Raw genomic sequence first — 56866 nt, 5'->3', positions numbered from 1 at the left:
ATCACAAAAGTGGAATACGCCATCATGATCGTAGCGTTTGTACTCATGGTCCTGTGCTATTTCACCTCGGTGGTGAACCGCAACTTCATCAAGGTTTCGATGCCATGGGCGGAGGAGCTGGCGCTTTACAGCATGACCTTCATGGCTCTGCTTGGCACGGAAGTTGGCCTGCGTGACGGCACGCAGGTGGCGGTGACTGCCGTAATCGAAAAGCTGCACGGAATGACCCGCAAAGTCGTGGATCTGGTCAAGCAGCTCGTTCTGGAACTGTTCTCCTTTTCCATGTTGAACGCCGGTGTTCAGCTGGTGGCAAAGCAGCTGCAGCATGGTCAGACAACGCCTGTCCTGAAGATCCCGATGTCGTTTATGTATTCGTCTCTGGTTCTGGCCTTCGGACTGATCCTGCTGGTGCAGACCGTGACCTTTGTTGAAATGATCCTGAACTTTAAGAAAAAGGAGGAAGATGTATGAATGCAGCTGTGATCCTATTCGGCGTATTCGTTGTATGCCTGATCATTGGCGTGCCGGTGTCGGTATCTCTGGGCACCGCTTCCCTGAGTGCTGTGCTGCTGGGTGATCTTGGAGCGTCTTCCACGGTCATTGCACAGCGTATCTTCGGTGGCCTGCAGTCCACCTCCATCATGGCCATTGCATTCTTCGTATTGGCCGGCAACCTGATGACGAAAGGTGGCATCTCTCGCCGCATCGTGAAATTTGCGAACTGCTTGGTGGGTAACGTCCGCGGCGGAATGGGTCTGGCACTGGTTTTGGCCTGTGCATTCTTCGCAGCTCTGTCCGGTTCTGCACCGGCAACCGTTATCGCCATCGGCACCATGCTGTACGGTGATATGGTCGATCTGGGTTACCCCGGTGACCGCACTGCAGGTCTGCTGGTGGTATCCGGCGGCCTTGGCCCCATCATCCCGCCTTCCATCATCATGGTCATCTACTGCACTCTGACGGGCGCATCGGTCAGCAATATGTTCTCGCAGGGCATGATGATCGGTGTCACCATCATGGTGGTGCTGATGGTAGAAGTCCTCTTCTTTGCCAAGAAGGAAAACTGGCCCAAGCAGAATATCCACTACACCGGCAAAGAGATCCTGAAGATCTTCCTTGATGCAGTCCCTGCGCTGATGACCCCTGTTATCATTCTGGGCGGCATCTACTCCGGTCTGCTCACCGCAACCGAGAGCGCCGCTGTGGCAGTTGTCTGGGCAACCATCGCCGGTCTGTTCATCTATAAAGAACTGACTTTCAAGGACCTGATCCCTATTCTGAAGGATTCTGCCAAGAGTGCAGCTATGATCCTGTTCATCATTGCAGCTTCTACCGCATTCTCTTGGGTGTTTACCTTCTCCGGCGCTTCGCAGGCTTTGGTGGATGCCGTGGTGGCTATGCACCTGAACAAGGCTCTGTTCTGCCTTGTCGTGGCTATCATCCTGCTGATTTTCGGTACCTTTATGGAGGGCACGGCAATCGCTGTTCTGCTGGTTCCGGTGCTGTGGCCTATCGCACAGAGCATGGGCATCGACGTCATCCACTTTGGCATGATCGTCTGTATCTCCAACGTTGTCGGCACCATGACCCCGCCGGTGGCCGTCAATATCTTCTCTGCGTCCACTGTTTCCGGCCTGAAGATGGGCGATATTGCCAAAGCCGAGATCCCGTTCTTGATTGGCTATGTGGCTGTGTTCTTCCTCTGCGTATTCTCGGAAACATTCTGCACATTCCTGATCCACTGATCGTTTGAAAACAAATCATCTTTAAAATAACAGAAAGAGGGCATTTATCATGAGTTTCAATTACATGGAAAAGTTTAGTGTTGCTGGCAAGAAGTGCATCGTTACCGGTGGCGCACAGGGTCTGTCCCGCGGCATGGCTGAGGGTCTGCTGGAAAACGGCGCTGAGGTCGTCCTGATGGACCTGCAGGCTGAGAAGCTGCAGAAGGTCGTGGACGAGTACAACGCCATGGGCTACAAGGCTTACGCCGTCTCCGGCAACCTGTCCCAGAAGAGTGAGATCGACCGGATGTTTGACGAGGCTATGCAGTATCTGGGCGGCGAGCTGGATGTTATGATCCCTGCTGCCGGCATCCAGCGCCGCTATGAGCCGTGGGAGTTCCCAGAGGAGCAGTGGCGTCTGGTCATCGATGTTGACTTGAACCATGTCTGGTTTATGTGCCAGAAGGCTATTCAGGTCATGAAGGACCGCGACACTGTGGGCAAGATCATCAATATCGCATCTATGAACTCCTACTTCGGCGGTACTACCGTGCCCGCTTACTCCGCTGCCAAGGGTGCCATCGTCTCCCTGACCCGCAGCATCGCATCCGACTGCGCCGATCACAGCATCTGCTGCAACGCCATCGCCCCGGGCTACATGGATACCGAGATGTGCGCCAACATGACGCAGGAGCGCAAGGACGAGTGCACCGCACGCATCCCCGCAGCCCGCTGGGGCACTCCTGAAGATGTAAAGGGCCCCATCCTGTTCCTCGCATCCTCTGCAAGTGATTACCTGAATGGTGCGACCATCCCTGTTGATGGCGGCTTCCTGACCAAATCTTAACGGTCTCCTGACGAGGTAAAGACAATGGAACTTCGTTCACAGAACGTCCGCACTTTAGCACCCGAGAATGACCCGCTGAAGATGGGTATGGGCTGGCAGGTCGAGGATCTTTCCAAGCCCCAGATCATGGTGGAGAGCACCTTCGGCGACAGCCATCCCGGCAGCGCCCATCTGGATCAGTTCGTCAAGGAGGCTGTGCAGGCGGTCAACGATAACGGCGGCAAGGCTGCCCGCTACTTTGCCACCGATATGTGCGACGGCATCGCACAGGGGCATGACGGCATCAACTACTCTCTGCCCCACCGTGACGCCATTGTGAATCTGGTGGAGGCACAGGCCAACGCCAGCGTCTACGATGGCGGCGTGTTCATCGCCAGCTGCGACAAGTCCGTGCCCGCCATGCTGATGAGCATCGGCCGCCTGAAGAACATGAGCGCCATCGTGGTCACCGGCGGCGTCATGGAAGCTCACACCCTGCCCAAGGAATATGTGGTCAGCGACCCTGCCTGTGCCATCAACGAGCTGCTGACGCTGGAGCAGATCGGCAAGTTTGATGCATGGGAAAAGACCGGCGTCATCCCCAACAGCCAGCTGGACTACTACAAGCACAACGCCTGTCCCAGCTGCGGTGCTTGCTCCTTCATGGGCACTGCTTCCACCATGCAGATCATGGCTGAGGCACTGGGTCTGATGCTGCCGGGCACCGCCCTGATGCCCGCCACCGCCCCGGAGCTGAAGCAGGCCGCCTACGATGCCGGCAAGCAGCTGATGGAGCTGGTCAAGAAGGGCATCACCGCCAAGGATATCGTGACAAAGAAGAGCTTTGAGAACGCCATCATGGTGCACGCCGCCATCTCCGGCTCTACCAACGCCACCATGCACCTGCCCGCCATCGCCCACGAGTTCGGCATTGAGATCGACGCCGACACCTTTGACCGGATGCACCGCGGCGCACACTACCTGCTGAACATCCGCCCCTCCGGCGATTGGCCCGCACAGTACTTCTACTACGCAGGCGGCGTGCCCCGGGTGATGGAGGAGATCAAGTCCATGCTGCATCTGGACGTGATGACCGTCACCGGCAAGACGCTGGGCGAGAATCTGGAAGAGCTGAAGAAGAACGGCTTCTACCAGCACTGCGATGCCATTCTGGCAGAAAAGACCGCCGGTTTTGCCCGTCCGGTCAGCCGCGAGGATATCATCCATAGCTTTGATCACGCCAAGGGCACCGACGGCAGCATCGCCATCCTGAAGGGCAATCTTGCCCCGGAGGGCTGCGTCATCAAGCACACCGCCTGCCCCAAGAATATGTTCGAAGCCACCCTGCGCGCCAAGCCCTACGACAGCGAGGAGGCGTGCATCGCCGCTGTGCTGCACGGCGAGGTAAAGCCCGGCGACGCCATCTTTATCCGCTACGAGGGCCCGCGCGGCAGCGGTATGCCCGAGATGTTCTACACCGGCGAGGCCATCTGCGCCGACCCGAAGCTGGCTTCCAGCGTAGCGCTGATCACCGACGGCCGCTTCTCCGGCGCAAGCCGCGGCCCGGTCATCGGCCATGTCAGCCCGGAGGCTGCGGTGGGCGGACCCATCGCACTGGTAGAGCCGGACGACCTGATCCAGATCGATGTGCATAACCGCAAGCTGGCCATCGTGGGTGTGAAGGGCGAGCCCAAGACCCCCGAGGAGATGGACGCCATCCTTGCCGAGCGCCGCGCCAACTGGAAGCCCAAGGCTCCCAAGTACACCAAGGGTCTGCTGAAGCTCTACTCTCAGCACGCCGTCAGCCCCATGAAGGGTGCATACATGGCTTTCGAGGACTAAAAAACGATATTTTCTCCATCTTCTTAATATACTGCTTTGCTGAAACAGCCCGGACAGTATTGTGACTGCCCGGGCTGTTTCTATAGCTGGGTTTCCAAAGGGGCGCGGGTCGCCAGTGGCGACCTCAAAATGCGTTGCATTTTGAAGCGCTTGACCGAGCCGACAGGCGAGAGCAGCGCCCTTTGGCACACGACTTTGCTTGCAAAGTCTAGTGTGTTACACCTTGGTTCCGGCTGATGCGGAAAAGGGGCTGCGAGAGGCTCCGGCAAGCACTTATTCTGCGGCAGAAGGATGTGCAGATGGGCGTTGCTATTGACAGTCTCCGCCCACCCAGCGCAGGCTTGCAGAGGAACCAATGGTGTACGTTCCCCCGTCCTGCCGCAGTAGCGTTTTTCCTTTCCGGGAGGAATTGTGTCAATTTGACACGATTCCACTTTGCCGTTTCCGGTGCGTTTTTTCGCGCAGTTGTTTGTCCATGCTCTTTCGCACGGCACGCCCCTGCTGTGTAGTCGTGGGGGTCAGTTCCCGCAGAATACGCATGGTAGCTGCTACGTCCGCTTTGTTCAGGGAATCGAAGTCCTTGCCGACCTGTTTGCACAGTGCCCGAAGCTGCTGTTCCTCTGCGGAACCTTCAAAAGATTTTGCGCTTTCGATGGATTGCCGTACCCGCTCGATGGCAGAACCGTCCGATGTGGTGTCGTCTGTAATATGGGCGGTGAGGATATCCTTCAGAATCGCAGACAGCTCTTCATAGATCGTACGGCCAAAGTATTCGTCCTCTACGAGCTGCCCCACCTGCAAGGTACGCATTTCCACATCGGTTTCCGCATCGTACTTCTCACAGATCAGCTGGAGGAAAGACTGACAAAGAAAGATTACGACCTGGTGGAAGAACTTCAGAATCAGGCTTCCATCGCCCAAAGCGAGGAGAACGAGTGCCACTTCAAGGTTGGCTTTTCAGCGGGGCTGCTGGTGCAGCAGGAAGCGGTGGAACAGGTCAAAAACATAAATGACAAATGAAACAGCGGCAGGGCCTCCGACTAGAGGCCCTGCCGCTGTTATTGGCCTTGATGCGTTCCCGATGAGTGCTCTGCAAGGATGAATAATCGAGTCAGTTCATCGCCGGATTCCGGCATGCCTCGTTTAATCCATTCAATCATCCAGCCATAGATTCCATATGCCCAAAAGGACTTCATGTAAGCTTCCGGATTGGACATTTCGGAAGTAATTTGCGAGGTGTTCAGGATGGTTTCCTGCAGGATTGAGGTCATTCCGGCCTGGTATAGAATGGTATAAAAATCTTTGTGTTCCCGATAGAAATCAAAGAGGGAGGGAAACAGAGTACCCGGTGAAGATGCGGGATTTTCCTCATAAAGTTTCCCCCATTCTTTGAGCAGTCGGTCGGATTCTTCTCTGAGAATATCTTCCTTGGTTTGATAGTTGCGATAAAAAGAAACGCGTCCAATCTGGGCCTTCTGTGTCAGTTCGCTGATTGAAATATCAACCAGTGGTTTTTCCTTCAAAAGCTCCAGCAGAGCAAGGGTGATCTGCTTTTTTACATAGGTGTTCTTTTGTTCGTTGTTTCGGTTCATGAGATGATACAAACCTCTTCGCTTTGTTCCATTTTTGCTGAAACACTTGTTTCAACTTGTCTTTTATGATACAGTTGTTTCACCTAATTGTCAAGAAGGAGCAGATTAAACCATGAAACTATTTGGAATTATTTCATTCGCAATCATCGCAATGCTCACAGGTCTCAGTATCAAAGGGATCGCATCAAAAAACGCTGTGCTGGCACCTGATTACTATGCATCTTTTGCTTCTGCGGCTCCGCTGGAGCAAAAGTATTCCCAGCTTGGCTCTTATGAGGTAGCCAGTGCCGACTTCCCGTTAGAGAACAAAGCGATTCAAAAGTATCGCTTTTGGTATCCTGCGGAACTTGAGAAAACGGAGAAACAATATCCCGTGATTCTTGTGGTCAATGCCAGCGGTACGCCGGCTGCTAAGTATGAGGCATGGTTTCAGCGCCTTGCCTCGTGGGGATTTGTGGTGGTAGGAAACGAAGATCCTCAAACGGGGACCGGAGAGACAACTTCTCTTACATTGGACTATCTGCTGCATCTGCCGGAGGATCACATACTCTATGGGAAACTTGACACGAACAAGATCGGTCTTGTGGGCTTCTCCCAGGGAGGCGCGGGTGCATTGGCGGCCGCAACAGAATACGAAAACGGGTCTGCCTACAAGGCAATTTTTACGGGGAGCGCCGCCTATCCCTTCCTTTCTGAAAATTTAGGATGGCACTACGATTTGACGAAAGTCAAGATTCCCTATTTTATGGTGGCGGGAACCGGAACATCCGATGATAGAGGAGTAAACGATTATGAGAAAGAATTCGGGGGAGTTTCGCCGCTGGCCGCCATGCAGGAAAGCTACCAGCTGCTTTCGGATCACTGCTTCAAAGTCCTTGCAAGGGCCGTGGGTGCAGAACACGGGGAGATCTTTGCGCGCAGCGATGGGTACATGACAGCGTGGATGCTTTACCAGCTCATGGGGGATACGGAAGCTGCAAAGGCCTTTGCAGGAGAGGATGCGGAGATCCTGCATAACATCAATTGGCAGGACGTGGAGAAAAATCAATGAGCATAATGAAACTCAGAAAAAAACACAGAGTAGTAAAAGTTATTGGGATGGCTGTTTGCGTTGTGGTGGTTTTAACGGCCGGCTTGTTCTTCCGTCTGATGACGGATACACAAATCATTGTAGGAGCAATTCAAAATCTGTCACAAGGAATTGTGAATACAAAGAACCTCTATGAGCCCCTGCGGGATCCGGTCCAGGCAACAAAAGACAACGGACAGTTTATTATTACCGAAATCCATTACGCCGAGGAGTATCCGAATAGTTTTTTGGATATTACCTACCCCGATAAAAATCTTGAGACCGATCGTCCGACCTTTATTTACTTTCACGGAGGAGGATTTTTTGGCGGCAGCAAGTGTGACGGGGACCCCCTGGCTGAGGGGGATGCCACTGCGCTGCTGGACGATATTTGCGCGGAAGGGTTTAACCTTGTAAATATCGACTACGCTCTGGTTCCAGAGTACCACTTTCCGACACCGGTTCTACAAGCAAATGAGGCCTTCCGTTTTCTAATGGATCACGCCGAAGAATACCATCTGGATATGGATCGTGTGGTGATTATGGGGTCTTCCGCAGGGGCGATTATTACAAGCCAGCTGGGGAGCGTCCTGACAAATCCGGAATATGCCGCCTTGCTTGGGATTAATCCTGCTTTGGAACCGGGACAGGTGAAGGCGCTGGTTATCGATGATGCGCCGTTGGACTACGAGCAATTCTCGCTGGGTACAAAGTTGTTGGTCGGAAACTATGTAAAGGGCTCCATCTTCCTGAGCAAAGAAGAAATCAAAAAATACAACAATATCTTGTCGGTAACAGAAGACTATATCCCCTGCGTCCTGCTCGGGGGCGAGTATTATGCCGACATGCGCAAACTCCATGATACGCTTAAAGAAGCCGGTGTAAAACATATTCTAATCGACCCGTTGGCAGAATGCAGTATACCGGTGCCGCACTGTTTTGTCTCAGGGGAAAGAACCGATGGGGTTGCAAAAGATGCATTTGACCGAATGATGACTTTCCTGAAGCAAGAAACAATTCAATCATAATCTGCCAGGCTTTCCATCATTGGGCCCAACCTTGAGCAAACTTCCAATATAAAAGCTGAAGGAGGAATGCCATTGACCCAACCGAAAATCCGACCTTGACGACCGCCTTTATAAGATGTACGATAAAATCGAAGAGGTGGAAAATGGACTGATGGATGCCCGGGCAAAGAAGCAGGCCATTGAAGCCGACAAAATCACAGGCGACAACATCTATAAGATCCTGATTTGCTTCGACAAGCTCTATGCCACCATGACCGAGGCGGAACGCCGCAGACTGGTGGAGATTTTGATCGATGAGGTGCAGATCTACCCGGAACGCCAGCCTAACGGACAGTGGCTGAAGTCCGTCCGGTTCAAGCTGCCTATCATCGACCATGACCTTGAATTGAGTTTGGACAATAAGGATCGTGTCGAGACGGTATGCGCATTGTCCAAGACAGCAGCGCACAGAGCGAGATAATTTGCAGCGGATGGTTATTTTACGACCATCGAACTTTTGATAAACGGAGGAACACCGATGAACACAGATTGGAACAGCCCGCAGGGCGATTTTGATACCGCTGAAAAGCAGGGGGAGCTGCTGATGCTGCTCAGCCGACAGCAGGTCACCGTGCACACATGGGACGACCCGGACTTTGACTACATGGAAGAGCAGGATCTGGCACTGGTGGTGCAAAGCCCCTCCGGCACAGAGGACCTGCTGATTGAGCTGTGCGGGGAGTTTTCGGTGTTTTTTGAAAAGTGGCACGGCGAGTACGCCGCCACCGCCGAGGGCTACGCGCAGCTGCAGCAGGACATCACCGCCATTCTGGACGGCAAGGCGGGCGCACTGAGCCTGTACACGGAAAACGGCTGGCAGGGCACGGTGCTGTGCACCGAGCTGCCCGGCGCAGAGGATGCCACAGCCGCTGCGGCGCTCAAGCGCTGCTGGCAGGCGGCAAAGCCGGATACCGCCCTGCCTGCGGGCAGTCGGCTGGAGCTGGTGTGCTGGGATCCGGCACAGAACCGGAAGGTACAGCTCCCGGCAGAATAATAGAGCAAAAAGGTCACTGCACAAAATGCGTGCAGCGACCTTTTCTTATACAATTTGTTGTTTCTTCTTGCGATTTGCCATATAGTTTGCAATCGCGGAGGCCGCAGTGCCCAGCACGATGCCCAGCACTGCGCCGCCGAGGACATCGGTAGGAAAGTGCACATAGAGGTACAGCCGGGTAAAGGCGATAAAGGCTGCCAGCACCAGCGCGGGCGCGCCCAGCTTCCGGTTTTGCAGCCAGAGCGCGTAGGCTGCCGCCACCCCGGAGGCAGTGTGCCCGGAGGGGAAGGAGTGCCCGTGCGGTCGCGCCACCAGCATGGTGATGGTGGTGTTCATATCGCAGGGGCGGGGGCGGGCGAACAGCGGCTTGAGGAAGAAGTGCCCTGCCGCCATGTACAGCACCAGCGCCACTGCCATGGCAAAGCCCGCTTTGCGGGTGCGCCGGAAGAGCAGAAGCAGCAGGGTGAACGCGATCCAGATCTCGCCGTGGGCTCCGGCGTAATCAAAAAAGATGGAGATCGCGTTCATTACCGGGTTGCGGAACTGGTACAGCCAGTCCAGAAAAGCAAACTCAAAGGGCATGGGTTCCTCCTTTTTGGGTGGTGAAAGAGCGGACTTTTTATACAATATAGCATATAAATGTTGAAAAATACAAAATGTGCGGTAAATTTGCCTTCAGGGCAGGGGATACTCCGCTTTCATCTGCTCCAAAGTGGGGTAGCTGTCGAGCGCACCGTGGTGCTGCACGCTGAGGGCGCAGAAGCGGTTGGAAAAGGTCAGATACTCGGTCAGGCGTTTGCGGGAAAGCTTTGGTAGCTCAGCGGCGGTCACGCCGTCCCGCTGCAGCTGCCACAGGAACGAGCCGATAAAGCCGTCCCCTGCGCCGGTGGTGTCCACCGCCGTCACCTTGGGACTGCGGGCGCGGGCACTGGCGGTGCGGGTATAGGCGCGGGCACCCTTGCCGCCGCAGGTGTACAGCACCAGCTGCACATCTCCGGTAAAAAGTGCGGGCAGCGCGGCTTCAATATCCTCGGTGCCGGTGAGGAAGGGCAGCTCCTCGTCCGAAAGCTTCAGGATATGGGTCAGGGGGAGAAACTGCCACACGGTCTGGTGCAGCTGCTCCCGGTCCGGCCAGAGGGGGAAGCGGAGATTGGGGTCGAAGCTGAGGATGGCGCCCGCCTCCCGTGCGGCAGTGATGGCAGCCAGATGGGCGTAGCGCATGGGGCTGTCCACCAGTGAGACGCTGCAAAAATGCAGGGCAAAGGCCTGCGAAAACCAGCCCGGGTCGATCTGCTCTGGGGTATACAGCAGGTCTGCGGAGGGCTTGCGGCAGAAGCTGAAGGTGCGCTGGCCGTTTTCTGCTAAGCTGACAAAGGCCAGCGCGGTGCTGGCTTTGCCGGTAAATTCCAGATGGGAGAGCTCTACGCCGCATCCGGCCAGCACCCGGGCAATTTTGTGGCCAAAGGGGTCATCGCCCAGCTGGCTCAGCAGCGCACTGCGGCCGCCCAGCCGGGCAACGGCGGCGCAGACATTGGCCGGGGCACCGCCCACCCGGGGGCTGAAGGCGGGCACTTCGTCAAAGCTGCACCCCACCCGGGAGGGGATCATATCGATTAGCGCTTCGCCGATGGAAAATAAGATCCTGTCGGACATAGGGCTTCTTCCTTTCTGCATTCAGGTGTGCTACAAGCTGCGGCAGTGTACAGTATACACCCGCAGGGCGCTGTGCGCAACTGCTTCTTTTATACGGTAATGGGCGGGTTTTGCGGTTGACTTGCGGCGGCAGATATGCTACAATTTCCAGACGTATGCAACAACAGGAAAAGGAAAAAATGTATGGATCTGACAAAACAGTTCTTTAAATATGTCTCGCAGAATATTTTTGGTCTGCTGGGCACCTCGTTCTATATTCTGGCCGATACCTATTTTATTGCGCAGGCCGCCGGTACAGACGGCATTACTCTGCTTAACCTCTGCCTGCCCATCTACAACTTTATTTTTGCCATTGGCTCCATGATCGCGCTGGGCTCGGCCACCCGCTACGCCATTGCCAAGGCGCAGAACGATGCCCGGGGACAGCGGTATTTTTCCAACGCCATCCTGTGCGCCGTGCTGGCGTCCATCCCGTGGATGCTGGCGGGTGTCTTTGCGCCCGGGACGCTGCTGCGGTTCATGGGCGGCGATGCGGGCATTGTGGCACTGGGCATCCCCTACGCCCGCATCTTTTTGCTGTTCACCCCGTTTTTTATGTGCAACTACATCGTTTCGGCCTTTATCCGCAACGACGGCGACCCCTCCCTTGCCATGGTAGCGACCCTGAGCGGCAGTCTGTTCAACGTGGTGTTCGACTATATCTTTATGTTCCCCTTGGGGCTGGGCTTGGCCGGTGCGGCGCTGGCAACGGCGGTGTCGCCCATTATCAGCATCGCCATTTGCAGCCGCCACTTCTTTAAAAAGGAGAACACCCTGCAATTCGTGCGGCAGATGCCCTCGGCACGGCTGCTGGGGCAGAGCTGTCAGCTGGGCATCTCCGGCTTTGTGGGTGAGCTTTCCTCCGGCGTGACCACCACGGTGTTCAACTTTCTGCTGCTGGGTCTGGCGGGCAACGTGGGCGTAGCAGCCTACGGCGTGGTGGCAAACTTTGCGCTGGTGGCTACCGCCATCTTCAACGGTGTGGCGCAGGGCGCACAGCCGCTGGTGAGCCGCTGCTATGGTCAAAACGACCACGCCGGAGCGCGGAAGCTGCTGCTGTTGGGCAGCGGCACCGTGCTGGTGCTGGCGGCGGTGCTGTACGCTGCGGTGTTCGGGCTGACCGATCCCCTTGTAAGCTGGTTCAACAGCGAAAACTCGGTGCAGATGACGCAGTACGCCCACACCGGGATGCGGATGTACTTTGTGGGCTACTTCTTTGCGGGCTTCAACATCATGGCGGCGGGCTATCTGAGCGCGGTGAACCGCCCGGCAGAGGCCTCCATCACCTCCATCTGCCGCGGCATGGTGGCCATTGTGGCCTGCTCGCTGGTGCTGAGCGCGGTGTTCGGGATGCCGGGCGTATGGGCGGCCTTCCCGGCTTCGGAGCTGCTCACCGCCCTGCTGACCCTGTTTCTGCTGCGCAGAAAAGAGAGCGAAAACGCTTAAATATACATCTCCTGTTCCCGCATGGTCTCCTCGGGCGTAAGCCCGGCCTGTGCGGCGCGACCGGTCAGTGCCCGCCATTGTGCAGGGGACTGGCCGGTTTCTTTTTTGAATACCCGGCACAGGTAGTTCGCCCCGGAAAAGCCGCACAGGCTGGCCACCACATCCAGTGTGTACTCCCTGTGCAGCAGCAGCCGCTGCGCGGCCTCGATGCGCACGGTGGTCAGGTACTTGCCCGGCGGCACGCCCACGGCGGCGGTAAAGGTGCGCACCAGATGGCTTTTGGAGACGCCCAGCCGCTCGCTAAGCTCCTCCACGCCGTACAGCCCGGCGTAGTTTGCGCGGATATCCTCAATAGCGGCCTGCACCAGCGGCGGCAGGGCGGGCGCGGCGCTGTCGGCATCCGCCAGCTCGCACAGCAGGGCAAAGACCAGCTGGCTGCGGGCGCGGCTGTGGGTGGGCTTTTCCTCGGCAAGCCGTCCCATCAGCTCGGCGGCGGCAGGACAGGTCTCGCCCTTGGCAAGGTAGGGCAGCTCCTGCAGGCCGTTCAAAAACTGTGCGCTGGCCTGCCCGGTCAGCTGGACGCACAACAGGTGGCAGCTGTCCTCCGGGGTCAGGGTGAGCGGGGCACGGCTTAAAATCAGGTGCCCCGCCGCAGCGGACTGCGGCGGCAGCACCAGCACAGCGCCGGCGGGCGCAGCCGATGCCCCGGGCAGGGAAGCCGTGCATCTGCCGCTGGAAACAAGGCAGACCCACAGCCCCTCGCCGCTCAGGGTGCGGGGCGCGGAAAGCTGCACGTCCAGCAGTGCAGCCGGTGCGGCGATGGTGTTCCAGTCAAACAGCAATATCTGACACCTCTAATCAATAAAATGCTATTTTATATCACAAAATTATCTGTTATTATAGTACCAACGAAACAACACGCCGTCAAGGGCGTGAAACACCAAATATTTACGGAGGATAACGATTATGGCTTCCATTAGCTGCCAGCACATCTACAAGATCTATCCGGGCGCAACTGCCCCGTCTGTTACCGACTTCAACCTGGAGATCCAGGATAAGGAGTTCATCATCTTCGTCGGCCCCTCTGGCTGCGGCAAGTCCACCACCCTGCGTATGATCGCCGGTCTGGAGGAGATCTCCAAGGGCGAGATGTACATCGGCGGCCGTCTGATCAACGACGTTCCCCCGAAGGATCGTGATATCGCCATGGTGTTCCAGAGCTACGCTCTGTACCCCCACATGACCGTTTACAAGAACATCGCTTTCGGTCTGGAGCTGCGCAAGACCCCGAAGGACGAGATCGACAAGCGCGTGCACGAGGCTGCTAAGATCCTGGAGATCGAGCACCTGCTGGACCGCAAGCCCAAGGCTCTGTCCGGTGGTCAGCGTCAGCGTGTTGCTCTGGGCCGTGCAATGGTTCGTAACCCGGCAGTCTTCCTGCTGGACGAGCCCCTGTCCAACCTGGATGCTAAGCTGCGTACCTCCATGCGCACCGAGATCATCAAGCTGCACAAGAAGCTGGCTACCACCTTCATCTACGTTACCCACGACCAGACCGAGGCTATGACCATGGGCGACCGTATCGTGGTTATGAAGGACGGCATCATCCAGCAGGTCGATACTCCGCAGAACCTGTACGATATGCCCTGCAATATGTTCGTTGCTGGCTTCATCGGCAGCCCTCAGATGAACTTCCTGGACGGCACCCTGATCAAGAAGGGCGAGTTGTACGGTGTTGACCTGGGCGGCGACGTGATCCCCCTGCCCAAGGAAAAGACCGCCGACGGCAAGCTGGATTCCTACGTTGGCAAGAAGATCAAGATGGGCATCCGTCCCGAGGATATCGATGACGAGCCCGAGTTTATGGCAAAGCACACCGACTGCCAGCTGGATGCTCAGGTTGATGTTTCCGAAATGATGGGCGCTGAGATCTACCTGTACCTGGAGTACAAGGGCAACAAGATGACCGCTCGTGTTGCTCCCACCTCCAAGGCGCGCAACGGAGACACCGTCCGCGTTGCATTCGATCCCCATAAGGTGCACCTGTTCGACATCGAGACCGAGCAGACCATCCTGAACTAAGACTTAGCAAAGATCATTTTTGATCCTCCTATCATACGAGAGACCGCCGAAGGGAAACCTTCGGCGGTTTTTCGTTTTGGAAAACCCTCCCGTGAAAATGGGGTTCAGAAACGCCCGCAGGCGTTTCTGAACCCCATCATTTTATCTGTGCGCCCTGCCGCACCAGCTCGATGAATACGTTCATCTGGGGGGTCACCCATTTATCGCGGTGGTAGAACAGCTGCCGGTGCATCATGACGGTGCAGTCCGGCACGTTCAGCCGCGCCAGACGCCCCTCGGCCAGTGCGCTGCGCACGATGTACTCCGGCAAAAAGGAAAGTCCCATGCCCTGTTCTACCATCTGGCACAGCAGCGCGGCGCTGCCCAGTTCCAGATAGGGATGGATGGCAAGGCCGTGCGCCGCCATGCACTGGTCCAGCGCGTCCCGGTAGCTCATGCCCCGCTCGGTAAGCAGAAACTCCTGCCGGGGCAGAATGTCCAGCGGGAGCGCGTTTTCCTGCGCAAGCGGATGCTGCGGCGGTGCAATGAAGCACACCGGCTCCGGCACGTCCGCAGCCAGCACCAGCGCGGGCTGCAAAAGGGGCTGGTTCAGCGTGTAGACAAGGTCTACCTGATTGGTGCTCAGCAATTGCAGCATCTCGTCCGAGCTGGCGGTGTGCAGCACCAGCTCCACCTGCGGGCAGCGGGCGTGGTAGCGCTGCAACAGCCCCGGCAAAAAGGTGCTGCACACGGAATCTGCCAGCGCGATGCGCAGGCTGCCCCGCACCTGCTGGGCGGGCTGCAAGGCGGCCTGCGCCTGCTGGGCAGTTTCCAGCAGGGTGCGGGCGTAGCCTAAAAAGGTCTGCCCGGCATCGGTCAGACGTACCGTTTTGCCCACGCGGTCAAACAGCGGGGTGCCCAGCTCGGCTTCCAGCTGTGCGATTTGGGAGGACACCGCCGACTGCGAGTAGCCCAGCTGCCGCGCGGTGCGGGAAAAGCTGTGCAGCTCGGCGATGTGCAGAAAGGTATTGACAGTCCGCAGTTCCATGAACGGCTCCTTTTATAATAGGGTGATGTCCCGCACGGTGAGCTGAGCACCGTCCACGGTAAAATGCACTTCCAGCCCGGCAAACTCCATGCCGTATACCCGCTGCGGGTCGTGCTGATAGGAGGGGCGGGGGTCACTGGCAAGCACGCCCTGCAAAGCGGCGCGGTCGGCCTCCGGTACGGTCTGCCACAGCGCTTCCGGGCAGGACACCTCCAGATGGTGGGTGCGGGTCTGCCCGGTAAAGCCCTCGGCGGCATCCGGGTGGCAGTCCGCGTAGGGGATGTAGGGCTTGATATCGTAGATGGGGGTGCCGTCCATCAGGTCGGCACCGCGCACGATGAGCACCGGCCCCACGTCCGGGCGCTGCTCAATGGCTTCCAGCTTTACGCTGGAAAGCCCCAGAGGGTTCGGCCGGAAGGGCGACCGGGTGGCGAACACACCCACACGGGTGTTGCCGCCAAGGCGCGGCGGGCGCACGGTGGGGGACCAGCTTTCCCGCACTGCACCGGAAAACTGCCACACCAGCCAGATGTGGCTGAAATCCTCCAGCCCGCGCAGGGCGTCGGGGTTGCGGTATTCCGGGGTAAAGAGGATCTCGCCCCGCAGCTCTTCTACCAGCCCGCTCTGGCGCGGGATGCCGAACTTGGTGGGAAAGGCGGTGTGGATATGGGCAATGACCTTCAGGGTCATGGCTTCGGGTGCCTGCTGCATGATGAACTCCTTGCTCAATAAATCTTTTCAATAGGGCAGTCGGCGGGGATGCCGTACCGGCTGCGAAAGGACTGCAATTCCTGCGGGCTGCGGATCAGTTGCACCTCGGTAAAATGGCCGGTGTGCAGATCCTGAAACCCGGCCACCTGCTCCCCAGTGCAGATGCTGCACCGCAGCACCGGCTTCTGGGTGGCGGAGTCGTAAGCGGGGAACGCTTTCTTTTTGCCGAACACGGGCTGCTCCTTTCTCTCCTTATCTTATAGGCCGCGGCAAAGCCCCACGGCTTTACCCTCAATGTGCAGCTCCGAAAGCTGCTCTCCGGCGTAGAACATGGGCGGGCAGACGGCGGCGTTATCCGCCAGCAGCATCACAGCATCGCCCTGCCGGTGGAAGTGCTTGAGGGTGGCTTCCTCGCCCACCCGCACGGCGGCGATCTCACCCTGCTCCACCTCGGGCTGGCAGCGGATGCAGACGATATCCCCGTTGCAGATCGTGGGAGACATACTGTCGCCGTGGCAGGTCAGGGCAAAATCTGCGTGCCACGCAGCGGGCACCCCGATATAGCACTCGATATTCTGCTCGGCGGTGATGGGGGTGCCGCAGGCGATGGAGCCGATCAGCGGTACCTGCACCATGGCGGGCAGAGGCTCAAAGCCCGGGGGGCAGGCGCAGGGCGTGTCCAGCCCCAGCAGGGCGGCGGGGGTGGTCTCCAAAGCCTGCGCCAGCTCCTCTACTTTGGACTGAGGTAGGTCGTTGATGCCTTTTTCCAGCTTGGTGATGGAGGAACGGGAGCGGTAGCCCATGCGCCGGGCAAGCTCCTGCTGCGAAAGGCCCAGCTGCTCCCGGCGCAGACGGACACGGGTAGATAGATCGGACATGGCGGTTCTCCTGAAAACTATGGGTTGTAGCGTGAAACGCGGCTTTCTGCTTTGAGTATAGCAGAAAATTTCCTGAAAATCAACAATTGACGAGCGTTTTGGAAATTATAGGTTGACAGTTAATCAACAACAAAGTATAATACAACCAATGATTGTTGCAAATGCGATGAACTACAAAAAAGGAGCAAAGCCATGGCAAACACAAACCTGATCTACACTTACATCCAAGACAGTGGCTACAAGCTGCAATATGTGGCCAGTGTGCTGCACATCAGCAGCAACACCCTGCGGCACAAGCTGCTGGGCGAGACTCAGTTCAAGCTGGACGAAGCCGAGCGGCTTTCCACCATGCTGGGCCTGACGATGGCCGAGCGGGACGCCTGCTTTTTCGATGCCGAGAACCGGTTCTCGCGCAGTGCAACGCTGGAACTGCCCAAAAGGGGGAAGCGCCAGTGACGCAGGAACAACGCGACTTGACCCGGAACGCCCTGCGCAAGTACGGCGAGCGCCACTGGGCACGCACGCCGGAAAACCGCCGCTGGCAAAGCGCCATTGATGAGGGAATCGACTACTATCAGGTGCACGACCCCATGCGGGCAGATCTGCTGCGGATGCGTTTCTTTGAGCAGCGCCCGGAGGACGAGATCTTAGAGCAGCTGCACATCGGCCGCACTACCTACCAGAAGGCGCTGCAGGATCTTTTGAGCACCATCGCCGTCTATGCCGCCCAGCGCGGTGCGTTCTGAACGGAAACAACAGTGAAAAGTGCCCAAGAAAGGTCTGCGGACGTTTCTTGGGCACAAATTATAATCATTTTTCCGCAGCAATAGCGGGATAAAACAGGGCTGTTGCACCGTATTTCGTGCAGCAGCCCTGTTTGGGTTATTTCTTCTTGGCGTTCGGGTCCTCGCAATGGCTGTGGCAGGAAGCGCAGTTGCCGTTGCAGCCCTCGCCCTTCCAGCCGCCCTGTCTGGAGATCCAGACCACGGCCAGCGCAAACAGCACAGCCAATATTACCAGCGTGATGATCCCGCGAAGTGTCAGCATATTCATCCCTCGATTTCTCTTATGCAGCTTTCTGCCCCCAAGTATACACGATTTGCAGGCAAAGAGCAACAGCCTGCCGCACATTTTTTGTGCAGGGCGCAGCCGGTGCAGCTGCCCGGCGGTAATGTTGCACGCCCGGCACCCGGCATGGCGTTTTTGCTGGGAAGGAAAGTGTTTCGAAAAAAGTAAAATAATTTCAAATTAGGGCTTGCATTTCGGCAAAGGCCGTGCTATAATAATCACGTTCCAGTTCGGAGCGCACAACACAAGCGAATATGGAGGATTAGCTCAGCTGGTTAGAGCACCTGCATCACACGCAGGGGGTCTGGGGTTCGAGTCCCTAATTCTCCACCATACAGTTCGTACTCGAACCCGATTCTTTACGAAAAAGGGTTCGGGTACGTTTTTTGTTTATCGGAGGTTCTGCGGAAGAACTAATCGGAACGGTAAACGAGCAAAGGCAGGGTATCACTATGATAGTGGTATCCTGCCTTTTTGCTTTGCAGAAGGAAGCTTGCTTTGTGCGAACTTGGCCGCCCCTACAAGACGGGCGTCTAAAAACAACCTCGTTTCAAACAAAGGTTTTCCATTGCATTTCACAGAAAAGTATGTTTCAATAAAAAGAGTGATACGGCGATCAGACGCAGAGAGAAGGTGGGTGCAGGATGTTCAGAATCGCGATCGTGGAAGATCAGGAGGAAACGCGGGAATGCCTGAATCGGTTCGTTCGGCAATATGCCGAGGAGCAGGGGTTACAGGTGGAGATCAGCCTCATTGCGGACGGCTCCGAGATTGCAGAGCACTATACGCCGGGGTTCGACATCATTTTTATGGATGTGGAGATGCCCCGGCTGGACGGTTTTGCCGCTGCCGAAGCCATCCGGGCGGTGGACGCGGAGGTGGTGCTGGTCTTTGTGACCAACATGGCGCAGTACGCCATCCGGGGGTACGAGGTGGACGCGCTGGATTATGTGCTGAAACCGGTGAATTATTATCAGTTCTGCACAAAGCTCTCCCGCGCCATCCAGCGGGTGCAGCGGCGCAGAGGCGGGCAGGTGGTGCTGCAGCTGGCGGGCGGCGGCATCCAGCTGCTGGACACTGCGGATATCTATTATCTGGAGACCCGCAGCCGGATGCTGTACTACCACACCGCCAAAGGAGAATTTGCGGTGCGCGCCAGCCTGCAAAGCGCCGAAAAGCAGCTTGCCGAGTACCACTTTGTCCGCTGCAACCAGTGCTATCTGGTCAACCTGGCCTACGTCAAGGGCGTTGAAAGTGACTTTGCCCTTGTGAAAGACGACCGACTTGAGATCAGCCGACGGCAGCGCACGGCCTTTCTTACCGCAGTGGCGTCCTATATGGGAGGTGTGCTGTGACAACATCCCTGCTGAACAGCCTGCTCCGGGCGCTGCTGCGCTGGGGCGCGGCGCTGGTCTTTTGCCTGCCTTTACGGCATCGCTCCCATTTCTGGGCGCGTGCCTGTGGGATGCTGTTCCCGCTGCTTTTACTGGCACAGCTGCTGGATCCGCTGGCACAGTCCACAACACTGTGGCAGCAGCAGCTTTTGCTGCTGGTGCTTTATATTTCCTTTTTTGTGCTGCTGGCCGGGATGATCTACCTGTGTACGGTTATCAATAAAAAAGGTGCGATGTACTGCGCGGTGTGGAGCCTGCTCATCGCGCAGTGCGCCTACGAGGGCTGGTGCTTTCTGGAACTGTATTTTTCCCGGCATGGACACCCGCTGAATATGACTTCCCCTTGGGCGGTTCTGGTACAGCTGCTGTCCGGGACGGTGTTCTTTGGGGTGGTGTATGCACTGCCTGCCCGGCAGCTTCCCTATAAGGGGGAATACCATATCGGGCCCCGGCAGTTGTTCAGTTCATTTTTTATTGGGAGCCTGTTTATGGTGCAGGCAGCGGTTTTAAGCGATACCTCTATCGATTCATGGCCGCCCAGTCTGGTGGCTACGCTGGTTACCGGACAGCTCTATTTTCTTACATTATTGTATTTCCAGACAGAGCTGTTCAAGAAATCTGCCATGGAAAAAGAGATGAATGCCCTGAACCTGTTGTACGAGCGCCAGCGTCAGCAGTATCAGGTCGCCCGGCAGAATGTGCAGATCATCAACAAGCGCTGCCATGAACTGAAGGTGCAGATCGCCGATCTCCGCAAGCTGTCGCCCGAAGCGGTGCCGCAAGAGCGCATCGAGGAGGCCGAGCGCGCAGCCCGCCTTTATGATGCGAACTGCAACACCGGCAACGAGGTGCTGGATGTGGTGCTGACCGAGAAGAGCCTGCTGTGCGAGTCCCGGGGCATCCAGCTGAATGCCGTGGCAAACGGCAGCTGTCTGGGTTTTATCGAGGCAGGGGATCTGTACGCGCTGTTTGCCAATGCACTGGATCATGCCGTGGAAAGCGCGGTGCAGACTGCCCGCCCGGAGTGCCGTGTCATTGACCTGCTGGTCTGTGTGCGGCAGGGCTTTGTGGTGGCGAATATCATCAGCCCGCTGCGCCCGCCGGAAAAGCAGGCAAACCGCTCCGCACAATACGAGCTGAAGGTGATCCGGCGTATCGTGCAGAAGTATAAAGGCACGCTGACCCTGGAAGAGCAGGGCGAATTCTTTGCGGAAAAGATCATCTTCCCGCTGCAAAAATAAGTTAAGAAACCGGCAGCCGCCGCAGAATTTCCGAAAACGGAAGTCCTGCGGCGGCTTTCTTTTTACGGCGTGTTAGATACATCTGCTTGTGAAAAATATACAAATATATTGGTTTACATTTGGAAGCAAAAAACCGAATGCGCACGCAAAACGACCGATTTTCGCGGGCATCTTGCGAAATGCGGTCGCTTTGATAAAATAACAACGAAAGAAAAATGCACGGAAAAATTACCGGAGTACAGCGAAAAACAGGAGGAATCGAATGCGCAGTATTGCAAAGCTTATGAAGGACTGGCAGTTTACCGGCCCGGACGGCGTGACCGCTGCCGTAGCACTGCCCCACACCTGGAACGCCCAAGACGGTCAGGATGGCGGTAACGATTACTGGCGGGGTACCTGCACCTACCGCACCAGCTTTGCAGCACCGGCCTTTGACCCGGCACAGCAGCAGGTCTGGCTGCAATTTGAGGGTGTCAACGCCAGCGCTGCTGTGCTGCTGAACGGTCAGCAGCTCTGCACCCATGACGGCGGCTACTCCACCTTCCGGGCAGAGGTCACGGAGCTGCTGCAGGCAGAAAACCAGCTCACGGTGCAGGTAGACAACAGCGTCAACGACCGCGTTTATCCCCAGAAAGCAGACTTTACCTTCTACGGCGGCATCTACCGGGATGTGAGCCTGCTGGTGGTGAACAAAAACCACATTGCGCTGGGACACTTTGGCGATACCGGTGTGAAGATCACCCCCGCCCTGAAAGAGGGCAGCGCCGACATTCAGGTGGAAACGCTGGTGGAAGGCGAGGGCACCGTTGCGGTGGAGCTGCTGGACGCCGAGGGTAACTTGGTTGCAAAAGGTGAGAGCGAAAATGCTTCCCTCCATCTGGATGCTCCCCACCTGTGGAATGGCGTAAAGGACCCCTACCTGTACACCTGTGTGGTTCGTCTGATGCAGGACGGCAAGCCGGTGGACGAAGTGACCACCAAGGTGGGTCTGCGCAGTTTCTCGGTGGATGCAAAGAAGGGCTTTTTCCTCAACGGCAAGCCCTACCCCCTCCACGGCGTTTCCCGCCATCAGGACCGCAAGGGTCTGGGCAATGCCATCACCCGGGAGATGCACGATGAGGACATGGCGCTGATCCGGGAGCTGGGTGCAAACACCGTCCGCTTGGCGCACTACCAGCACGACCAGTATTTCTACGACCTGTGCGACCGGTACGGCATGGTGGTCTGGGCAGAGATCCCCTATATCTCCGAGCATCTGCCCAACGGCCGGGAGAATACCATCAGCCAGATGAAAGAGCTGATCCACCAGAACTACAACCACCCCTCCATCGTCTGCTGGGGCGTGTCCAACGAGATCACCATCTCCACCAAGGACAAGGCGGATATGCTGGATAACCACCGGGTGCTCAACGAGTTGTGCCACAAGATGGACCCAACCCGTCTGACTACACTGGCCTGCTACGCCATGTGCGGCCCCTTCAACCCGGTGGCGCACATCACCGATCTGGTGAGCTGGAACCTGTATCTGGGCTGGTATGTGCCGGGGCTGTTTTTGAATGACCTGTGGATGGATTTTTTCCATCTGGTATACCCCAACCGTCCCTTGGGCTTTTCTGAGTACGGTGCCGAGGGGATGCCCAACCTCCACAGTGCCCACCCCCGCCGGGGCGACCACACCGAGGAGTATCAGGCCAAGTACCACGAGTACATGCTGAAGTGCTTCGACCGCCACCCGTGGCTGTGGGCGACCCACGTCTGGAATATGTTCGACTTTGCAGCCGACGCCCGGGATCAGGGCGGCGAGCCGGGCATGAACCACAAGGGTCTGGTCACCTTTGACCGAAAGACCAAAAAGGACAGCTTTTACCTCTATAAAGCATGGTGGAGCGAGGAGAACTTCGTCCACATCTGCTCCAAGCGGTTCACCGACCGCACTGAGAAGGAAATCGAGGTCAAGGTCTACTCCAACCAGAAATCCGTTACCCTGTATGCGGACGGTAAAAAGCTGGCAGAGCAGACCGGGGAGCATATCTTCAAGTTCCGCGTGCCGCTGCACGGAAAGGTAGAGCTGAAAGCCGTTGCAGGCGACTGCATCGACACCGCCTGTTTCCGCAGCGTGGCGGCCCCGAACCCCAGCTACAAGCTGGTAAAAACCAAGTCGAAGAGTGCGAACTGGGTCTGAGTGCCGGTCCACACCTTGGAATAAACTGCCACACTTTGGAAAATGGCTGCGCCACAGCGGCCATAAAAAAGCCTGCGGCTATTGCTGACACACACAAGAAAAGGAGAACAACATGAAGAAGGGCAAGAAGAAAGGCTCTGGCGTTGTACTGTGGAGCATCCTTACGGTGCTTTTCACGGTACTGTTCGCCGGTGCCTGCATCGGTTCCAACCTGGCATTTGCCAGTGCACAGGCCGTGAACATTGCACTGAAGACCCCCACCCACAAGACCGTGGGCAAGGACGACAGTGCCGTGTATTACGAGAGTGATTTCAGCAGTGTGGAAGAGCTGGAAGCACACGATAAGGAAATTGCAGAGCAGCTTACCGGTGAGGGTGCTGTACTGCTGAAAAACGATAACAACACGCTGCCTCTGGCTGCGGGCAGTAAGGTGTCTACGCTCAGCCATTCCAGCGTGGACGTTGTGACCTGCGGTACCGGCTCTGCCGATATTGACACCTCTAACGCGCCTACATGGAAAGAGGCTCTGGAAGCTGTTGGCTTTGAGGTGAACCCCGTGCTGTGGGACTTCTACACCAACGGTGCAGGCAAGGACTATGTCCGCTCTCCCAGCAAGGGTACCAGTCTGGGCGACCGCTCTGCATGGCATATCAATGAAGTGCCCATCTCCCTGTACACCGCGAACGCCAAGGCTACGGATGTGGCAGCCGGTGCAAACATCATCGATGTGCGCTCCAGCTTTGCCTCCTACGGCGATGCTGCGATCGTGATGCTCTCCCGTGTGGCCGGTGAGGGTGCTGATCTGGAGTACGGCGATTTTGTGGATGGCACCAATGTGCTGTCCCTGACCAACGAAGAAAAGGATATGCTGAAGATGGCCAAGGAGGAGTTTGCACGCACCATCGTGCTGATCAACTCCACCAACGCCATGGAGTGCGATTTCCTCAATGATCCCGAGTACGGCGTGGACGCCGCTCTGTGGATCGGCTACACCGGCTCTTACGGCCTGAATGCCGTGGCAGATATTCTGGCCGGCAATGTGAACCCCAGCGGCCATCTGGTGGACACCTACTGCTACGACAACACCACCGCACCCGGTCTGGTGGACTACTATGCAAACCAGTACACCAACTATGACGAGAAGGATACCAGCAAGTGGTATTCTGTTGCAAACGGCGGTCTGGACGGCAACGGTTACTACACCACCTATCAGGAAGGCATCTATGTGGGCTACCGTTACTACGAGACCCGCTACGAGGATGTGGTCATGGGCACCCAGAACGTGGGCGAGTACGACTATGCCTCCACCGTGGCCTATCCCTTTGGCTACGGCATGAGCTACACCACCTTTGACTGGTCCAACTTCCAGTCCTCCTACGATGCAGCTACCGACAGCTTCAACATCAGCGTGGATGTGAAGAACACCGGCTCTGTGGCAGGCAAGGAAGTGGTGCAGGCTTACTTCCAGTCCCCCTATACCGAGTACGATAAGGCAAACGGCATCGAGAAGGCTTCTGTGGAGCTGTGCGGTTTTGGCAAGACCCAGCTGCTGGCCCCCGGCGAAAGCGAGACTGTTACCATCAACGTGCCCCGCAGCGAGCTGGCCTGCTACGATGAGAATGTGGCACAGACCTATATTCTGGAGGCCGGTGATTACTACCTGACCGCCGCCCGCAATGCCCACGATGCTGTGAACAATGTTCTGGCTGCCAAGGGCTACACCACTGCCAACGGCATGACTGCCAACGGCGATGCCGCTTTCACCTACACCTACACCAACGGTGTGACCGATACCGAGACCTACTCCATCTCTGCCGCTACCGGCGAGAAAATTACCAACCAGCTGGATTCTGCCGACATGACCTACTACGGTTATGACGAGATGAATATGCTCACCCGTGCCAACTGGACCGGCACCTGGCCGGAGAAGATCGCCATTGAGGCCAACGATGCCTTGCTGGCGGATATCAACCCGTATCAGAGCTACAAGGGCATTGATGGCTCTACCACCGAGATGCCCACTATGGGTGCCGACAACGGCATGACGCTGGGCATGATGATCGGCAAGGATTACGACGACCCGGATTGGGACAAGCTGCTGGATCAGGTCACCTATGAGGAAATGGCCGAGCTGGTGGGCAAGGGATATCACAACACCGCTATGGTACAGAGCGTTTCCAAGCCTGCCACTACCGATGATAACGGCCCGCAGGGCTTTACCCAGACCCTGACCGGTGTGGCCACCTGTCATGCTGCTTACAGCGATGAAAACATCATGGCCGCCACCTTCAATGTGAATCTGATGAAGGAAGTGGGTATCTGCATCGGCAATGATATGCTGGACCTGGGCGCTTCCGGCCTGTACGGCCCTGCTATGAATATCCACCGCACTGCTTACTCCGGCCGCAACTTCGAGTATTACTCTGAGGATCCCTTCCTCTCCGGCAAGATCGCAGCAGCCGAGGTAGAGGGCATCCAGTCCAAGGGCGTGTATGTCTACATCAAGCACTTTGCGCTGAACGATACCGAGAGCCGCTGCCGCTGCATTGCAACTTTTGCCAGTGAGCAGGCGATCCGTGAACTGTACCTCAAGAGCTTTGAGATGGCAGTTACCGAGGGTGATGCCAAGTGTGTCATGAACTCCTTTGCCCGCATTGGTGGTATCTGGTCCGGCGCGCACAAGGGTCTGCAGACCAATATTCTGCGCGGCGAGTGGGGCATGACCGGCTTCAACCTGACCGACTTCTCCGGCAACGCCATGTTTGCCAACTACGGTATCACGATGAAGAGCTTTGACGTTGCACAGGGTCTGCTGGCCGGTACCAACAGCTGGGACTCCAGCGCTCAGCAGTGGACTGACGAGCTGCTGAAGCTGTATAAGGGCGATGCCGATATCACGCAGGCCATGCGTGAGTCCACCCATCGCATCCTGTACACGGTGGCCAACTCCAACGCCATGAACGGCGTCACCGCAGAGACCAAGATCGTATCCGTTACACCTTGGTGGAAGACCGCACTGATCTGCGCTGATGTGGTGCTGGGCGTTCTGGTGGCTGTCAGCATCTTTATGCTGATCAAGCGCATCAAGGCACGCAAGGCGGCAAAGGCTCTGACTGCCCCGGCGGAAGATCAGGAATAATCCAGCCCTCCGAAAAATCAGATTTTCGCAAGCGGCAGCCTGCCCCGAAGGCGGGGCAGGCTGCCGCTTTTTTATCAAAGACAAAAGGAGAGACCGCAATGGGCGAACAAAAAACGACGGCGTCGAGTGTGAACCGCGCCAAAACCTACCAGCTGGTGCTGTTCCCGCTGAACAATGGCGCAACGAATGTGTACTATGTGCTGGTGCTTTCCTACATCGCTACCTTCGGCAGTAAGGTGCTGGCGCTGAGCATGCTGTTTGCCTCGGTGATGGTCACCGGAATGCGTCTGTTTGACGCCATCACCGACCCCATCATCGGTGCCCTCATGGACCGCACCAACGGCAAGTTCGGCAAGTTCCGGCCTTTTATGGTCATTGGCAACCTGATCATGGCAGCCAGCATTCTGGTGCTGTACTGCCTTACCCCGCTCATCCCCGCCAGCGCCATGGGGCTGCGCTACGCCGCCTTTGTGGGGCTGTACGCCGTGTGGGTCATCGGCTATACCTTTCAGACCAGCTGCACCCGCTCCGGCCAGACCGTTTTGACCAATGATCCGAAGCAGCGTCCGCTGTTCACCATCTTCAACACCGTGGGCAGCCTGCTGGGCATGGGTGCCATGCAGTTCTTTGCCCCCATCCTTGCCAAGAATTATGAGGGCGGCTACGCTTCTGCCGGGTTCTTCCGCACGCTGGCTCCCGTGGGCATCGTCATCTCTATTCTGCTCACCCTGCTGGCCGTCATCGGCATCTGGGAGAAGGATCAGCCCAAGTACTTTGGCATCGGCGGCGAGGTCAGCGAGAAGGTCAAGCTGCGCGAGTACCTCCAGATCATCAAGAACAATAACCCCATGCAGCGGCTGATGGTGGCCGGTGCGGGCTGCAAGCTGGCACTTTCCATCGCCACCAACACCACCGTGCTGTGTATGCTGTACGGCTGCATGATGGGCAACTACGACGGCCTGTACCTGCCCATGATGGTGCTGGGCTATGTGTTTAGTGTGCCCTTCTTCCTGCTCACCGTCCGCACCAGCCAGAAAGAGGGTCAGAAGGCCAGCCTGATGAAGTACGTCACCGTGGCGCTGGTGTGCTATGTGGGCGTGCTGGTGCTGCTGCTGCTCTGGGGCCGCGGCGATGCCTTCACCCTGTCCATTCTGGGGGAGAACGGACTGTCCCTGAATCTGTACACCATCCTGTTCATCGCCTTCTTCGGCATTGGCTACGGTGCGTACTACGCCACCGCCGATATGCCCATCCCCATGGTTGCCGACTGCTCCGACTACGAGACCTACCGCAGCGGCAACTACATCCCCGGCATCATGGGCACCCTGTTCAGCCTGGTGGACAAGCTGGTGTCCAGCCTTTCCGCTACCGTTGTGGGCATTGCGGTCAGCTTTGTGGGCCTGCAGAGCCTGCCCACCCAGTATGACCCCTACACCCCGGGCATGAACTGGGTGGTCATCGTGCTGTTCTGCATCATCCCCATGGTGGCTTGGGCGGCGACCCTCATCGCTATGAAGGGCTACACCCTGACCGGTGCCAAGATGAAGGAGATCCAGGCTGTCAACGCCTGCCGCCGCGATGCAGTGGCCAAGGGCATGAAGCTGGAAGAAGCCATGGACAAGTGGCAGACCATGGAGCAGCTGCCGGAGGAATACCGGAGCTGAGGCGCTGCCTGCGATAAACAAAACAGGGGCTGCTGCACAGGGAAGAAACCTTGTGCAGCAGCCCCTTATTATTATATAAGATCAGTCTTTCTTCTCTGCGGTGCGGGCAAAGAAGTTGGCGAGGACGGCACCGGAAATGTTATGCCACACCGAGAACACGGCGCCGGGGATGGTTGCCAGCGGATACTGTGCAAAGTGGGCAGCGGCCAGAGAGGTGGCCAGACCGGAGTTCTGCATGCCGACCTCAATGGAGATCGCGCGGCACTTGGTGGAATCCAGCTTCAGCAGCTTGCCCACGCCGAAGCCGGTGAGGTAGCCCAGCAGGTTGTGCAGGATGACCACGGCAAGGATCAGCAGGCCGCTGGTCATGATCTTAGCAGAGTTTGCGGACACAACAGCGCAGATGATGAGCACGATGGCAGTGGTGGAGATCAGCGGCAGCACGCGGACGGCGTTCTGGGTGAAGGCGTGGAAGAAGTGGTTGACCACAAAGCCCAGTGCGATGGGCACCAGCACCACCTTGACGATGGACAGGAACATATTTACAGGGTTCACATCCACGCGCTGGCCGGCATACAGCAGGGTGAGCAGCGGGGTGAGGAAGGGGGCCAGCACGGTGGAAACGGCAGTCATGCCAACGGACAGCGCAACATCGCCCTTGGACAGATAGGTCATCACGTTAGAGGAGGTGCCGCCGGGGCAGGTGCCCACAAGAATGACGCCGATGGCCAGTTCGGTGGGCAGGTGGAACAGCTGCGTCAACGCCCATGCAAGGAAGGGCATCAGGGTGAACTGTGCAATGCAGCCGATGATCACGTCTTTCGGGCGGCTGAACACCACCTTGAAATCCTCCGGCTTCAGGGTAAGACCCATGCCGAACATAACGATGCCCAGCAGGGTGTTGACCCACGCGGTTTTTACCACGCTGAAGGTGCCGGGGAACAGCAGCGCCAGTGCCGCCACCACAATAACGATGGCGGCCATGTACTTGCCCACAAAGTCGCTTACTTTTTCCAATGTTTTCATGATAAACTCTCCTTTTTTTGAACACTATTTTTTGCGGATGTAAAGGCAATGAAACATCCGGGAAATGGCTTTCCCGCAAACAAAAACGCCTTTGCCCCTTACGGTTCGTAAGAGACAAAGGCGTATAAACTCCTCTGCGGTACCACTCTTATTGCCGGTGCAAAGCCCGGCCCCTCAGTGCGCATCCAACAATGCGCGGCCCGTGATAACGGGGGCCTGCCGTTCCCGCTTACTGGGGCGCATACACCGCCCATTCAGCCGGAAAGCTCGGAGAGGATCTTCCCGCGGACGCCCTGTACTGCCTTGCACCAACCGGCAGCTCTCTGTAACATTCTTTCCGGGTACTCTTTCTCGTCATAGCCGAATATTTCACTGCCCTGGAGTATACTCCCCTGGGGGACTGAAGTCAAGGGATATGACCCGTCTGTTTTTTCATCTGGCTCATATCATGAGTGAAGGCAGCTCAGGTAAGGCCTGTCCGGCTGGCTTTGCCGGGCATGACTCCTACAAAAAAGGTGAAGTGATCGCTGGTCACTTCACCTTTTTGTGTCTCGTGTATTTTTGCTGTTACAGGATGCGCACCCGGATGACGGCGGGGATGCTGCTCAGCTTCTCGCTCAGGCGGGCATCCACGGCACCGGTGGCGTCCAGCATGGTGTAGGCCATGTTCTTTTTGCTCTTGTTCACCATGTTTTCGATATTCAGACCGGCCTCGGTGGTCAGGGCGGTGATCTGGCTGATCATGCCCGGCTCGTTCTTGTGGATGATGCAGATGCGTTTGCCGCCGGCACGGGGCTGGTGCACCTCCGGCAGGTTGACCGAGTGGGTAATGTTGCCGTTGCGCAGGTAGTCGCTCAGCTCCTGCGTTGCCATGATGGCGCAGTTGTCCTCGGCTTCTGGGGTGGAAGCGCCAAGGTGCGGGGTGCACACGATGCCGGGACGGCCGAGAATGGCCTCGGAGGGGAAGTCGGTCATGTAGCCGGACACCTTGCCGCTGTCCATGGCTTCCAGCAGGGCGTCGGTGTTCACCAGCTCGCCGCGGGCGTAGTTCAAAATCTTGACCCCGTCCTTGCACAGGGCAAGGGTCTGGGCGTTGATGGTGTCCTTGGTGGTGGGCAGGTAGGGCACATGGATGGTGATGTAGTCGCACAGGGGCAGCATATCGTTCAGGTTTACGCAGTGGTGCACCTGACTGCTCAGGTTCCATGCGGCTTCAATGGAGATGTAGGGGTCGTAGCCGTAGACCTCCATGCCCAGCTCGATGGCGCAGTTTGCCACCCGGGAGCCGATGGCACCCAGACCGATGACGCCAAGGGTCTTGCCCTTGATCTCGTTGCCCACGAACTGCTTTTTGCCCTTTTCCACGCTCTTTGCCATGGCGGGGTCACCGGCCAGTTCCTGACACCACTGGGCGGCGGCAGCCACGTTGCGGCTGCCCGCAATGAGCATACCGATGACCAGCTCTGCCACGGCGTTGGCGTTGGCACCCGGGGTGTTGAACACCACGATGCCCTGCTCGCTGCAGCGCTCCAGCGGGATGTTGTTCACACCCGCACCGGCGCGGGCGATAGCCAGCAGATTGTTGTTGAAGGTGGTGTTCAAAAGGTCGGCGCTGCGCACCAGAATACCGTCCGGGGCGTCGGCATCCACCGTGACATCGAACTGGTTCTTGGGCAGCTTTGCCAGCCCCACCGGGCTGATGGCGTTGAGCGTTTTGATGGTGTACATATCTGAAACCCCTCTTTATGCATTCTCTTTGCGGAACTTCTCCATGAAGTCCACCAGCTTGTCCACACCCTCGGCAGGCATGGCGTTGTAGATGGAAGCGCGCATACCGCCTACCAGACGATGACCCTTCAGGTTCACAAAGCCCGCCTCGGCGGCCTCGGCGCAGAACTTTTTGTCCATGTCCGGGTTGGGGCTGGTGAAGGTGACGTTCATGGTGCTGCGGTAGCGGTGCTCCACAGGGTTCGTGAAGAACGCCTGCCCGTCCAGATAGTCGTACAGCACCTTGGCCTTAGCTTCGTTGATCTTTTGCATATTGGCCAAACCGCCGATGTCGTTTTCCAGATACTTGAGCACCAGACCGGTCATGTAGATGCACCAGCACGGCGGGGTGTTGTACATGCTGTCCTTGGCCAGCAGGGTGGTGTAGTTCATCATGGTGGGCACGTTGTCGGCGGCGTGGCCCAGCAGGTCGTCCCGGATGATGGCAATGGCCATACCGGCGGGGGCTACGTTCTTCTGCACGCCAAAGTAGATGCAGCCGTACTTGCTGACGTCCACCGGCTTAGAAAGGATCATGGAACTCATATCCGCCACCAGCGGCACGCCCTCCACCTGCGGCAGCTCCACATACTGGGTGCCGAAGATGGTGTTGTTCTGGCAGATGTGGATGTAGCTGGCGTCCTTGTCGTAATCGATGGCGTTTACATCCGGGATATAAGTGAAATTTTTATCCTTACTGGATGCTACGATCTTGGCCTCGCCGAACTTGGCGGCCTCCTTGGCAGCCAGACCCGAGAAGTTGCCGGACACGATGTAGTCTGCCTTGCCGGTGGTCATAAAGTTCAGCGGCACCATGGCGAACTGCTGGGTAGCACCGCCCTGAAAGAAGCCCACCTTGTAGTTATCGGGAATGTTCATCACCCGGCGCAGGGAAGCTTCGGTGTCCTTGATGATGGCGTCGAACCACTTGCTGCGGTGGCTCATCTCCATGACGCTCTGACCGCTGTCGCCGTATTCCAGCAGCTCGGCCTGTGCCTGCCGCAGCACCTTTTCGGGCAGCATGCTGGGGCCTGCGCTGAAGTTATATACTCGTGCCATAATCAACCTCTCCTTTTCCTGTGATACACCTATCACGCAGCACCGCCGTTTTTGCGGTGCGTCTGTTGCTTTCCGTAGCCGTAGTATACCGGTTTTCTCATGACGAAAACAAGAGCATCTTTGCACAAAGATATTGCCCCTGAACCCCGTCTGAGGGCACAAAGCATACAAATGTACGCCGTGCGGGGACAAAATATAAGACAATTGTAAAAGATATGCGCTATCCCTTGGTTTCATGCGGATTTCTGCCGCTTGCACCTTTGGCAGAAATGCGGTATACTGGGAATACTAAGACAAATGTAAAAGAAATAACTCCCTCAGTCAAAGCCTGACGGCTTTGCCAGCTCCCTCGGGGAGGGAGGCTCTGGCATGGCGGGAAGGTTTCTTATTGCATTTGATGCTTTAGCACTGAGGGCAACGGCGTGTGCCCTCTCCGTCACGGCTTACGCTGTGCTACCTCAAAGGGAGAGGCAAGAGCACTGCCGGAAACTTTCGCATTACACCTAACGCTTTAGCAACGGGCTTTAAACCTTGGCTCCCCCTTTGGGGGAGCTGGCAAAGCCGATAGGCTTTGACTGAGAGGGCGAACCCGCTAAACATTTACGGAGGTACAACAGATGTACGGCTTACCGGATACCCTGCGGTCGCTTTCGGCGGCGGAAGAACAGGTGATGCTTGCGCTGTGGGCGTGCCCGGGTGCGGCGGCGCGGCGGGACATCAGCCAAAAGCTCAAAGCCACCGGCTGGGCAGCAGCTACGGTGCTGAATTTTCTCTACCGGTTGGAGGAAAAAGGCTGGGTCAGGTCGGCAAAGCAGGGCAATTGCAACGTGTATGTGCCGCTGGTCACCCGGCGGGCGTACGGTGTGTACTGTATGCGCCAGCGGCTGGACACCCTGTTTGCAGGCGACCTTGCCGCCGCCGTCCATGCGCTGGTAAGCGAGAGCGGCTGCTCTCAGAGCGCCTTGGAGCAGGCCATCCGGGTGCTGGAGGAGAAGCATCAGGAAACGGAGGAGTACGATTTGTACGACCCCTACGGTTGAATTGTTTTATTTTTGTTTACAAATGGTTGGTTGACACCGAAATATCCGTTCTGTAATATAAAAGTTGTTGAAAAATAAAAAACTGATATGGACGAATAGGAAAGGAGCAGCCAGACACATGGATCATTTGCAGAATGTATTAAGCTACTTCGACCAGCAGCAGCCCCTTTGTGCAGAGCACGACCGCATCCCCAAGGACTTCTATCGGGAGTTCGGGGTCAAGGCCGGTTTGCGCGACGAGACCGGCAAGGGCGTGCTGGCAGGTCTGACCAACATCTCGGACATCCGGGCATTCCAGTATGTGGACGGGGTCAAGCACCCGGCAGACGGTCAGCTGCTGTACCGCGGCTATGACGTAAAGGACCTCATCAACGGCAGCCGCGGCAGCCGCTTTGCCTTTGAGGAGGCAGGCTATCTGCTGCTGTTTGGTCAGCTGCCCACCCCGGAGCAGCTGGAGCAGTTCTGCGCGGTGCTGGGCGAGTGCCGCACCATGCCCACCAACTTTACCCGCGATGTCATTATGAAGGCACCCAGCCATGATATCATGAACAGCATGGCGCGCAGCGTGCTGACGCTGGCGTCCTACGACCCCAAGGTGGCAGATTTAGATACCGCCAACGTGCTGCGCCAGAGCATCCAGCTGGCGGGCATTTTCCCCATGCTGGCGGTGTACAGCTACCACGCCTATAACCACTATGAAAAAGACGCCAGTATGTATATCCATCGCCCGGACCCCAGCCTTTCCACCGCAGAGAACTTTTTGCGGATGCTGCGCCCGGATATGCAGTACACCCCGCTGGAAGCCCGCGTGCTGGACGTGGCACTGCTGCTGCACGCCGAGCACGGCGGCGGCAACAACTCCACCTTTACCACCCGCGTGGTCACCTCCTCCGGCACCGACACCTACTCGGCCATAGCGGCGGCGCTGTGCTCCCTCAAGGGCCCGCGCCACGGCGGTGCGAACCTGATGGTCATGCACATGATGCAGAACATCCGGGACAACCTCCACGATATCGAGGACGACGAGGAGCTGGAAGCCTACCTGAAAAAGCTGCTCCATGGCGAGGCCTTTGACCGCAAGGGTCTGATCTACGGTATGGGTCACGCCGTCTACTCCCTCAGCGACCCGCGCGAGGTGGTGTTCAAGGGCTATGTGGAGCAGCTTGCCCACGAAAAGGGCCGGGATAAGGATCTTTCCCTCTACACCCGCATCGAGCGCATGGCACCGCAGCTGATCGCGCAGGAGCGCAAAATCTTCAAGGGCGTCAGCCCCAACGTGGACTTTTACAGCGGCTTTGTGTACGAGATGCTGGGCATCCCCATGGAACTGTACACCCCACTGTTTGCTGTGGCGCGCGTCATGGGCTGGAGCGCCCACCGCATCGAGGAGCTGCTCAGCGCCAACAAGATCATCCGCCCGGCCTACAAGAGCCTTGGCGGCACCCACGATTATATCCCGCGCAGCCAGCGGGCATAAAGGGAGGGCATCAGCATGGAAGAGTTGCAGCAGCATCAGGGGGAATGGTTCTTCCTCCACGAGTTCAACGTGGATAAGGTGTTCAGCACCATCCAGCGGGCAGATTATCTCATCCTGTATTATATCAAGGTGGCGCAGGAGGCACACCCCGGCGAAAAGCTTTATCTTGCTGACCTTGCCGCCGCCATGGGACTGCGGGTGACCGAGCTTTCCAAGGGCATTGAGAAGCTGCAGGACAGCGGCTTTGTGACGTGGAAAACCGACCGCGAGGCCGGGCGCACCTATGTGGAGCTTTCCAGCAAGGCGGTGGAGCTGATGGCAGAGGAGCAGGCGCTTTTGCAGCGCTGCTACCGCCGGATGCGCGCCGAGCTTGGGGACGAGGAGCTGCGCCGCGCCGCTGCCACCATGCAGCGCGCCACCGCCATCCTGAAGGAAGAGCGGGAGAAGGAGCTCCCCGCTGCACAGTAACCGCTTTTAGAGAACGATGGGGAATGCGCGCCGCGTTGCTCTGCGCATATTCAGAGGAAAATAGATTTTTAATTTGGGGTTCTGAAAAGCCTGCGGGCTTTTCAGAACCCCTTTTTCACGGGAGGAGTTTGGGAACGAACTCCCTCAGGCATCCCCAAGGGACTGCCCGGTGTAAAAGAAATACCGGAGCATCCGCAGACGCTCCGGTATTTTGAAAGCAAAGCTTTATTTGATACAGCTTGCGCAGGGGGTATAGCCTGCGGCAATGGCTTCGTCATAGCTGGAAAAGAGGACCTGGTTCTTTTCCGCAGGCAGGTTTGCGCAGGTGGGCAGATGGAACTTTTGGCTGTTCACGTTGCCGATGTAGACCTGCTGCGCCGTGCTGGAGGACGACGGGTCGGTGGGGTTCAGCTGGCTGTCCGGCACAAAGTGCTCGGTGCCCACGGTGAAGTTCTGGCCGTCGCTGCCAATGGTGATGGTACCCTGCAGGTCGGTGCGGTAGACGTCCACCTTTGCGTCCCGCAGGATGCTTAACGTCTCCTCGTGGGGGTGGCCGTACTTGTTGCCTGCGCCGCAGGAGATGACGCCCATTTCCGGCAGAACAGCGTTCAGAAACAGGTAGCCGGTGCTGGTGCTGGAGCCGTGGTGCCCTACCTGTAAAACATCGGCCTTCAGGTTGGCACCGCTGTTCACAAGGTCGGTCTCGGCGGTCTTTTCCATGTCGCCGGTCAGCAGAAAGCTGGTGCTGCCGTAGTCGATGCGCAGCACCAGTGAGGTGTTGTTGGTCTCGCTGTACCCGGTCACCGGGCCAAGCAGGGTAACGGTGGCGCTGCCCAGCGGCCAGACGGTGCCCACGGAGGGCACTTCCAGCTGCAAGCCCTGCTGCCGGGTGTACTTGACAAAATCGTTGAAGCATTTGGTGCTGCTTTCGGTCACAGGACTGTAAGCGTGCCCAGCCGGGAACTTTGCCATTACGGCGGCAAGACCGCCCACATGGTCCTCGTGGGCGTGGGAGCAGAACACATATTGCAGCTGCTCCACCCCCTGCTTTTGCAGGTAGGATACCACCAGACTGCCGTCGTCCACATTGCCGCCATCGTAGAGCATGAACTGCCCGTCACACTCCACCAGCACGCTCAGCGCCTGCCCTACATCAATAAAGTGCATCTCAAAGGGCTGGCTTGTCCCGGTGGAGGGCTTGACGATGTGTCCGCCATCGCCGGGCAGGCTGTCACAGGCGGTAAGTCCCAGCGCCAGCACAGCGGCCAGCGCCAGCGCAGCCAGCCGCAGGAACAGGCGGCGGGGGAACAGAGTTACTTTTTCTTCTTTCCAGTTTTCCACGTTGCGTTCTCTTTCTGTTGATTATTCTTGAGCTTATGGCCGGGCGCAGAGTTGGGCGCAAAGCGTGCGCCCGGGCTGGGCTGACGGCCTGCCGGGGCAGCAGTACGGGTGTTTTTGCCGGTGCTGCGCCCCTTCTGGTTGGAATGTACGGTATAGGTGCCATCGTTGTGGATGGTCACCTCGGCGCTTTCGGCTCGGCGGGCGGTGCGCTGCACGGCGCGGCGTCCTGCGGCGGGCACCAGCAGGGGGATGAGGCCCTCCCGGTGGGTCAGCTGCAAGGCCTTGACCACCTTTTCCGCGTTGCGGGGCTCGTAGTATTGCAGCAGCGCGCGCTGCAACGCCTTGCCCTCGGGGGTCTTTTCCACAAACACCGGCTTGAGGGTGTAGGGGTCAAGTCCGGTATAGAACATACAGGTGCTCACGGTGCCGGGGGTGGGGTAGAAGTCCTGCACCTGCTCCGGGCGCATGTGGTTCTTATAAAGGTACTCGGCCAGATAGACCGCGTCCTTCAAAGTGCTGCCCGGGTGGCTGGACATGAGGTAGGGCACCAGATACTGCTTTTTGCCCGCCTTTTTGCTCAGCTCGTAGAATTTATCCTTGAACTTGTTGAAGGTCTCGATGGGGGGCTTGCCCATGTAGGCAAGGGTATTGGGGGCGCAGTGCTCCGGGGCGACCTTCAGCTGGCCGGACACATGGTACTCCACCAGCTCCTTGAAGAAGGTATCGTCCGGGTCAGCCATCAGGTAGTCGAACCGGATGCCGCTGCGGATGAACACCTTTTTCACGCCCGGCAGCTCCCGCACCCGGCGCAGGATTTTAAGGTAGTCGCTGTGATCCACGATCATGTGGGAGCAGGTGGTGGGAGCAAGGCAGTGCTTGCCGCCGGTGCACATGCCCCGCAGCATCTGCTCCCGGCAGGAGGGAAAGCGGAAGTTTGCGGTGGGGCCGCCCACATCGTGGATGTAGCCCTTGAAATCCGGCTCGTGGGTCATGCGCTCGGCTTCTGCCACGATGCTGTCCGCGCTGCGGCTGGTGACACGCCGCCCCTGATGCAGCTGGATGGCGCAGAAGTTGCAGCCGCCGAAGCAGCCGCGGTTCTGGATGATGGAAAACTGCACCTCGCGGATGGCGGGCACGCCGCCCATGCTCTCGTAGATGGGGTGGTAGCGGCGGGTGTAGGGCAGGGCATACACCTTGTCCAGCTCTCCGCGCACCAGCGGCTTTGCGGGGATGTTCTGCACCAGATACTTTTCGCTCTGCTTCTGCACGATGATCTGGCCGCTGACCACGTCCTGATTGTCCATCTGGATGCGGCAGGCCTTGGCATAGGCGGTCTTATCGGCGGCTACCTTTTTAAAACCGGCGCACTCCACATACCGCTGGGGCAGATGGTCGAAATCGGTCAGGTAGCAGGTGCCGTTCACATCCGTGATGCTCTCCACCGGCTCTCCGGCGGCCAGACGGCGGGCGATCTCCACGGTCTGGTGCTCGCCCATGCCGAAGCTGATGAGATCCGCGCCGGAGTCCTCCGCGATGCTGGGCAGTACGGTGTCCAGCCAGTAATCGTAGTGGGCAAACCGGCGCAGGCTGGCTTCCAGACCGCCTAAGATCACCGGCAGGTCAGGGTAAGCCTGCTTGGCAAGCTTGGTGTACACGGTGGCGCTGCGGTCCGGGCGGGCACCGGCCTTGCCGCCGGGGGAGTATTCGTCCTCGGCGCGGGGGATCTTTGCCACAGAATAGTGGCTGACCATGCTGTCCACATTGCCGCCGCCGATGAAAAAGCCGTATTTGGGCTTGCCGAACCGCTTGAAGTCCTCGCAGTCGGTGTAGCGGGGCTGCGCCAGCACGCCCACCTTGTAGCCCTCGGCCTCCAGCAGGCGGCTGATGATGGCGGTGCCAAAGCTGGGATGGTCCACATAGGCGTCACCGCCCACCACCACAAAGTCCAGCTGTTCCCAGCCCCGGGCTTCCATGTCCGCCCGGCTGATGGGAAGAAATTCGGTGTAGATCTGGGGAGTAGAATGTTCCATAATGCTCCTTTATTATTCCTCCGGCTGGTTCATCTGCATTTCCAGCCACTGCTGGCGGCTGATGAGCACAGCGCGGGGCTTTGCGCCCTCGTAGGGGCCGATGATGCTCTTTTGCTCCATCTCGTCCATGATGCGGGCGGCGCGGGCGTAGCCCAGCTTGCAGCGGCGCTGCAACAGGCTGGTGGAGGCCTGACCGGCGTCGATGACCACATCCACGGCCTGCTTGAACATGGGGTCGGAGCCTGCGTCCTCTTCGGCGTCGGCACCGCCGCCGCCCTTTTTGCCGTCCTGAATGGCGTGCTTTTCCATGGCCTCGATCATGGCCTCGTCGTACTGCACGGTGGCGCTGGATTTGATGAAGTCCAGCACACGGCTGATCTCCTCATCCCGCACAAAGGTGCCCTGGATACGGGTGGGCTTGGGTGCGCCCACGGGCATAAAGAGCATATCGCCCTGACCCAGCAGCTTTTCTGCACCGGCACCGTCCAGAATGGTGCGGCTGTCTACCTGACTGGACACCGCAAAGGCGATGCGGCTGGGGATGTTGGCCTTGATCAGGCCGGTGATCACGTCCACGCTGGGGCGCTGGGTGGCAACGATCAGGTGCATACCGGCGGCACGCGCCTTCTGGGCAATGCGGCAGATGGAATCCTCCACGTCCTTGCCCACCACCATCATCAAATCGGCCAGCTCGTCGATGATAATGGCGATGTAGGGCATCTTTTCCAGCTCCGGCTGCTCGGCAGCCAGCTTGTTGAAGGACTTGATATCGCGCACGTTGTTCTCCGCAAACAGGCGGTAGCGGCGCTCCATCTCCTGCACCGCGCTGCCCAGTGCACCGGCGGCCTTGCGGGGCTCGGTGACAACGGGCATCAGCAGGTGGGGGATGCCGTTATACTCGGCCAGCTCTACCACCTTGGGGTCGATGAGCAGCAGCTTGACGTCCTCCGGGCTGGAGCGGAACAGCAGGCTCATGATGATGCTGTTCACGCACACGGATTTACCGCTGCCGGTGCTGCCCGCGATGAGCAGGTGGGGCATCTTGCACAGGTCGGTCACCTGCGCCACACCGGCAATGTCCTTGCCCAAGGCGATGCCCAGCGGCGAGGTCATGCGCAGAAAGCTCTGGCTCTCAAAGATGCTGCGGATGGAAACAGCGGTCTTTTTGTGGTTGGGCACCTCGATGCCCACGGCGGGCTTGCCGGGGATGGGCGCTTCCATACGCACGTCTGCCACCGCAAGGTTCAGGGCGATATCGTCTGCCAGCGAGGTGATGCGGCTGATCTTCACGCCTGCCATGGGCTGCAGCTCGTACCGGGTGACAGAGGGCCCGCGGGAGATATCCAGCACCCGGGTGCGCACGCCGAAGCTTTCCAGCGTATCCACCAGCTTCTGGGCGTTGGCCTTCAGCTCCTCCTGTGCGCCGGGGTCGCTCTCCTCCTGCGTTTTTCCAAACAGTTCGATGGGCGGGTACTGGTACTCGTAGCTGCCCACCGGCTCGCTCTCCTCTGCGGGGGCGGTGGCGGCTGCCTGCTCGGAAACGGCGGGCTTTTCCATGGCCGCTGCCACCAGCGAGTTGATGTCCTTTTCCTCCACCGGCTCGGCGGTGATGCTGATCCAGCCGTCCTCATCCGGCGCAGAGCGGAACGCCACGGCGTTCTCGGCGCTCACCCGGGGCACGGCGGGCTGGATGGGCGCAGCTTCCGGCTGCGGCGGCATCTGCGGCTGTACCACCGGCGCTGCCGGCTGGACGATGGGAGCATCAAAAGCGGGGGCGGGCTCTTCCGGCTGCGGGGTGTCCTTGGCAAAGAAATCTGACGCAGCGGTGACCACCGGGTCTGCCACGATGGGCGGCGGCGTGGGCTTGGGAGCGGGGCGCAGCGGGTCCTGCCCGAAGGTGCCGCCCGGCCCGACAATCAGCGGCTCAATGGGCTCGCTGCCGCCCTCGGAAAGGGCGGTGTGGTCGGGGCCGAGGTCTACGTCAAAGGCGGCGCGGGGACGCGCAACGCTGACCCGCACCGGGGTGATGGGCGGCGCGGCGGGCTCCGGCTGAGCAGGGGCGGCGGGAGCGGCTTCGGTGTCCACCGCGTCTGCTTCCATCTCCTGCGTTACCTTGTGTCCCCAGCGCAGCACGCCGGACATCCAGTCCGGTACACCCAGATGCAGCCCGGCAGGCTCGTCCTCCTCGTCCAGCGGCTCGTCCTCGGCCTCGTCGTATTCCTCATCGATCTCTCGCTCTGCCTGCCGGATGGCGGCGCGCTCGGCGCGGCGGGCGGCGCTCTGCTCTGCAAAGGCAGAGCTGCGGGCGCGGAGGCCGCCGGTGACAGCGCACAGCCAGACCCAGACCTCGGCGGGGGTGATGTCAAAAATGTACAGGCTGCCGCACAGCAAAAGCACGATCATAATGAGGTTTGCCGCCGGGCGTCCGCACAGCAAAAGCAGCACGCCGCCCAGCACAAAGCCCATTGCGCCGCCGGACAGCCATGCGCTGACACCGTTGGCATAGCAGGCGGAAAGCATTTGCAGCGCCGACAGCCCCTGCGGCTGGATATCGGAAAACACGATGACCGTGCCGCAGACAAAGATAAGCCCCAGCACCAGCTTGAGGATGCGGGACAGCAGCTCCTCGCCCCGGGTGTACAAAACGGCCAGACAACACACGGCTGCACCCAGCACAAAGCTGCCGCAGCCGAACAGCCCGAACAGCACATCATGGAGCACCCGCCATGCGGAATCGCCCTGCACAAAGGCCAGCACCATCAGCAGCAGACCGCCGAACAGGGTGCCAAGCCCTGCCGGGAGCCGCTGTTCTGCCTTTTTACGGCGGGCAGCAGTACGCCGTTTCGTTGATTTTCGTTTTTTCGTTGCCATTCTACTCTGTTCCCCAACTTCCCATAGACACAATAATTGATTCTACTATTGTACCACGCAAGGGCAAAAATGGCAAACCATAATGTTGTTTTTATTATTCCCGCTCGATCTCCCTGTACAGCCATGCCAGCGCGTCCGAAAGACCGCCCAGCTCGTCGATCAGCTTTTCCTTTACGGCGCGGCGTCCGTCCAGCACTGTGCCCATGTCCATGACCAGCTCCCCGGTATGGAGCATCAGCTGGGTGTAGCGCTTTTCCGGCATGCCGCTGTGGGCGGCTACAAAACCGGTGATGCGCTGCTGCATCTGCTCAAAGCAGTGCATGGTCTGCGGGACGCCTAAGATCAGCCCGGAGTGCCGCACCGGATGCACTGTCATGGTGGCGGTGGGGACAATAAAGCTGTGCCGCGCACTGACCGCCAGCGGGATGCCGATGGAGTGCCCGCCGCCCAGCACCAGCGTGGCGCTGGGTTTGGAGATGCTGGCGATCAGTTCTGCCAGTGCAAGGCCGGTCTCCACATCGCCGCCCACCGTGTTCAGCAGCACCAGCAGTCCCTCGATGCGGGGGTCCTCCTGCACCGCCACCAGCTGCGGGATGACGTGCTCGTACTTGGTGGTCTTTTGCCCCTGCGGCGCTTCGGTATGCCCTTCGATCTGGCCGATGACGGTCAGGCAGTGGATGACATGACCGCCACGGCTCAGGGTGACCGTGCCCAGATCTTCGATATCCTCTTTTTCCATCCGGTGCTGCTCTGCGGGGGTGTCTTTTGCCGTATCCATGCGCGTTCTCCTTCCGTAGCGGGGTCTTTGTGGGGTCAGTATCCCCCGGCAAACGGGAAAGTATACAGGAGAAAAGAAACAAGAAACTTTGTGAATTTTTTATTTTTTTATAAATGGGTATTTGACATTCGCCTTTCATGCTGTATACTTTAAATAATATTACAGGATAAAATGGAACATCTCTCTGCGCGCAAAGAAGTCCCTTGCATGGCGGCAGAAGCTGCAGCGCGTTGGGCAGAAAGGAGAATTTTCCTATGAACACCCCCCAAAAAGCATCGATCCCTGTGATCAAGCGTCTCCCCAAATATTACCGGTATCTGCGCTCCTTGCAGGACGACGGCATTACCAGCATCTCCTCCCGGGAGCTGGCTTCCCAGATGGGCACCACCGCCTCGCAGGTGCGGCAGGACTTCAACTGCATCGGCGACGTGAACGGTCGGCAGGGCATCGGCTACTCGGTGGAGAACCTGCTTTCCATTCTGGAAAGCCTGCTGTTCGGCAACGGCGACCGTCTGCCCACCATCCTGATCGGCTGCGGCCGTCTGGGCAAGGCGGTGAGCCGCTTTATCACTACCGACGCCAACGGTTACAAGCTGATCGCCGCTTTTGATGTGGCTGAAAACGAAGTGGGCAAGGAAATCAGCGGCATCCGCATCCGGCACATTGACGAGCTGGAGGCATTCTGCGAGGAAAACAAGCCCAAGGTGGCGGTGCTCTGTGTGCCCCGCGATGGTGCACAGCAGGTCAGCGGACGGCTGGTGGATCTGGGCATCGAGGGCTTCTGGAACTTCTCCCACTATGACCTGTCGGTGCCTTACCCCGATGTGGTGGTGGAAAACGTCCATCTGGGCGACAGCCTGATGAGCTTGGGCTACCGTCTGCGCAATCAGGAGTGACGGCATGGCAAAATTGTATTTCCGCTACGGTGCCATGAACAGCGGCAAGAGCACGGCGCTGATGCAGGTGGCACACAACTACGAAGAGCAGGGCATGAAGGTGCTCATTTTAAAGCCGCAGGTGGATACCAAGGGCGGCGGGGAACTGGTGAGCCGTCTGGGCGTGCGCCGCAAGGCAGACCTGCTGATCCCGCCGGAGCTGGACGTGTTTGCAGCTGTGAAGGCGGCAAACGATGCTTCTGGCCCACTGGCCTGTGTGCTGTGCGACGAGAGCCAGTTCTTCACCCCGGAGCAGGCCGAGCAGCTGTTCATGGTCACGGTAGATCTGAATATCCCGGTGATCTGCTACGGTCTGCGGGCAGATTTTTCCCTCAAGGGCTTCCCGGGCTCTACCCGTCTGCTGGAGCTGGCGCACACCATCGAGGAGATGAAAACCATCTGCACCTGCGGGCGCAAGGCCATCTGCAACTGCCGCAAGGTGAACGGGCAGTTCGTCTTTGAGGGCGAGCAGGTAGCCATCGACCTTGAAAACGATGTGCAGTACGTCAGCATGTGCCCCCAGTGCTACTTCAAAGCGCGGCGGGCGTTCTACGCTGCAAAGGAAAACTGAGATACTTTTATATTATATACAAGCCGCTGCACCGCGCCGGGTGCAGCGGCTTTTTTGCGTGGATTGCACCCTCTCAGTCACGGCTTACGCCGGTAGGTAGAGCAAAACCTCCCCCTTTCGGGGGAGGTGGCATCGCGCAGCGATGACGGAGAGGGTTGACTTCCGGGCAAGCAGCTTTCCACTTCAGTCGGAAACTGTACCGCCCCCGCTGAAGCCTTCACCCGCCGGGGGAAGGTGGCTGCGAATGCGGGGAGCAGACGGAAGGGGTACCCCCCATAGGCTGTATACAGACTGATATATCAATTTGTTGCATTTAGAGGGACTGATATATCAACCGGGCGGAATTCGCACGTTTTTTGCACTATTGATATATCAGTTCAGACTGGGCAGTTACTCGACGGAGGGGAGAGGGAATGGGAGAAGAAGAGAGTAGCGGGGGACGGCAGAGCACAAAAAATTACAGGCGGAACGGTAAATGTAACAGGAATTATTGAAATTTTTGCCGTTATGCCCCTGTTGCATCCCAGATTTTTATGCAAGTCATTGAAGTATACAAGCTGCACAGTTTTTCAGCGCAAGTTTATTCATTTCGGCAAGGACGTCGAATCTGTTCTGAAAACAAGGGCAATATTTGTATGTTTTTATCCTGTATCACTGTAAATTGCATCTTTCTTTTTCTTGTGGCTTTTGTTATCATAATTGTATACAAGGGGGCATGTGCAGACCCCCTGCATGAAGATGTTTTCTATTAGGAGGAGAACAAAAATGAGCAAGGCAATTTCTCGTCGTAACTTCCTGATGGCTACCGGCGCTGTCGGTGCTGCAGGTCTGCTGGCTGCCTGCGGCAGCAAGCCCGCTGCTTCTTCCACCGCTTCTTCCGCTGCTTCTCAGGCTCCCGCTGCTTCCGCAGACGAGAGCTTGGCTCTGTCTGACGGCCCCGTCAACCTGAGCATCAGCTGGTGGGGCGGCGACAGCCGTCACGCTGCTTACCAGAGCGCTCTGGAGGCTTTCCAGGCTGAGCACTCCAACATCACCGTGGAGCCCACCTTTGCCGCATGGTCCGGCTGGGAAGAGAAGATGGCTGCTGCCTTCATCGCAGGCAACGCTCAGGATGTCTGCCAGGTGAACTGGAACTGGCTGTACAACTACTCTGCTGACGGCAGCAAGTTCGTGGACCTGAACACCACCTCCAAGTTCATCGACCTGACCCAGTGGGATGCCGCTGCTATGGACGCCTGCTATGTGGCCAACAGCCAGCAGTGCGTGCCCGTTTCCATGACCGGCCGTATCTTCTACTGGAACATGACCACCTTTAATAAGGCTGGCATCACCGAAGTTCCCAAGTCTCTGGACGATCTGATGGCTGCCGGTAAGGCCTTCCAGGAGAAGCTGGGCAACGATTACTACCCCATGCACCTGGGCGCATACGACCGTATGATCCTGATGGTGTTCTACCTCGAGTCCAAGTACGGCAAGGACTGGGCAGATCCCGTCACCTCCACCCTGAACTACACCGAGGAGGAGATCGCTGAGGGTCTGGCCTTCATCAAGAGCCTGGTGGACAACCACGTCATGATGAACCTCAAGACCTACTACTCTGCAAACTCCGATACCGCTACCCACCAGTCCAACGAGTGGATCACCGGTAAGATCGCAGGCATCTTCGAGTGGGATTCCGCTGCAAGCAAGTACTCCTCCGCTCTGGACGACAGCAACAAGGACGGCTTCACCGTCGGCGAGGAGATCAAGTTCGGCGACAACAACGGCGGCTTCTCCAAGGTGTCCATGGGTCTGGCTATCACCAAGACCTGCAAGAACGTTGCCGAGGCTGCTACCCTGATCAACTTCCTGCTGAACGAGGAGAAGGGCGCTTCCATCATGGGCTCCGAGTGCGGCATCCCCGCCTCCAAGGCTGGCCTGAAGTTCGCGCAGGACGCCGGCGCTGTCAAGAGCCTGGTTGCTGAGGCTAACGCCAAGGTCATGGCCTTCACCACCAACAAGCTGGATCCTCTGTTCGAGCACAACGACCTGAAGGCTTCCGGCACCGGCATCTATCAGGAAGTGTTCGATAACATCGACTACGGCGATCAGACCCCCGAAGAGGCTGTTGAGATCCTGCTGGACGGCATGGAGTCTGTCGGCTACACCATCGGCTAAGCTTACCCCTCTCTGACAGCGGTCAGAACCGGATATTCCGCATCTGAAACACAATAAGGGTATCTGCCGCCCGTACGACAGATGCCCTTGTTTTATCGGAGAAAGATTATCAAACCTTGAATGAATTGTTGCCGGTCTGTGACCTGCTGCACTGTCTGCTTCAAATCCTGTAAAAGGAGGACTTCGGATGAAAAAAAGTAATGCGCCCGCAGGCGCACGAACTCCGTTCCAGAAATGGGTCGATAAGTATCAGGGTCTGTTTTATCTGATCCCCTGGATCATCGGCTTTCTCGTCTTTAAGGCGTTCCCCTTCGGTCAGTCGCTGTATTACAGCTTCACCGATATGAACTTCTTCAAGGACGGCACCAGCTTTGTTGGTCTGGCCAACTACATTACCGCATTCCATACCAGAAAGATCACCAAGGCGCTGATCATCACCTTCAAGTACGCCTTTATCACCGTGCCCCTGAAGCTGATCTTCGCACTGTTCATCGCCTACATCCTGAACTTCAAGATCGCCTGCGTCAACCTGTTCCGCACCGTGTACTACATTCCCTCCATTCTGGGCGGCTCTGTGGCGATCGCCGTGCTGTGGAAGGCTGTGTTCAGCGTGGACGGTCTGCTGAACACCGTGGTGCGCGCTGTCACCTTTGGTGCGGTGCAGGGCCCCGAGTGGCTGAGTGACCCCAACTACGCACTGTGGATCATCTGCTTTTTGCGTATATGGCAGTTCGGTTCCGCCATGGTGCTGTTCCTTGCTGCACTGAAGGGCGTGCCCGCAGACCTGTACGAGGCGGCTACCATCGACGGTGCCGGTAAGTGGCGTCAGTTCTTCTCCATCACCGTTCCGATGATCACCCCCATCATCTTCTACAACCTGGTCACTCAGATCTGCCAGGCTTTCCAGGAGTTCAACGGCCCCTACATCATCACCAACGGTGGTCCCCGTGGTTCCACTACCCTGATCTCCCTGCTGGTTTACAACTACGCATTCAAGTCCTACGACATGGGCATGGCTTCTGCTCTGGCATGGATCATGTTCATCATCGTCTGCATCCTGACGATCATTGCGTTCACCAGCCAGAAGAAGTGGGTCTACTACTCGGATGAAAGGTAAGGTGACCAATATGGGAATGAAAGCATCGAATAAGATCGCAACCTTCTTTAAGTACTTCGTGCTGATCCTGGTTGGTGTCATCATGATCTATCCTCTGCTGTGGATGATCAGCGCTACCTTCAAGGATAACAGCGAGATCTTTGCAGGCATCAGCCTGTGGATCAAAAAGCCTACGCTGGATGGCTACCGCAACGCCCTGAACAACTTCGGCGGCTCCATCAACATCCTGCAGGCTATGCTCAACACTTACAGCTACGTCATCCCCAAGGTGATCTGCACTGTGGTGTCTGCCTGTATTGCCGCTTACGGCTTTGGCCGTTTCGACTTCCCCGGCCGCAAGCTGCTGTTCAACATCATGCTGGCCACCCTGTTCCTGCCGCAGGTCGTGCTGAACGTGCCGCAGTACCTGCTGTACAACAAGTTCGGCTGGGTGGACAGCCCCTTCTATCTGGCCATCTGGGTACACTGCGCATTTGCTACCGAGACCTACTTCGTGTATCAGCTGGTGCAGTTCATGCGCAACGTCCCGCGTGATCTGGACGAGGCTGCCGCCATTGACGGCTGTTCCTCCTTCCAGACCCTGTACAAGGTCATCGTGCCCATGCTGGGACCCGCTCTGGTATCCTGCGCACTGTTCCAGTTCATGTGGAGCTGCAACGACTTTATGGGCCCGCTGCTTTACGTCAGCACCCCCGGCAAGTACCCCATGTCCCTGTTCGTCAAGCTGTCCATGGATGGTGATACCGGCTTTGCATGGAACAAGATCCTTGCTCTGTCCCTCATCTCCATCCTGCCGCAGCTGATCGTATTCTTCTGTGCACAGGATCAGTTCGTTGAAGGTATCTCCGCAGGTGCCGTCAAGGGCTAATGCGCCATAAGAACATCTGACCAAGACCAACACCCCCTGTGCTGCTCCCAACGGATGGCACAGGGGGTGTTTTGGTAGATACATCATTTTCTCTGCTTTTTGCGGTACTGCAGGGGGCTGATGTCCATTACCTCGCGGAACACGCGGCGGAAGTGGGCGGCGCTGGCGAAGCCGGTCTGCTCGGCAATCGCGCTGATGGAAAGCTCGGTGGTCTCCAGCAGCTTCTGCGCGGCCTCGATGCGGCGGTTGTTCAGGTAATCCACGATGGACTGCCCGGTCACCCGCCGGAACAGGCGGCTGAGATAGTAGGGGGAGAGGTAGAACTTTGCCGCCACCTCGGTAAGAGAAAACTTTTGCCGGTAGTTGGCGGCAAGGTAGGCACACACCTGCTCAATGGTCTCGTTGCGGGGGCGCGCTGCGGCGCTGCTCTCGGCAAGGCATTCCTGCTCAACATAGTGCAGGATGAGCAGCAGGTACAGCCAGCCGGGGTAATCCTGCTCCGGCATGGCAGAGCACATCATCTCCAGCAGGGTACGCAGGCGGCGGGTCCATAGCACCGGGCCGTACAGCACCGTTACCTCCCCGGGCAAAAACAGCCGGACAAAATCCCGCTGGGCGGCGCTGCGCAGCTCGTGCAGGGCGCTGAGCGGAAAGCGGCAGCCCACCAGCTCCGGTACGGCTGCCCCGGCGGCGGAGAGCACGGCATCCCCCGCACCCAGCAGCAGCGCGCTGCCGGGGTTCACCAGCAGGCTGGTTTCCCCCATTTGCAGGGTGCAGCTGCCCTCGCTTACCAGCAGAAAGGTGCACGTCTCCTCGTCTGCCGTCAGCTCCAGCTTGCTGCCGGTCAGCCGCACGGTGTCTGCCTTTACCTTTGCATGGATCTTTTCCCGTTCCGCTTTCATTTTGCGCATCCTTTCCGAAAACGACCCTCCCGGTCACCGGGAGAGCGCTTTTCCTCATGATACCACGTCTGCCCCGTGGGGGCAAGACAAACTCACAGGAGGTTATTTCGCATGAATCTGACCCTGATCCGTTCCATGACCCGCAGCGCCGTTTTCGAGCTGGAAAACGAGCTATGCTACCGTCCGGCACACCCCTTTACGGTTGCCTTGAATGGCAAAACGGTATACGAGGCCTGCAACACTAACGTGTTCTCCCTGTTCTCCCTTCTGCCCGGCACCACCTATACGGTGGAGGTGCAGGCCGAGGGCGAGACCCTGAAGCTGGAGTTCACCACCGAGGCCGAGACCTTCTTTGTGGATGCTTCTCGCTACGGTCTGGTGGCTGACGGCGAGACCGACAACACCGTGCGGCTGCAGGCGGCACTGTCCACCTGCCCCAAGGGCGGCACGGTGTATGTGCCCGCTGGCCGTTACCGCACCGCCAGCCTGTTCATGAAGAGCAACACCACCCTGTATCTGGAAAAGGGCGCTGTGCTGCTGGGCGACAACGACCGCACCCATTACCCCATCCTGCCCGGCGTGCTGCCCAGCGAGAACGAGGTGGACGAGTACTACCTGACCGGCTGGGAGGGCAACCCGCTGGACAGCTTTGCAGGGCTTTTGAACATCACGCAGGTGCATGACGTGGTGGTGACCGGTGAGGGCACGCTGGACTGCGACGCCGAAAACGGCGACTGGTGGGTGAACCCCAAGGTCAAGCGCATCGCATGGCGTCCCCGCGCCGTGGCTGCGGTGGACAGCGAGAACGTCTGTCTGCACGGCATCACGGTGCAGAACAGCTATTCGTGGACCATCCACCCCATCTTCGTCAAGCACCTCGACCTGCTCAACTTCAACATCAACAACCCCTACAACGCCCCCAACACGGACGGCATCGACCCCGAGAGCTGCGAGCATATCCGCATCATCGGCATGAACATCCATGTGGGCGACGATTGCATCGCCATGAAGGCCAGCAAGGTCTTTCTGGGCATGAAGCTGAAGCGCAGCTGCGAGCACACTGTTATCCGCAACTGCCTGCTGGACAAGGGCCACGGCGGTATCGTCATCGGCAGCGAGATGAGCGGCGGCGTCAAGGACATGGTAGTGACCCAGTGCCTGATGGACCACACTGACCGCGGTCTGCGCGTCAAGACCCGCCGCGGCCGCGGCAACACCGCCGTTATTGACGGGCTGGTGTTCCGCAACGTGGAGATGCGGGGCGTCAAAGCGCCCTTCGTCATCAATATGTTCTACTTCTGCGACCCGGACGGCCACGGCCCCTATGTGCAGTGCCGCGAGCCGCTGCCGGTGGACGAGTACACCCCCAAGCTGGGCAGCCTGACCATGGAGAACATCGTGGCTACCGATGCCCAGTTCGCGGGCTGCTACTTCGACGGCCTGCCGGAGCAGCCCATCGAGCGGGTGACCATGCGGGATGTAAGCATCACCTTCGACCCCAACGCCAAGGAGGGACAGGCTGCCATGGCCGACAACCGTCCCCTGGTGAAAAAGCTGGCCATCTATGCCGAGAACGTCAAGGAGATCGACCTGCACAACGTGAAGATCGAGGGCTACGAGGGCGAGCGCCTGCATTTTGCCAACGTAGGACATTTTGAGGAGGACTGACCCATGACCCATGAAGAGATCCTGTCCATGCTGGGCGACTATGTGGACTACCTGATCGCCAATTCCAGCGCCGAGGCACCGATGTGGAACATCGAGAAGGTGCGCAGCGGCAAGCCCAATAAGTGGAACTACATCGACGGCTGCATGATCACCGCCTGCCTGAGCCTGTACAAGACTACCGGCGACGAGAAGTATCTGGAGTTCTCCAAGGAGTTTATCGACTACTTTGTGCAGCCGGACGGCTCCATCAAGACCTACGACCCCAAGGAGTATAATCTGGACAACGTGAATCAGGGCAAGAACCTGTTCATCCTGTACGACATCTACGGGGACGAGAAGTACCGCAAGGCCATTGATACCATCCGCAGCCAGCTGCTTACCCAGCCCCGCACCAAGGAGGGCAACTTCTGGCACAAGGACATCTATCCGTGGCAGGTATGGCTGGACGGCACCTATATGGCACAGCCCTTCTACATGGAGTACGAGACCCGCTTCAACAAGATGCAGGGCTGCATCGACAGCTACAAGCAGTTCATGAACATCAAAAAGCACATGCGGGACGAAAAGACCGGCCTGTACTACCACGGCTACGATGAGAGCCGCCAGATGTACTGGGCAGACCCCGAGACCGGGTGCAGCCCCAACTTCTGGCTACGCGCCATGGGCTGGTTCCTTGTGGCAATGGTGGACGTGCTGGAGCGCATGGACGAGCAGCTGTACAACGAGTACCGCGGCATCATGGCCATGCTCAAGCAGACTGTGGAGGATATGCACAAGTTCCAGGACGAGCAGACCGGGATGTTCTGGCAGGTCATCGACCACCCGGAGGCCGAGGGCAACTATCTGGAGACCAGCGGCACTGCCCTGTTTGCCTATGCCGTGCTCAAGGGCGTGCGTCTGGGCTATCTGCCCAAACGCATGGCTGCATGGGCGGAGAAGGCTTTCTACGGCACCTGCGACCGGTACCTGTCCAAGAACCCGGACGGCAGCTTGCAGCTGGACGGCATCTGCCTTGTGGCAGGTCTGGGCGGCAAGGATCACCGTGACGGCTCTCTGGCCTACTACTTCAGCGAGCCGGTGGTCTGCAATGACGCCAAGGGCGTAGGCCCGCTGGTGCTGGCCTATACCGAAATGATCGCACGGAAGTAACCCAAAACGGGACACAGCAGGGCTGAGCAGCTGCAAAAAAGAGGCTGCTCAGCCTTTTTGCGTGTCTTTTTTGTCCCCTTGCATAAACTGCCCGCCGCTGTCCCACACTAAGCCCAGAAAAAGACCCCGTACACAAAACGGACAGATGGGAGTAACAAGCATGGAGCAGATCAAAAAATTTCTGCACGGCAAGGGCTTTGCCCTGCTGCTGACCGCAAGCCTGCTGGCTGCGGCTGCGGCGGGGGTGTGGGCGGTGCGCGCCCTGCGGGCAGAACTGCAAAAAAGTCTGGATGGACTAAACGCCCCCGGCACCACCCAACAGACCACTCCGGAAACAGAACCGGACTGGGACGCACAGGAGGATACCACATGGCAGCAGCCCGTGACCGACGTTGCAAACAGCAAGGCAGATGTGCCGCAGCAGACGCCCTCTGGGGCGTCCTCTGGTGCGCAGTCTGGCTCTGGTTCGCTGCGCGAACCCTCGGCACTGCAAGGCGCATCCTCGCCTGCCAGCAGTTCGGCGCAGCCTGCCGCCGCGCCCTCTATGCCGGGGCGCGTGCTCAACGCCTTCAGCGGCGATGAGCTGGTGTATAACAAAACGCTGGGCGACTGGCGCACCCACAACGGCGTGGACTATGCCTGCACGCAGGGCGCTGCGGTAGCAGCACCCGTGGCGGGCAAGGTGGTCTCTGCCGGGGCAGAGGGCAACTGGGGCACCGTGGTGGTGCTGGAAGATGCCGCTGGCCGCAGTTGGCGGCTGTGCGGTGTGGCGAACCCTGCCGTAAAGGCCGGGGACACCGTAGCCGCCGGGCAGAAGCTGGGCACGGTGGGCACTGTCGGCTGCGAGTGCGCCGAGGAGAGCCACATCCATGTGGAGGTAAAGCAGGGCGAAAGCTATCTCGACCCGGCAAAGCTGCCGGAGTAAGCAAACCATAAAAGGGGCTGCAATAGCGGCTCCTTTTTTGCTGTGTACGCAAAATCCATTCATTTCCTGCGGCGCTGCATTGCTTTTGCGCGGGGTTTCTGGTATGATACAATAGAATCAACAGGCGATTTTGGGAGGATGACAGATGGCAAGGGTTTTGATCGTCGGAGCCGGGGCGGCCGGACTGATGGCGGCGGGTGCCGCCGTGCGGCAGGGACATCAGGTGACGGTGCTGGAGCATACCGAGAAGCCCGGGCAGAAGATCCTTGTCACCGGCAAGGGACGCTGCAACGTGACCAACGACTGCCCGGCAGAGGAGTTTTTGCGCCATGTGCGCACGAACCCGCGCTTTTTGTACTCCTCGCTGGGGGCGTTTCCCCCGGCAAAGACCATGGAGCTGTTCGAAGCTTTGGGTGTGGAGCTGAAGGTGGAGCGCGGCCGCCGGGTGTTCCCGGTATCGGATAAGGCCGAGGAGATCCGGCAGGCATTGCTGCGCTATGCGCAGGATGCCGACATCGTCTATGATGGCGCAAAGAAGCTGCTGCTGGAGGACATCGTGCCCGAGGCAGAGCCCGCTCCGGCAGCACCGGAAAACCCGCGTCACCCCAAAAAGAAAAAGGCTGGCCCGGCGCTGCGCTGCGTGGGCGTGCGGGGCACCTCTGGCCGGGAATACCGGGCAGATGCGGTGCTGGTGGCTACCGGCGGCGTGAGCTACCCCACCACCGGCTCTACCGGCGACGGCTACCGGCTGGCGCAGCAGGCGGGGCACACCCTTGTGGAGCCGGTGCCCAGTCTGGTCAGCCTTGTCAGCCGGGACCCGGACTGCAAAAAGATGATGGGTCTGGCGCTGAAAAACGTCACCCTGACCCTGCTGGAGGATGGCAAGGCCATCTTTGACGAGCAGGGCGAGATGCTGTTCACCCACTTTGGCATCAGCGTGCCGCTGACCCTGAGCGCGTCCAGCCATCTGGGGGACATGAAAAAGCACAGGTACATCGCGGAGATCGACCTGAAGCCCGCCCTGAGCGAGGAGCAGCTGTACGACCGCATCACCCGGGACTTTGCCCTGCTGGCAAACCACGCGGCGCAGGGGGCGCTGGTCAAGCTGCTGCCCTCCAGTATGCAGCCGGTCATGGTGGCGCGCTGGGGCATTGACCCCGCCACCAAGGCAAACCAGATCACCCGGGAGCAGAAGCGGGAGCTGGTGCAGCTGGTCAAGCACTGGCAGGTGTCCATTGACGCCCGGGGCGACCTTGCCCACGCAGTGATCACCAGCGGCGGCGTATCAGTGCGGGAGGTGGACCCCAAGACCATGCAGAGCAAAAAGGCGTTGGGGCTGTACTTTGCGGGCGAGGTGCTGGACGTGGACGCCTACACCGGCGGCTACAATCTGCAGATCGCTTTCTGCACCGCACAGAGCTTTGCGAATAACCTGTAAAAAACAGTGCAGTCAATTTCCTGTGTACTATATATAAATAAGGAGAACATATCATGGTATCTGTTGCAATTGATGGGCCTGCAGGTGCAGGCAAATCCACTTTGGCACGCCGTCTGGCGGCAGAGCTGGGCTATATCTATGTGGACACCGGTGCAATGTACCGCGCCATCGGCCTGTACGCCCTGCGCGCGGGCAAGGACCCCAAGGACAACGCGGCGGTGGACGCCCTGCTGCCGGAGATCGAGCTGCGGCTGGCCTCCATTGCGGGCGAGCAGCACATCTACTTAAAGGACGAGGATGTGAGCACCGCCATCCGCACCGAACAGGCGGGTATGGCAGCCTCTGCCGTGGGTGCAAACCCTGCCGTGCGGGCATTTCTGCTGGACTTGCAGCGCAGCATGGCCAAAAAGCAGGATGTGCTGATGGACGGCCGGGATATCGGCACGGTGGTGCTGCCGGACGCTACGGTAAAAATTTTCCTGACCGCCAGCCCGGAGGCACGCGCCACCCGCCGCTGGAAGGAGTATCAGGCCAAGGGCATCGACACCCCCTACGAGGAGGTGCTGGCAGATGTGAAGCAGCGGGACTATCAGGACACCCACCGCGCCGCCGCTCCGCTGAAGCAGGCAGAGGACGCCGTGCTGCTGGATACCTCGGAACTGGATTTTGAGCAGAGCCTTGACGCCATGAAGCAGATCATTGCCAAAAAGATCGGCGGATAAAACAAACAGGACAGGAATAGAAAAATGGTACTATATTATATTCTGATGCCCCTTGCGTGGCTTGTGTGGCACATCGGTTTCCGCATCCGGGTGGAGGGGCGTGAAAACCTGAAAAAGGTGCAGACGAAGGGTTATATCCTTGCGCCCACCCATGTGTCGGCCATCGACCCGGTGTTCATCGTTGTCACCCGGTGGGGCAGGCGGATGGTGGTGTTTGCCAAAAAGGAGCTGTTCGAGATCAACGCCTTTCTGACATGGTTCTTCCGCTGCTGCGGCGGCGTGTGCGTCCGCGGCACCAAGGACGAAATGGCGGTCATCTCCCAGACGGTGGAGGCCTGTAAGCAGGGCAAGACCCTGCTCATCTTCCCGGAGGGCACCCGCGAAAAGGAGGGCAAGCTTCTGCCCCCCAAGAGCGGCCTGTTCGTCATTGCCGCCGAGGCGGGGGTGGACGTTGTGCCCTGCCGCATCCTGTACGACACCCCGGACGGAAGAATGCACCTGTTCTGCAAGGTGCGGGTGCTCTACGGCGAGCCGATGCCCGCAGCACAGTTTGCCATGGAGGGCCGCCGGGACACCAAAAAGCTCCGCGCCAACAAGCAGGCGCTGCTGGAAGCATGGGAAAAGATGGGGGCGTAAGAGATGGAGATCCGTTTGGCAAAAACGGCAGGGTTCTGCTTTGGCGTGAACCGCGCCGTGGAACTGACCTACGGCCTGCTGGCCGAGGGGTATAAAGTGGCAACGCTGGGCCCGCTGATCCACAACCCGCAGGCGGTGGAGGATATGCGGCGCAAGGGTGCACAGGTGGTAGACACCGTGCAGGATGTGCCTGCCGGGTGTGAGGTAGTCATCCGCAGCCACGGGGTGCCCCGCAGCGTTTACGATGAGCTGGCCACGCGCGGCATCCCGTACCATGACGCTACCTGCCCCTTTGTGCAGAAGATCCAGCGCATTGCCGCGCAGGCTGAAAAAGAGGGCGCGGTGCTGCTGGTGGCGGGGGATAAGACCCACCCGGAGGTGCAGGGTATCGTAGGACACACCCGGGGCGAGGTGTTCGTTTTTGCCGATTTAGCCGAGTTAAAGGCGTGGAAAGGCCCTTCTGACCCCCAAAAACCCCTTTTTGCAGTTGCACAGACCACATTTCAGGTGACAAAATGGAAAGAAAGTTCGGAGTTTCTCAAAAAAGCCTATACAAACGCCCGAATTTTTGATACAATATGTAATGCGACGTGGGCGAGGCAACAGGAAGCGGAAGACCTCAGCCAAAAATGCGACATTGTTGTTGTCATTGGCGGTCATCATTCTTCCAATACCCAAAAGCTGGTACAGGTCGCCGCAAAACACACGCGTGCCGTAACGGTCGAAACAGCGAGCGAACTTCGGCCGGAATGGTTTGCAGATGTTAAAGTGGCGGGCGTGACAGCCGGGGCTTCAACGCCATCGTCTATTATTGAGGAGGTACTTAACAGTATGAGCGCAGAAATCAATGACAACATGAGCTTTGAGGAGATGCTGAACGCATCCGAAGAAAAGCGAGTTCATGCAGGCAGTATTGTGAAAGGAATCGTGACCAGCATCTCTGCCAACGAGATCCAGGTGGATATCGGTGCGAAGCAGACCGGCTTTGTCAAGCTGAGCGAGCTGACCGATGATTCCTCCGCCAAGGTCGAAGACCTGGTGAAGGTTGGCGATGAGCTGGACCTCATCGTCGAGAAGGTTATGGACCAGGATGGCGTCATCCAGCTCTCCCGCAAGAAGCTCGCATCTCGCAAGGGCATGGAAGAGATCGCCAAGGCAGCAGAATCCGGTGAAGTCGTCGAGGGCGATGTTACCGAGTTCAATAAGGGCGGCGTTGTTGTTAACGTCAAGGGCGTCAAGGTGTTCGTTCCCCGTTCTCAGGCCACTATGCGCCGCGACGAGGACTACACTGCTCTGGTCGGTCAGCATGTTCAGCTGGTCGTCACCGAGTGCTCTGGCCGCAAGATCGTGGGCAGCATCAACAAGGTGACCGCTGAGCAGAACAAGGCAAAGCGCGAGGAGTTCTGGGCAAACGTTGAGGTGGGCAAGAGCTACACCGGCGTTGTCAAGAGCCTGACCTCTTACGGTGCATTCGTTGACATCGGTGGTGTTGACGGCCTGTGCCACATCAGCGAGCTGAGCTGGAACCGCATCAAGCACCCCTCCGAGGTCGTCTCCGTTGGTGACACCATCGAAGTGTATGTCAAGGACATCGACACCGAGAACCACAAGGTCTCTCTGGGCTACAAGAAGTCCGAGGACAACCCCTGGGAGCAGCTGAAGAACAACTACCCCATCGGCAGCACCTTCCATGCTCCGGTCGTTTCTCTGACCAAGTTTGGTGCATTCGTCCGCATCCTGCCGGGTGTTGACGGTCTGGTCCACATCAGCGAGATCAGCAATGACCGCGTTGAGAAGGTCTCCGACGCACTGAAGGTCGGCGATATGGTCGATGTGAAGCTGCTGGATGTTGACTTCGACAAGAAGCGCATCAGCCTGTCTATGAAGGCTCTGCTGAACGACGACGCTGAGTAATCAGCCCTTCGTGCAAAAGCATAGCTTCTGACGCAATGCGATCTGCAGCCCCGTTGCCGGGAAAACGGCGGCGGGGCTGTTTTTGTTAACAAAGCCATGATGAAATTCTTCAAAAAGCACTGGGAAGTGCTCAGTTACCTGATCTTTGGCGTGCTGACCACCCTGCTGAATATTGTGCTGTACGCGCTGTTCAGCCGGCTGTTCGGCTATACCGCCGCCAACAGCTGGGGCAATGTGCTGGATAATGCCTTGTGCATCCTGTTTGCCTACTGCACCAACCGCGCGTTCGTGTTCCGCAGCAAGACCACCGGCAAAGCGATGGCCAAAGAGTTCGGCACCTTTGTCACCTGCCGTCTGGGCACCATGGTG

The 56866-nt window shown here is 58.2% G+C and carries 52 protein-coding genes, 1 tRNA gene and 1 other annotated feature (2 of these 54 running past the window's edge); of the genes, 35 read left to right on the top strand and 18 right to left on the bottom strand.

The features are described 5' to 3' along the window. The 4 genes in view from ACXPUX_RS00805 to ilvD are tightly spaced (at most 49 nt apart) and all read left to right on the top strand, a layout consistent with a single transcriptional unit that may run on beyond the window. Positions 1–471 carry the 3' portion of a TRAP transporter small permease gene (locus ACXPUX_RS00805; RefSeq protein WP_458829299.1) on the top strand. The gene continues 30 nt to the left of window position 1, outside the view, so only the last 471 of its 501 coding nucleotides appear in the window; its start codon lies beyond the left edge, outside the window; its stop codon occupies positions 469–471. Then, a complete protein-coding gene (locus ACXPUX_RS00800) occupies positions 468–1745 on the top strand; it encodes a TRAP transporter large permease (protein WP_458829297.1) in 1278 nt (425 codons plus the stop codon). Before ACXPUX_RS00805 ends, ACXPUX_RS00800 begins: the two co-directional genes overlap by 4 nt. A gap of 49 nt (positions 1746–1794) precedes the next feature. After that, complete coding sequence (locus tag ACXPUX_RS00795) at positions 1795–2571, top strand: SDR family NAD(P)-dependent oxidoreductase (protein WP_055186249.1); 777 nt, start codon at positions 1795–1797, stop codon at positions 2569–2571. Positions 2572–2595: 24 nt separating this feature from the next. Further along, positions 2596–4392 (top strand): dihydroxy-acid dehydratase, encoded by a 1797-nt coding sequence (ilvD, locus tag ACXPUX_RS00790; protein ID WP_458829295.1) that lies wholly within the window; start codon positions 2596–2598, stop codon positions 4390–4392. Between the two features lie 414 nt (positions 4393–4806). Here the strand turns inward: ilvD and ACXPUX_RS00785 are convergent, their stop codons facing one another. Further along, positions 4807–5208: a hypothetical protein gene (locus tag ACXPUX_RS00785; protein ID WP_458829293.1), complete on the bottom strand. Its 402-nt coding sequence runs from the start codon at positions 5206–5208 to the stop codon at positions 4807–4809. 69 nt (positions 5209–5277) lie between these two features. Here ACXPUX_RS00785 and ACXPUX_RS00780 point away from each other — a divergent pair, with 69 nt between their 5' ends. Beyond that, complete coding sequence (locus ACXPUX_RS00780) at positions 5278–5412, top strand: hypothetical protein (RefSeq protein WP_458829291.1); 135 nt, start codon at positions 5278–5280, stop codon at positions 5410–5412. Positions 5413–5450: 38 nt separating this feature from the next. Here ACXPUX_RS00780 and ACXPUX_RS00775 read toward each other — a convergent pair whose 3' ends face one another. Further along, positions 5451–5984, bottom strand: coding sequence for a TetR/AcrR family transcriptional regulator (locus ACXPUX_RS00775; protein WP_458829289.1), 534 nt, complete (start codon positions 5982–5984; stop codon positions 5451–5453). Between the two features lie 112 nt (positions 5985–6096). On the opposite strand from ACXPUX_RS00775, the gene ACXPUX_RS00770 reads away from it, so the two are divergent. The 4 genes from ACXPUX_RS00770 (at position 6097) to ACXPUX_RS00755 (ending at position 9114) form a co-directional block, all read left to right on the top strand. Beyond that, positions 6097–7035, top strand: coding sequence for a poly(ethylene terephthalate) hydrolase family protein (locus ACXPUX_RS00770; protein WP_458829287.1), 939 nt, complete (start codon positions 6097–6099; stop codon positions 7033–7035). Continuing rightward, a complete protein-coding gene (locus tag ACXPUX_RS00765; RefSeq protein WP_458829285.1) occupies positions 7032–8081 on the top strand; it encodes an alpha/beta hydrolase in 1050 nt (349 codons plus the stop codon). The genes ACXPUX_RS00770 and ACXPUX_RS00765 overlap by 4 nt, the downstream gene beginning before the upstream one ends. Before the next feature lie 115 nt (positions 8082–8196). Then, positions 8197–8541, top strand: a complete 345-nt coding sequence (locus ACXPUX_RS00760; RefSeq protein WP_458829283.1) for a hypothetical protein — start codon at positions 8197–8199, stop codon at positions 8539–8541. Positions 8542–8598: 57 nt separating this feature from the next. Continuing rightward, positions 8599–9114 (top strand): hypothetical protein, encoded by a 516-nt coding sequence (locus ACXPUX_RS00755; protein WP_458829281.1) that lies wholly within the window; start codon positions 8599–8601, stop codon positions 9112–9114. Between the two features lie 45 nt (positions 9115–9159). Here the strand turns inward: ACXPUX_RS00755 and ACXPUX_RS00750 are convergent, their stop codons facing one another. Beyond that, a complete protein-coding gene (locus ACXPUX_RS00750; protein WP_458829279.1) occupies positions 9160–9696 on the bottom strand; it encodes a phosphatase PAP2 family protein in 537 nt (178 codons plus the stop codon). A 93-nt stretch (positions 9697–9789) separates the two neighbouring features. Next, on the bottom strand, positions 9790–10767 hold the full coding sequence (locus tag ACXPUX_RS00745) for a carbohydrate kinase family protein (RefSeq protein WP_458829277.1): 978 nt from the start codon (positions 10765–10767) through the stop codon (positions 9790–9792). 183 nt (positions 10768–10950) lie between these two features. On the opposite strand from ACXPUX_RS00745, the gene ACXPUX_RS00740 reads away from it, so the two are divergent. Further along, the gene (locus ACXPUX_RS00740) at positions 10951–12252 is read left to right on the top strand and encodes an MATE family efflux transporter (protein ID WP_458829275.1); all 1302 of its coding nucleotides are present in this window, start codon (positions 10951–10953) and stop codon (positions 12250–12252) included. Here the strand turns inward: ACXPUX_RS00740 and ACXPUX_RS00735 are convergent. Beyond that, positions 12249–13094, bottom strand: a complete 846-nt coding sequence (locus ACXPUX_RS00735) for a helix-turn-helix domain-containing protein (protein ID WP_458829273.1) — start codon at positions 13092–13094, stop codon at positions 12249–12251. The genes ACXPUX_RS00740 and ACXPUX_RS00735 overlap by 4 nt on opposite strands. 124 nt (positions 13095–13218) lie before the next feature. Between ACXPUX_RS00735 and ACXPUX_RS00730 the strand changes: the two genes are divergently transcribed. Further along, positions 13219–14334, top strand: coding sequence for an ABC transporter ATP-binding protein (locus ACXPUX_RS00730; protein WP_349152621.1), 1116 nt, complete (start codon positions 13219–13221; stop codon positions 14332–14334). Positions 14335–14470: 136 nt separating this feature from the next. Here ACXPUX_RS00730 and ACXPUX_RS00725 read toward each other — a convergent pair whose 3' ends face one another. From ACXPUX_RS00725 to ACXPUX_RS00710, 4 genes are read right to left on the bottom strand one after another with little or no spacing between them, the layout of a single operon-like run. Continuing rightward, positions 14471–15361, bottom strand: a complete 891-nt coding sequence (locus tag ACXPUX_RS00725; RefSeq protein WP_458829271.1) for a LysR family transcriptional regulator — start codon at positions 15359–15361, stop codon at positions 14471–14473. Between the two features lie 12 nt (positions 15362–15373). Next, positions 15374–16072, bottom strand: coding sequence for a tRNA (N6-threonylcarbamoyladenosine(37)-N6)-methyltransferase TrmO (gene tsaA / locus ACXPUX_RS00720; protein WP_458829270.1), 699 nt, complete (start codon positions 16070–16072; stop codon positions 15374–15376). Between the two features lie 14 nt (positions 16073–16086). Further along, the gene (locus ACXPUX_RS00715; protein ID WP_458829269.1) at positions 16087–16305 is read right to left on the bottom strand and encodes an aspartate dehydrogenase; all 219 of its coding nucleotides are present in this window, start codon (positions 16303–16305) and stop codon (positions 16087–16089) included. 24 nt (positions 16306–16329) lie between these two features. Continuing rightward, positions 16330–16950, bottom strand: a complete 621-nt coding sequence (locus ACXPUX_RS00710) for a LexA family protein (RefSeq protein ID WP_458829267.1) — start codon at positions 16948–16950, stop codon at positions 16330–16332. Between the two features lie 192 nt (positions 16951–17142). Between ACXPUX_RS00710 and ACXPUX_RS00705 the strand changes: the two genes are divergently transcribed. Continuing rightward, complete coding sequence (locus ACXPUX_RS00705) at positions 17143–17406, top strand: hypothetical protein (RefSeq protein WP_015536590.1); 264 nt, start codon at positions 17143–17145, stop codon at positions 17404–17406. Continuing rightward, positions 17403–17696, top strand: coding sequence for a hypothetical protein (locus ACXPUX_RS00700; protein WP_249241335.1), 294 nt, complete (start codon positions 17403–17405; stop codon positions 17694–17696). The genes ACXPUX_RS00705 and ACXPUX_RS00700 overlap by 4 nt, the downstream gene beginning before the upstream one ends. 136 nt (positions 17697–17832) lie before the next feature. Here ACXPUX_RS00700 and ACXPUX_RS00695 read toward each other — a convergent pair whose 3' ends face one another. Beyond that, entirely contained in the window at positions 17833–18003 is a 171-nt protein-coding gene (locus ACXPUX_RS00695; RefSeq protein ID WP_458829264.1) for a FeoB-associated Cys-rich membrane protein, read from the bottom strand. A 271-nt stretch (positions 18004–18274) separates the two neighbouring features. Here ACXPUX_RS00695 and ACXPUX_RS00690 point away from each other — a divergent pair. The 6 genes from ACXPUX_RS00690 (at position 18275) to ACXPUX_RS00665 (ending at position 27638) form a co-directional block, all read left to right on the top strand. Continuing rightward, a tRNA-Val gene (locus ACXPUX_RS00690) sits at positions 18275–18351 on the top strand. Positions 18352–18662: 311 nt separating this feature from the next. Continuing rightward, positions 18663–19373 carry a LytR/AlgR family response regulator transcription factor gene (locus ACXPUX_RS00685; protein WP_458829262.1) on the top strand — a complete coding sequence of 237 codons (711 nt, stop codon included), beginning with the start codon at positions 18663–18665 and terminating at the stop codon, positions 19371–19373. Beyond that, complete coding sequence (locus ACXPUX_RS00680) at positions 19370–20653, top strand: GHKL domain-containing protein (RefSeq protein WP_458829260.1); 1284 nt, start codon at positions 19370–19372, stop codon at positions 20651–20653. The genes ACXPUX_RS00685 and ACXPUX_RS00680 overlap by 4 nt, the downstream gene beginning before the upstream one ends. A 262-nt stretch (positions 20654–20915) precedes the next feature. Next, entirely contained in the window at positions 20916–22835 is a 1920-nt protein-coding gene (locus ACXPUX_RS00675) for a glycoside hydrolase family 2 protein (RefSeq protein WP_458829258.1), read from the top strand. Positions 22836–22947: 112 nt separating this feature from the next. After that, the gene (locus tag ACXPUX_RS00670; protein ID WP_458829256.1) at positions 22948–25974 is read left to right on the top strand and encodes a glycoside hydrolase family 3 protein; all 3027 of its coding nucleotides are present in this window, start codon (positions 22948–22950) and stop codon (positions 25972–25974) included. A gap of 98 nt (positions 25975–26072) precedes the next feature. After that, complete coding sequence (locus ACXPUX_RS00665) at positions 26073–27638, top strand: MFS transporter (protein ID WP_458829255.1); 1566 nt, start codon at positions 26073–26075, stop codon at positions 27636–27638. 81 nt (positions 27639–27719) lie between these two features. Here the strand turns inward: ACXPUX_RS00665 and ACXPUX_RS00660 are convergent, their stop codons facing one another. The 3 genes from ACXPUX_RS00660 to serC form a co-directional block, all read right to left on the bottom strand. Beyond that, complete coding sequence (locus ACXPUX_RS00660; protein ID WP_207676288.1) at positions 27720–28664, bottom strand: bile acid:sodium symporter family protein; 945 nt, start codon at positions 28662–28664, stop codon at positions 27720–27722. A 107-nt stretch (positions 28665–28771) separates the two neighbouring features. Next, positions 28772–29031 (bottom strand) — a binding site (T-box leader). A gap of 200 nt (positions 29032–29231) precedes the next feature. Further along, positions 29232–30392 (bottom strand): phosphoglycerate dehydrogenase, encoded by a 1161-nt coding sequence (locus ACXPUX_RS00655; RefSeq protein WP_458829252.1) that lies wholly within the window; start codon positions 30390–30392, stop codon positions 29232–29234. A 15-nt stretch (positions 30393–30407) separates the two neighbouring features. Continuing rightward, positions 30408–31490 (bottom strand): 3-phosphoserine/phosphohydroxythreonine transaminase, encoded by a 1083-nt coding sequence (gene serC, locus ACXPUX_RS00650; protein ID WP_249241356.1) that lies wholly within the window; start codon positions 31488–31490, stop codon positions 30408–30410. 617 nt (positions 31491–32107) lie between these two features. On the opposite strand from serC, the gene ACXPUX_RS00645 reads away from it, so the two are divergent. From ACXPUX_RS00645 to ACXPUX_RS00635, 3 genes are all read left to right on the top strand, one after another. Continuing rightward, positions 32108–32530: a BlaI/MecI/CopY family transcriptional regulator gene (locus tag ACXPUX_RS00645; RefSeq protein WP_458829250.1), complete on the top strand. Its 423-nt coding sequence runs from the start codon at positions 32108–32110 to the stop codon at positions 32528–32530. Between the two features lie 118 nt (positions 32531–32648). Then, on the top strand, positions 32649–34007 hold the full coding sequence (locus tag ACXPUX_RS00640; RefSeq protein WP_458829248.1) for a citrate/2-methylcitrate synthase: 1359 nt from the start codon (positions 32649–32651) through the stop codon (positions 34005–34007). Positions 34008–34022: 15 nt separating this feature from the next. Continuing rightward, positions 34023–34475, top strand: a complete 453-nt coding sequence (locus tag ACXPUX_RS00635; RefSeq protein WP_458829247.1) for a MarR family transcriptional regulator — start codon at positions 34023–34025, stop codon at positions 34473–34475. Positions 34476–34700: 225 nt separating this feature from the next. Here the strand turns inward: ACXPUX_RS00635 and ACXPUX_RS00630 are convergent, their stop codons facing one another. The 4 genes from ACXPUX_RS00630 to ACXPUX_RS00615 all read right to left on the bottom strand — a co-directional run bounded on the left by ACXPUX_RS00630 (position 34701) and on the right by ACXPUX_RS00615 (position 41495). After that, entirely contained in the window at positions 34701–35816 is a 1116-nt protein-coding gene (locus tag ACXPUX_RS00630) for a ComEC/Rec2 family competence protein (protein ID WP_458829245.1), read from the bottom strand. After that, on the bottom strand, positions 35789–37846 hold the full coding sequence (locus ACXPUX_RS00625; protein ID WP_458829243.1) for a YgiQ family radical SAM protein: 2058 nt from the start codon (positions 37844–37846) through the stop codon (positions 35789–35791). Before ACXPUX_RS00625 ends, ACXPUX_RS00630 begins: the two co-directional genes overlap by 28 nt. Before the next feature lie 12 nt (positions 37847–37858). Next, positions 37859–40717 carry an FtsK/SpoIIIE family DNA translocase gene (locus ACXPUX_RS00620; RefSeq protein ID WP_458829241.1) on the bottom strand — a complete coding sequence of 953 codons (2859 nt, stop codon included), beginning with the start codon at positions 40715–40717 and terminating at the stop codon, positions 37859–37861. Positions 40718–40811: 94 nt separating this feature from the next. Further along, positions 40812–41495 (bottom strand): ClpP family protease, encoded by a 684-nt coding sequence (locus ACXPUX_RS00615; RefSeq protein WP_316544703.1) that lies wholly within the window; start codon positions 41493–41495, stop codon positions 40812–40814. A gap of 254 nt (positions 41496–41749) precedes the next feature. Here ACXPUX_RS00615 and ACXPUX_RS00610 point away from each other — a divergent pair, with 254 nt between their 5' ends. The 5 genes from ACXPUX_RS00610 to ACXPUX_RS00590 all read left to right on the top strand — a co-directional run bounded on the left by ACXPUX_RS00610 (position 41750) and on the right by ACXPUX_RS00590 (position 47143). Continuing rightward, a complete protein-coding gene (locus ACXPUX_RS00610; protein ID WP_458829239.1) occupies positions 41750–42391 on the top strand; it encodes a redox-sensing transcriptional repressor Rex in 642 nt (213 codons plus the stop codon). Positions 42392–42395: 4 nt separating this feature from the next. Next, positions 42396–43001 carry a thymidine kinase gene (locus ACXPUX_RS00605; RefSeq protein WP_458829237.1) on the top strand — a complete coding sequence of 202 codons (606 nt, stop codon included), beginning with the start codon at positions 42396–42398 and terminating at the stop codon, positions 42999–43001. Between the two features lie 765 nt (positions 43002–43766). Next, positions 43767–45158 carry an ABC transporter substrate-binding protein gene (locus ACXPUX_RS00600; RefSeq protein WP_458829235.1) on the top strand — a complete coding sequence of 464 codons (1392 nt, stop codon included), beginning with the start codon at positions 43767–43769 and terminating at the stop codon, positions 45156–45158. Between the two features lie 187 nt (positions 45159–45345). Continuing rightward, a complete protein-coding gene (locus ACXPUX_RS00595; RefSeq protein ID WP_005927102.1) occupies positions 45346–46275 on the top strand; it encodes a carbohydrate ABC transporter permease in 930 nt (309 codons plus the stop codon). A 16-nt stretch (positions 46276–46291) separates the two neighbouring features. Beyond that, positions 46292–47143 (top strand): carbohydrate ABC transporter permease, encoded by an 852-nt coding sequence (locus tag ACXPUX_RS00590; RefSeq protein ID WP_430517145.1) that lies wholly within the window; start codon positions 46292–46294, stop codon positions 47141–47143. A gap of 83 nt (positions 47144–47226) precedes the next feature. On the opposite strand, the gene ACXPUX_RS00585 is transcribed toward ACXPUX_RS00590, so the two are convergent. After that, the gene (locus tag ACXPUX_RS00585) at positions 47227–48045 is read right to left on the bottom strand and encodes a helix-turn-helix domain-containing protein (protein ID WP_458829232.1); all 819 of its coding nucleotides are present in this window, start codon (positions 48043–48045) and stop codon (positions 47227–47229) included. Between the two features lie 111 nt (positions 48046–48156). On the opposite strand from ACXPUX_RS00585, the gene ACXPUX_RS00580 reads away from it, so the two are divergent. The 8 genes from ACXPUX_RS00580 to ACXPUX_RS00545 form a co-directional block, all read left to right on the top strand. Then, entirely contained in the window at positions 48157–49713 is a 1557-nt protein-coding gene (locus ACXPUX_RS00580) for a glycoside hydrolase family 28 protein (protein ID WP_458829230.1), read from the top strand. A gap of 3 nt (positions 49714–49716) precedes the next feature. Then, positions 49717–50862, top strand: a complete 1146-nt coding sequence (locus tag ACXPUX_RS00575) for a glycoside hydrolase family 88/105 protein (RefSeq protein ID WP_055186955.1) — start codon at positions 49717–49719, stop codon at positions 50860–50862. Positions 50863–51022: 160 nt separating this feature from the next. Then, positions 51023–51787 carry a peptidoglycan DD-metalloendopeptidase family protein gene (locus tag ACXPUX_RS00570; RefSeq protein WP_458829227.1) on the top strand — a complete coding sequence of 255 codons (765 nt, stop codon included), beginning with the start codon at positions 51023–51025 and terminating at the stop codon, positions 51785–51787. Positions 51788–51932: 145 nt separating this feature from the next. Then, on the top strand, positions 51933–53225 hold the full coding sequence (locus ACXPUX_RS00565; protein ID WP_458829225.1) for a BaiN/RdsA family NAD(P)/FAD-dependent oxidoreductase: 1293 nt from the start codon (positions 51933–51935) through the stop codon (positions 53223–53225). Between the two features lie 53 nt (positions 53226–53278). After that, entirely contained in the window at positions 53279–53947 is a 669-nt protein-coding gene (cmk, locus tag ACXPUX_RS00560; RefSeq protein WP_458829223.1) for a (d)CMP kinase, read from the top strand. A gap of 24 nt (positions 53948–53971) precedes the next feature. Continuing rightward, positions 53972–54583 carry a lysophospholipid acyltransferase family protein gene (locus ACXPUX_RS00555; protein ID WP_458829221.1) on the top strand — a complete coding sequence of 204 codons (612 nt, stop codon included), beginning with the start codon at positions 53972–53974 and terminating at the stop codon, positions 54581–54583. Positions 54584–54586: 3 nt separating this feature from the next. After that, a complete protein-coding gene (locus ACXPUX_RS00550) occupies positions 54587–56497 on the top strand; it encodes a bifunctional 4-hydroxy-3-methylbut-2-enyl diphosphate reductase/30S ribosomal protein S1 (RefSeq protein WP_458829219.1) in 1911 nt (636 codons plus the stop codon). Positions 56498–56593: 96 nt separating this feature from the next. Next, a protein-coding gene (locus ACXPUX_RS00545; protein ID WP_458829217.1) for a GtrA family protein crosses the window boundary here: on the top strand, positions 56594–56866 show its 5' end (the start). The gene runs 309 nt beyond the window's last position; only the first 273 of its 582 coding nucleotides appear in the window; its start codon is at positions 56594–56596; the stop codon falls past the right edge of the window.

The sequence above is a fragment of the Faecalibacterium sp. PGM34 genome (assembly GCF_054456555.1).
The sequence above is the reverse complement of the archived record's forward strand: the minus strand, read 5'-3'. Positions and strand labels throughout refer to the sequence as shown.

Excerpts from the sequence above, each read along its gene's own strand:
- ACXPUX_RS00580 (WP_458829230.1), top strand. The coding sequence starts at position 48,157 with ATGAATCTGACCCTGATCCGTTCCATGACCCGCAGCGCCGTTTTCGAG.
- ACXPUX_RS00605 (WP_458829237.1), top strand. The coding sequence starts at position 42,396 with ATGGCAAAATTGTATTTCCGCTACGGTGCCATGAACAGCGGCAAGAGC.
- ACXPUX_RS00705 (WP_015536590.1), top strand. The coding sequence starts at position 17,143 with ATGGCAAACACAAACCTGATCTACACTTACATCCAAGACAGTGGCTAC.
- ACXPUX_RS00645 (WP_458829250.1), top strand. The coding sequence starts at position 32,108 with ATGTACGGCTTACCGGATACCCTGCGGTCGCTTTCGGCGGCGGAAGAA.
- ACXPUX_RS00725 (WP_458829271.1), bottom strand. The coding sequence starts at position 15,361 with ATGGAACTGCGGACTGTCAATACCTTTCTGCACATCGCCGAGCTGCAC.
- ACXPUX_RS00635 (WP_458829247.1), top strand. The coding sequence starts at position 34,023 with ATGGAAGAGTTGCAGCAGCATCAGGGGGAATGGTTCTTCCTCCACGAG.
- ACXPUX_RS00750 (WP_458829279.1), bottom strand. The coding sequence starts at position 9,696 with ATGCCCTTTGAGTTTGCTTTTCTGGACTGGCTGTACCAGTTCCGCAAC.
- ACXPUX_RS00590 (WP_430517145.1), top strand. The coding sequence starts at position 46,292 with ATGAAAGCATCGAATAAGATCGCAACCTTCTTTAAGTACTTCGTGCTG.
- ACXPUX_RS00795 (WP_055186249.1), top strand. The coding sequence starts at position 1,795 with ATGAGTTTCAATTACATGGAAAAGTTTAGTGTTGCTGGCAAGAAGTGC.
- ACXPUX_RS00660 (WP_207676288.1), bottom strand. The coding sequence starts at position 28,664 with ATGAAAACATTGGAAAAAGTAAGCGACTTTGTGGGCAAGTACATGGCC.
- ACXPUX_RS00570 (WP_458829227.1), top strand. The coding sequence starts at position 51,023 with ATGGAGCAGATCAAAAAATTTCTGCACGGCAAGGGCTTTGCCCTGCTG.
- ACXPUX_RS00615 (WP_316544703.1), bottom strand. The coding sequence starts at position 41,495 with ATGGATACGGCAAAAGACACCCCCGCAGAGCAGCACCGGATGGAAAAA.
- ACXPUX_RS00625 (WP_458829243.1), bottom strand. The coding sequence starts at position 37,846 with ATGGAACATTCTACTCCCCAGATCTACACCGAATTTCTTCCCATCAGC.
- ACXPUX_RS00760 (WP_458829283.1), top strand. The coding sequence starts at position 8,197 with ATGTACGATAAAATCGAAGAGGTGGAAAATGGACTGATGGATGCCCGG.
- ACXPUX_RS00800 (WP_458829297.1), top strand. The coding sequence starts at position 468 with ATGAATGCAGCTGTGATCCTATTCGGCGTATTCGTTGTATGCCTGATC.
- ACXPUX_RS00655 (WP_458829252.1), bottom strand. The coding sequence starts at position 30,392 with ATGTACACCATCAAAACGCTCAACGCCATCAGCCCGGTGGGGCTGGCA.
- ACXPUX_RS00640 (WP_458829248.1), top strand. The coding sequence starts at position 32,649 with ATGGATCATTTGCAGAATGTATTAAGCTACTTCGACCAGCAGCAGCCC.
- ACXPUX_RS00555 (WP_458829221.1), top strand. The coding sequence starts at position 53,972 with ATGGTACTATATTATATTCTGATGCCCCTTGCGTGGCTTGTGTGGCAC.
- ACXPUX_RS00775 (WP_458829289.1), bottom strand. The coding sequence starts at position 5,984 with ATGAACCGAAACAACGAACAAAAGAACACCTATGTAAAAAAGCAGATC.
- ACXPUX_RS00765 (WP_458829285.1), top strand. The coding sequence starts at position 7,032 with ATGAGCATAATGAAACTCAGAAAAAAACACAGAGTAGTAAAAGTTATT.
- ACXPUX_RS00740 (WP_458829275.1), top strand. The coding sequence starts at position 10,951 with ATGGATCTGACAAAACAGTTCTTTAAATATGTCTCGCAGAATATTTTT.
- serC (WP_249241356.1), bottom strand. The coding sequence starts at position 31,490 with ATGGCACGAGTATATAACTTCAGCGCAGGCCCCAGCATGCTGCCCGAA.
- ACXPUX_RS00730 (WP_349152621.1), top strand. The coding sequence starts at position 13,219 with ATGGCTTCCATTAGCTGCCAGCACATCTACAAGATCTATCCGGGCGCA.
- ACXPUX_RS00665 (WP_458829255.1), top strand. The coding sequence starts at position 26,073 with ATGGGCGAACAAAAAACGACGGCGTCGAGTGTGAACCGCGCCAAAACC.
- ACXPUX_RS00575 (WP_055186955.1), top strand. The coding sequence starts at position 49,717 with ATGACCCATGAAGAGATCCTGTCCATGCTGGGCGACTATGTGGACTAC.
- ACXPUX_RS00685 (WP_458829262.1), top strand. The coding sequence starts at position 18,663 with ATGTTCAGAATCGCGATCGTGGAAGATCAGGAGGAAACGCGGGAATGC.
- ACXPUX_RS00675 (WP_458829258.1), top strand. The coding sequence starts at position 20,916 with ATGCGCAGTATTGCAAAGCTTATGAAGGACTGGCAGTTTACCGGCCCG.
- ACXPUX_RS00565 (WP_458829225.1), top strand. The coding sequence starts at position 51,933 with ATGGCAAGGGTTTTGATCGTCGGAGCCGGGGCGGCCGGACTGATGGCG.
- tsaA (WP_458829270.1), bottom strand. The coding sequence starts at position 16,072 with ATGCAGCAGGCACCCGAAGCCATGACCCTGAAGGTCATTGCCCATATC.
- cmk (WP_458829223.1), top strand. The coding sequence starts at position 53,279 with ATGGTATCTGTTGCAATTGATGGGCCTGCAGGTGCAGGCAAATCCACT.
- ACXPUX_RS00600 (WP_458829235.1), top strand. The coding sequence starts at position 43,767 with ATGAGCAAGGCAATTTCTCGTCGTAACTTCCTGATGGCTACCGGCGCT.
- ACXPUX_RS00770 (WP_458829287.1), top strand. The coding sequence starts at position 6,097 with ATGAAACTATTTGGAATTATTTCATTCGCAATCATCGCAATGCTCACA.
- ACXPUX_RS00620 (WP_458829241.1), bottom strand. The coding sequence starts at position 40,717 with ATGGCAACGAAAAAACGAAAATCAACGAAACGGCGTACTGCTGCCCGC.
- ACXPUX_RS00550 (WP_458829219.1), top strand. The coding sequence starts at position 54,587 with ATGGAGATCCGTTTGGCAAAAACGGCAGGGTTCTGCTTTGGCGTGAAC.
- ACXPUX_RS00610 (WP_458829239.1), top strand. The coding sequence starts at position 41,750 with ATGAACACCCCCCAAAAAGCATCGATCCCTGTGATCAAGCGTCTCCCC.
- ACXPUX_RS00595 (WP_005927102.1), top strand. The coding sequence starts at position 45,346 with ATGAAAAAAAGTAATGCGCCCGCAGGCGCACGAACTCCGTTCCAGAAA.
- ilvD (WP_458829295.1), top strand. The coding sequence starts at position 2,596 with ATGGAACTTCGTTCACAGAACGTCCGCACTTTAGCACCCGAGAATGAC.
- ACXPUX_RS00670 (WP_458829256.1), top strand. The coding sequence starts at position 22,948 with ATGAAGAAGGGCAAGAAGAAAGGCTCTGGCGTTGTACTGTGGAGCATC.
- ACXPUX_RS00745 (WP_458829277.1), bottom strand. The coding sequence starts at position 10,767 with ATGTCCGACAGGATCTTATTTTCCATCGGCGAAGCGCTAATCGATATG.
- ACXPUX_RS00755 (WP_458829281.1), top strand. The coding sequence starts at position 8,599 with ATGAACACAGATTGGAACAGCCCGCAGGGCGATTTTGATACCGCTGAA.
- ACXPUX_RS00710 (WP_458829267.1), bottom strand. The coding sequence starts at position 16,950 with ATGTCCGATCTATCTACCCGTGTCCGTCTGCGCCGGGAGCAGCTGGGC.
- ACXPUX_RS00695 (WP_458829264.1), bottom strand. The coding sequence starts at position 18,003 with ATGAATATGCTGACACTTCGCGGGATCATCACGCTGGTAATATTGGCT.
- ACXPUX_RS00585 (WP_458829232.1), bottom strand. The coding sequence starts at position 48,045 with ATGAAAGCGGAACGGGAAAAGATCCATGCAAAGGTAAAGGCAGACACC.